Source organism: Chitinophaga silvisoli, assembly GCF_003412465.1.
GTDB lineage: Bacteria > Bacteroidota > Bacteroidia > Chitinophagales > Chitinophagaceae > Chitinophaga > Chitinophaga silvisoli.
Genome location: NZ_QTJV01000001.1, coordinates 1,326,443 through 1,384,113, shown reverse-complemented (window position 1 = coordinate 1,384,113; position 57,671 = coordinate 1,326,443). Strand labels below are relative to the sequence as shown.

Annotated in this window: 46 protein-coding genes (2 of these 46 running past the window's edge); 25 read left to right on the top strand and 21 right to left on the bottom strand. The window is 44.0% G+C overall.

The window, feature by feature from the left end:
* The 3 genes in view from DXN04_RS05580 to DXN04_RS05570 are tightly spaced (at most 10 nt apart) and all read left to right on the top strand, a layout consistent with a single transcriptional unit that may run on beyond the window.
* Positions 1-648: the end of a nickel-dependent hydrogenase large subunit gene (locus DXN04_RS05580; protein WP_116852290.1), read on the top strand. The gene continues 1,077 nt to the left of window position 1, outside the view; the window shows 648 of its 1,725 coding nt (coding positions 1,078-1,725); the start codon falls outside the window, past its left edge; it ends in the stop codon at positions 646-648.
* Between the two features lie 10 nt (positions 649-658).
* Positions 659-1,402 (top strand): Ni/Fe-hydrogenase, b-type cytochrome subunit, encoded by a 744-nt coding sequence (cybH, locus tag DXN04_RS05575; RefSeq protein WP_116852289.1) that lies wholly within the window; start codon positions 659-661, stop codon positions 1,400-1,402.
* Positions 1,389-1,838 (top strand): hydrogenase maturation protease, encoded by a 450-nt coding sequence (locus DXN04_RS05570; protein ID WP_116852288.1) that lies wholly within the window; start codon positions 1,389-1,391, stop codon positions 1,836-1,838. The genes cybH and DXN04_RS05570 overlap by 14 nt, the downstream gene beginning before the upstream one ends.
* A 174-nt stretch (positions 1,839-2,012) precedes the next feature.
* Here DXN04_RS05570 and DXN04_RS05565 read toward each other — a convergent pair whose 3' ends face one another.
* Positions 2,013-3,047, bottom strand: coding sequence for a hypothetical protein (locus tag DXN04_RS05565; RefSeq protein WP_147319844.1), 1,035 nt, complete (start codon positions 3,045-3,047; stop codon positions 2,013-2,015).
* Positions 3,048-3,596: 549 nt separating this feature from the next.
* On the opposite strand from DXN04_RS05565, the gene DXN04_RS05555 reads away from it, so the two are divergent.
* The 3 genes from DXN04_RS05555 (at position 3,597) to DXN04_RS05545 (ending at position 8,909) form a co-directional block, all read left to right on the top strand.
* The gene (locus DXN04_RS05555) at positions 3,597-7,007 is read left to right on the top strand and encodes a PA14 domain-containing protein (RefSeq protein WP_116852285.1); all 3,411 of its coding nucleotides are present in this window, start codon (positions 3,597-3,599) and stop codon (positions 7,005-7,007) included.
* Positions 7,008-7,119: 112 nt separating this feature from the next.
* Complete coding sequence (locus tag DXN04_RS05550) at positions 7,120-8,148, top strand: SDR family oxidoreductase (protein ID WP_116852284.1); 1,029 nt, start codon at positions 7,120-7,122, stop codon at positions 8,146-8,148.
* A 14-nt stretch (positions 8,149-8,162) separates the two neighbouring features.
* Positions 8,163-8,909, top strand: a complete 747-nt coding sequence (locus tag DXN04_RS05545) for a helix-turn-helix domain-containing protein (RefSeq protein ID WP_116852441.1) — start codon at positions 8,163-8,165, stop codon at positions 8,907-8,909.
* Between the two features lie 271 nt (positions 8,910-9,180).
* On the opposite strand, the gene DXN04_RS05540 is transcribed toward DXN04_RS05545, so the two are convergent.
* Positions 9,181-9,714 carry a DUF4142 domain-containing protein gene (locus DXN04_RS05540; protein WP_158568861.1) on the bottom strand — a complete coding sequence of 178 codons (534 nt, stop codon included), beginning with the start codon at positions 9,712-9,714 and terminating at the stop codon, positions 9,181-9,183.
* An 87-nt stretch (positions 9,715-9,801) separates the two neighbouring features.
* Here DXN04_RS05540 and DXN04_RS05535 point away from each other — a divergent pair, with 87 nt between their 5' ends.
* The 4 genes from DXN04_RS05535 (at position 9,802) to DXN04_RS05520 (ending at position 12,744) form a co-directional block, all read left to right on the top strand.
* Positions 9,802-10,050, top strand: coding sequence for a hypothetical protein (locus DXN04_RS05535; RefSeq protein WP_116852282.1), 249 nt, complete (start codon positions 9,802-9,804; stop codon positions 10,048-10,050).
* Between the two features lie 570 nt (positions 10,051-10,620).
* Positions 10,621-11,946 (top strand): serine/threonine protein kinase, encoded by a 1,326-nt coding sequence (locus tag DXN04_RS05530; RefSeq protein WP_116852281.1) that lies wholly within the window; start codon positions 10,621-10,623, stop codon positions 11,944-11,946.
* Positions 11,947-11,955: 9 nt separating this feature from the next.
* Positions 11,956-12,384 carry a MauE/DoxX family redox-associated membrane protein gene (locus DXN04_RS05525; RefSeq protein WP_147319843.1) on the top strand — a complete coding sequence of 143 codons (429 nt, stop codon included), beginning with the start codon at positions 11,956-11,958 and terminating at the stop codon, positions 12,382-12,384.
* A gap of 123 nt (positions 12,385-12,507) precedes the next feature.
* Positions 12,508-12,744 carry a hypothetical protein gene (locus DXN04_RS05520; protein WP_116852279.1) on the top strand — a complete coding sequence of 79 codons (237 nt, stop codon included), beginning with the start codon at positions 12,508-12,510 and terminating at the stop codon, positions 12,742-12,744.
* Between the two features lie 53 nt (positions 12,745-12,797).
* Here the strand turns inward: DXN04_RS05520 and DXN04_RS05515 are convergent, their stop codons facing one another.
* Positions 12,798-14,186, bottom strand: coding sequence for a RagB/SusD family nutrient uptake outer membrane protein (locus DXN04_RS05515; protein ID WP_116852278.1), 1,389 nt, complete (start codon positions 14,184-14,186; stop codon positions 12,798-12,800).
* Between the two features lie 13 nt (positions 14,187-14,199).
* Positions 14,200-17,151, bottom strand: coding sequence for a SusC/RagA family TonB-linked outer membrane protein (locus tag DXN04_RS05510; protein ID WP_158568859.1), 2,952 nt, complete (start codon positions 17,149-17,151; stop codon positions 14,200-14,202).
* A gap of 657 nt (positions 17,152-17,808) precedes the next feature.
* On the opposite strand from DXN04_RS05510, the gene DXN04_RS05505 reads away from it, so the two are divergent.
* Both DXN04_RS05505 and DXN04_RS05500 read left to right on the top strand, forming a co-directional pair.
* Positions 17,809-18,345 carry an RNA polymerase sigma factor gene (locus DXN04_RS05505; protein ID WP_116852276.1) on the top strand — a complete coding sequence of 179 codons (537 nt, stop codon included), beginning with the start codon at positions 17,809-17,811 and terminating at the stop codon, positions 18,343-18,345.
* Between the two features lie 57 nt (positions 18,346-18,402).
* Entirely contained in the window at positions 18,403-19,518 is a 1,116-nt protein-coding gene (locus DXN04_RS05500; RefSeq protein ID WP_116852275.1) for a FecR family protein, read from the top strand.
* 311 nt (positions 19,519-19,829) lie between these two features.
* Here the strand turns inward: DXN04_RS05500 and DXN04_RS05495 are convergent, their stop codons facing one another.
* Complete coding sequence (locus DXN04_RS05495; protein ID WP_116852274.1) at positions 19,830-20,600, bottom strand: DeoR/GlpR family DNA-binding transcription regulator; 771 nt, start codon at positions 20,598-20,600, stop codon at positions 19,830-19,832.
* A 178-nt stretch (positions 20,601-20,778) separates the two neighbouring features.
* Here DXN04_RS05495 and DXN04_RS05490 point away from each other — a divergent pair, with 178 nt between their 5' ends.
* From DXN04_RS05490 to DXN04_RS05475, 4 genes are all read left to right on the top strand, one after another.
* A complete protein-coding gene (locus DXN04_RS05490; RefSeq protein ID WP_116852273.1) occupies positions 20,779-22,341 on the top strand; it encodes a glycerol-3-phosphate dehydrogenase/oxidase in 1,563 nt (520 codons plus the stop codon).
* A gap of 169 nt (positions 22,342-22,510) precedes the next feature.
* The gene (glpK, locus tag DXN04_RS05485) at positions 22,511-24,013 is read left to right on the top strand and encodes a glycerol kinase GlpK (RefSeq protein ID WP_116852272.1); all 1,503 of its coding nucleotides are present in this window, start codon (positions 22,511-22,513) and stop codon (positions 24,011-24,013) included.
* Positions 24,014-24,179: 166 nt separating this feature from the next.
* Positions 24,180-24,908: an MIP/aquaporin family protein gene (locus DXN04_RS05480; protein ID WP_116852271.1), complete on the top strand. Its 729-nt coding sequence runs from the start codon at positions 24,180-24,182 to the stop codon at positions 24,906-24,908.
* 8 nt (positions 24,909-24,916) lie between these two features.
* Entirely contained in the window at positions 24,917-25,684 is a 768-nt protein-coding gene (locus DXN04_RS05475) for a hypothetical protein (RefSeq protein ID WP_116852270.1), read from the top strand.
* 82 nt (positions 25,685-25,766) lie between these two features.
* Here DXN04_RS05475 and DXN04_RS05470 read toward each other — a convergent pair whose 3' ends face one another.
* Complete coding sequence (locus DXN04_RS05470; RefSeq protein ID WP_116852269.1) at positions 25,767-26,378, bottom strand: family 16 glycoside hydrolase; 612 nt, start codon at positions 26,376-26,378, stop codon at positions 25,767-25,769.
* A 66-nt stretch (positions 26,379-26,444) separates the two neighbouring features.
* Between DXN04_RS05470 and glk the strand changes: the two genes are divergently transcribed.
* Positions 26,445-27,467 (top strand): glucokinase, encoded by a 1,023-nt coding sequence (gene glk / locus DXN04_RS05465; RefSeq protein ID WP_116852268.1) that lies wholly within the window; start codon positions 26,445-26,447, stop codon positions 27,465-27,467.
* A gap of 53 nt (positions 27,468-27,520) precedes the next feature.
* Positions 27,521-28,741: a WG repeat-containing protein gene (locus DXN04_RS05460; protein WP_116852267.1), complete on the top strand. Its 1,221-nt coding sequence runs from the start codon at positions 27,521-27,523 to the stop codon at positions 28,739-28,741.
* On the opposite strand, the gene DXN04_RS05455 is transcribed toward DXN04_RS05460, so the two are convergent.
* From DXN04_RS05455 to DXN04_RS05445, 3 genes are all read right to left on the bottom strand, one after another.
* Positions 28,731-29,129 carry a helix-turn-helix transcriptional regulator gene (locus tag DXN04_RS05455; protein WP_158568857.1) on the bottom strand — a complete coding sequence of 133 codons (399 nt, stop codon included), beginning with the start codon at positions 29,127-29,129 and terminating at the stop codon, positions 28,731-28,733. The genes DXN04_RS05460 and DXN04_RS05455 overlap by 11 nt on opposite strands.
* Before the next feature lie 82 nt (positions 29,130-29,211).
* Positions 29,212-30,573 carry a sigma-54-dependent Fis family transcriptional regulator gene (locus DXN04_RS05450; RefSeq protein ID WP_116852265.1) on the bottom strand — a complete coding sequence of 454 codons (1,362 nt, stop codon included), beginning with the start codon at positions 30,571-30,573 and terminating at the stop codon, positions 29,212-29,214.
* Positions 30,574-30,727: 154 nt separating this feature from the next.
* A complete protein-coding gene (locus tag DXN04_RS05445) occupies positions 30,728-31,567 on the bottom strand; it encodes a hypothetical protein (protein ID WP_147319842.1) in 840 nt (279 codons plus the stop codon).
* Positions 31,568-31,641: 74 nt separating this feature from the next.
* Here DXN04_RS05445 and DXN04_RS05440 point away from each other — a divergent pair, with 74 nt between their 5' ends.
* The 5 genes from DXN04_RS05440 to DXN04_RS05420 all read left to right on the top strand — a co-directional run bounded on the left by DXN04_RS05440 (position 31,642) and on the right by DXN04_RS05420 (position 44,218).
* Entirely contained in the window at positions 31,642-34,209 is a 2,568-nt protein-coding gene (locus tag DXN04_RS05440) for a discoidin domain-containing protein (RefSeq protein WP_116852263.1), read from the top strand.
* A gap of 114 nt (positions 34,210-34,323) precedes the next feature.
* Positions 34,324-35,925: a hypothetical protein gene (locus DXN04_RS05435; RefSeq protein WP_116852262.1), complete on the top strand. Its 1,602-nt coding sequence runs from the start codon at positions 34,324-34,326 to the stop codon at positions 35,923-35,925.
* A 145-nt stretch (positions 35,926-36,070) separates the two neighbouring features.
* Positions 36,071-38,488, top strand: a complete 2,418-nt coding sequence (locus tag DXN04_RS05430; RefSeq protein WP_147319841.1) for a hypothetical protein — start codon at positions 36,071-36,073, stop codon at positions 38,486-38,488.
* A 4-nt stretch (positions 38,489-38,492) separates the two neighbouring features.
* Positions 38,493-42,944: a TonB-dependent receptor plug domain-containing protein gene (locus DXN04_RS05425; RefSeq protein ID WP_116852260.1), complete on the top strand. Its 4,452-nt coding sequence runs from the start codon at positions 38,493-38,495 to the stop codon at positions 42,942-42,944.
* A gap of 113 nt (positions 42,945-43,057) precedes the next feature.
* Positions 43,058-44,218, top strand: coding sequence for a threonine synthase (locus DXN04_RS05420; RefSeq protein WP_116852259.1), 1,161 nt, complete (start codon positions 43,058-43,060; stop codon positions 44,216-44,218).
* Here the strand turns inward: DXN04_RS05420 and DXN04_RS05415 are convergent.
* Together DXN04_RS05415 and DXN04_RS34730 are read right to left on the bottom strand one after the other, a co-directional pair.
* Positions 44,213-44,740, bottom strand: coding sequence for a TlpA family protein disulfide reductase (locus tag DXN04_RS05415; protein WP_116852258.1), 528 nt, complete (start codon positions 44,738-44,740; stop codon positions 44,213-44,215). The two genes, DXN04_RS05420 and DXN04_RS05415, sit on opposite strands and share 6 nt — an antisense overlap.
* Complete coding sequence (locus DXN04_RS34730) at positions 44,737-44,940, bottom strand: hypothetical protein (protein ID WP_158568855.1); 204 nt, start codon at positions 44,938-44,940, stop codon at positions 44,737-44,739. Before DXN04_RS34730 ends, DXN04_RS05415 begins: the two co-directional genes overlap by 4 nt.
* Positions 44,941-44,980: 40 nt before the next feature.
* Here DXN04_RS34730 and DXN04_RS05410 point away from each other — a divergent pair, with 40 nt between their 5' ends.
* Positions 44,981-45,364 carry a helix-turn-helix domain-containing protein gene (locus tag DXN04_RS05410; RefSeq protein WP_158568853.1) on the top strand — a complete coding sequence of 128 codons (384 nt, stop codon included), beginning with the start codon at positions 44,981-44,983 and terminating at the stop codon, positions 45,362-45,364.
* 55 nt (positions 45,365-45,419) lie between these two features.
* Positions 45,420-46,181, top strand: a complete 762-nt coding sequence (locus tag DXN04_RS05405; RefSeq protein WP_116852256.1) for an SDR family NAD(P)-dependent oxidoreductase — start codon at positions 45,420-45,422, stop codon at positions 46,179-46,181.
* Between the two features lie 85 nt (positions 46,182-46,266).
* Here DXN04_RS05405 and DXN04_RS05400 read toward each other — a convergent pair whose 3' ends face one another.
* From DXN04_RS05400 to DXN04_RS05355, 10 genes are all read right to left on the bottom strand, one after another.
* Positions 46,267-47,283 carry a cytochrome d ubiquinol oxidase subunit II gene (locus DXN04_RS05400; RefSeq protein ID WP_116852255.1) on the bottom strand — a complete coding sequence of 339 codons (1,017 nt, stop codon included), beginning with the start codon at positions 47,281-47,283 and terminating at the stop codon, positions 46,267-46,269.
* Positions 47,280-48,602: a cytochrome ubiquinol oxidase subunit I gene (locus DXN04_RS05395; protein ID WP_116852254.1), complete on the bottom strand. Its 1,323-nt coding sequence runs from the start codon at positions 48,600-48,602 to the stop codon at positions 47,280-47,282. Before DXN04_RS05395 ends, DXN04_RS05400 begins: the two co-directional genes overlap by 4 nt.
* 135 nt (positions 48,603-48,737) lie before the next feature.
* The gene (locus DXN04_RS05390) at positions 48,738-49,547 is read right to left on the bottom strand and encodes a DUF4249 family protein (protein ID WP_116852253.1); all 810 of its coding nucleotides are present in this window, start codon (positions 49,545-49,547) and stop codon (positions 48,738-48,740) included.
* A gap of 5 nt (positions 49,548-49,552) precedes the next feature.
* Positions 49,553-51,874: a TonB-dependent receptor gene (locus tag DXN04_RS05385; RefSeq protein ID WP_116852252.1), complete on the bottom strand. Its 2,322-nt coding sequence runs from the start codon at positions 51,872-51,874 to the stop codon at positions 49,553-49,555.
* An 81-nt stretch (positions 51,875-51,955) separates the two neighbouring features.
* Entirely contained in the window at positions 51,956-52,657 is a 702-nt protein-coding gene (locus DXN04_RS05380; protein WP_116852251.1) for an ABC transporter ATP-binding protein, read from the bottom strand.
* 11 nt (positions 52,658-52,668) lie between these two features.
* On the bottom strand, positions 52,669-53,907 hold the full coding sequence (locus tag DXN04_RS05375) for an ABC transporter permease (RefSeq protein ID WP_116852250.1): 1,239 nt from the start codon (positions 53,905-53,907) through the stop codon (positions 52,669-52,671).
* A 3-nt stretch (positions 53,908-53,910) separates the two neighbouring features.
* Positions 53,911-55,005 carry an efflux RND transporter periplasmic adaptor subunit gene (locus DXN04_RS05370; RefSeq protein ID WP_116852249.1) on the bottom strand — a complete coding sequence of 365 codons (1,095 nt, stop codon included), beginning with the start codon at positions 55,003-55,005 and terminating at the stop codon, positions 53,911-53,913.
* A complete protein-coding gene (locus DXN04_RS05365; RefSeq protein WP_116852248.1) occupies positions 55,002-56,309 on the bottom strand; it encodes a TolC family protein in 1,308 nt (435 codons plus the stop codon). Before DXN04_RS05365 ends, DXN04_RS05370 begins: the two co-directional genes overlap by 4 nt.
* An 87-nt stretch (positions 56,310-56,396) precedes the next feature.
* Complete coding sequence (locus tag DXN04_RS05360) at positions 56,397-57,140, bottom strand: LytR/AlgR family response regulator transcription factor (protein ID WP_116852247.1); 744 nt, start codon at positions 57,138-57,140, stop codon at positions 56,397-56,399.
* Positions 57,137-57,671: the 3' portion of a sensor histidine kinase gene (locus DXN04_RS05355; RefSeq protein ID WP_116852246.1), read on the bottom strand. The gene runs 389 nt beyond the window's last position; the window shows 535 of its 924 coding nt (coding positions 390-924); its start codon lies off the right edge, out of view; it ends in the stop codon at positions 57,137-57,139. The genes DXN04_RS05360 and DXN04_RS05355 overlap by 4 nt, the downstream gene beginning before the upstream one ends.

The window sequence follows — 57,671 nt, the reverse complement described above, 5'->3', positions numbered from 1 at the left end:
CCGTTTGAACACCTGGATATGTCTCAGGCTTACAGCTACCTGAAAACACCGCGCTGGCAGGGACATGCTATGGAAGTAGGTCCGCTGGCACGTGTGCTGGTAGGCTATGCCAGAGGCCGTGAAGAGTTTAAGGATGTTGTGGACAGGGCGTTGAAGACTTTAGACATTCCAGCATCTGCTTTGATTTCTACATTAGGTCGTACTGCAGCGAGAGGTTTTGAAGCATCGCTGGTATCTCAGTGGGCACTGGATTTCTACTATCAACTGGTAGATAATATCAAAAAAGGAGATACCCGTATGGCGAACATGGACATGTTCAACCCTGATACCTGGCCTAAGAAAGCCATTGGTGTAGGACATGCCGAAGCACCACGTGGTGCGCTCGCACACTGGATCAACATTGAAGATAAAAAGATCTCCAACTACCAGCTTGTAGTACCTACCACCTGGAATGCATCTCCACGCGACAGTAAAGGGCAGTTGTCTGCATATGAATCTGCACTGCTGGGCACACCGGTAGCAGATGAAAAACAACCGCTGGAGATACTGCGTACCGTGCATTCATTTGATCCATGCCTGGCATGTGCTGTGCACCTGTATGATGAACATGGTAATCATATTAACAGGGTGAGTGTATTAGAAGCATAAATGCGAACTTATGGCTAAGAAATATGTCCATATACACCGGCTCAGACGTGTGTATACATGGGAATTGCCGGTACGCCTGTACCATTGGCTCAATGCATTGGTAATGGTGGCGCTTATTGTCACCGGCTTTTACATTTCCAATCCATTGGTGATCAGTAGTCACCAGGAGGCATCGAACCGCTTTGTAATGGGATGGATGAGAGCCATCCATTTTATTGCAGCGTATATTTTCTTCTTCAATTTTATTTTCCGTTTATACTGGGGCTTTGTAGGTAATAAGTATGCTAACTGGAAGCAGTTTATCCCGACAGGGAAATTCTTCTTTAAAGAGATCTGGCAGGTGTTGAAGATCGACATCTTACAACTCAAGGGGAAGGAACACCTGAGTGTGGGGCATAATGCACTGGCTGGTTTTATTTACTTTTTTACCTTTATTGCTTTTGGGATTCAATCACTGACAGGGTTTGGGTTGTATGCATCTATGAGTAACTGGTGGTTGCCTAAATTGTTTTCCTGGGTACCTGCAATTTTGGGTGGGGATATTATGGTAAGACAGGTACATCACTGGACCATGTGGTTTTTCATATTGTTCGTAGTGATCCATGTATACCTGGTATTCTATCATGACTATGTGGAAGGGCGTGGTGAAACAAGTAGTATGGTAGGTGGATGGAAATTTATTGAAGAGGAAGCATTTCAGAAAGATCAACAAACGGCTCCTGACAGAAGGGTGTTAACAGATGAGAAAAAGTAAAACATTATTATTAGGAGTTGGGAATTATCTCATGGGAGATGAAGGCATCGGTGTGCATGTGGCGCAGCGCTTAGAGACTTCGCAGGAGATACCGGGAATTGATGTGGTGGATGGGGGAACAGGAGGTTTTCATTTGCTGGAGTTTTTTGAGCAGTATGAAAAGGTGATATTGGTAGATGCCACGCTGGACGGAAAGACACCGGGAACGATCAGGTGTATCAAGCCGAAGTATGCCAGTGATTTTCCACCGGAGATCAGTGCACATGATATTGGGTTGAAGGACCTGGTGAGTGCTTTGCAGTTGTTGGACAGGATGCCGGAGTTGTATTTATTTGTAGTAAGTATTGAGAGTATACAACAGCAGGGGATGGAATTGACGGAGGAGATTGAGGAGAGTATACCTTCGTTATTAGAGGAGATAAGAAGTGTTGTTTAGTAGAAAGCCGGTCGGATTTTTGACCGGCTTTTTTGCAATGTAGTCATTATCCATAGTTGAAGGACTGCAAATATGATGATGGCTGTGATGTCGATTAGGAAGAAATGGTACCAGTAGCATTGAGGATTGAAGTTGCGCAATACGGGACCGCTGTATTAATATAAGCAATTCTTCTTATTTCCTATCCAGGCGGGCCTTCAATTCCGCCACTTCCTGCTGCAGTTTCACATTTGCCTTGTGTTCCTCGATCAAATACAGGGTTAATTCTTCGATCTTCTGCATTTGCAATTTCTGCATTTCTGCCACATCCAGTCCTTTCGTCTCAATCTCCTGAGCAGAAGGAATATCCGGCAATTTATGATTTGTATGGATATGTTCCTCCACAGCCGCCAGTGCAGGAAGTTTATAATCTGGCTGGAATACATAGTCTGCCCAGCCTGCCTGCGTAATTGTCAGTTTCTTTGCACCAATTGTGCCGGCTACCGCCAGTTTAAAAGCACCAGCAGTTTTGACACCAATCATTAAATTACCACCTGAATCCAGTCGCATTTTTTCCGTACCATTATTTGTCAGGAACGTGAGGTAACCACCAGTTATCTGTCCCCTGTTAAAGATAACCCCACAGTTCAGGGATCCCCCATACTTGCTGATCAAACCAAACATGGGTATATTATATGTATTGGCCTTATATGCTTTCACGCCAAGGAAGGTTCCATCTCCACTTGAATTTCCATCGGGTAATCTTCCCAATATTGAAGTAACGGTATCAGTGTTTGTGTTGGCTACATCTAAGGGTGCCCGGGGTGTCGTTGTATTTATACCCAATTTTGCACCGGTAGTTAAAGTGCTGTCAACCATTGATATAGTTCCTGCAAAAGCATTTTTATAAGGAACACTGGTCACTACAGTCGCTTCGGGAATCAATGTTGAATCCACAACTGACCAGCCGGTATAATATGCAGCTGAATCCTTCGATAAGGATTTTGCAAAAGCACGGATATGGAAGCGCAGATAATATGACTTATAATTCAGGAAAATGGAGACCTTACCGTTCTCATTTGCAATCGTTACAGGCGGAGCCAATACACCTCCGGAAGACACGAATGCACTGTAAAAATTATCAGAAATCACATACCAGGTCAGTTTCAGGTCCACAGGACCACCTTTACCATAATTATAGTCAAACCCCTCTATCATGATAGTGGGCATCGCTGCGCTATTTTGGAAAGGGAGGTTCGTTTTAATCTTTATGCCGTTAGTTAGTTGGGTATTTAAACTTACAGAAAGAACGTCATCAAAATTCTGTGCCCGGGAAGACAATGCAAATGAGCATACAAAGGCCAAAATCAAAAAAATTAATTTCATAGTAGGGATTTAATATTTATAAGAAGAATGGGTTTACATTCATGACAATCATCCAGGTCGTTTACGATCTATTGCAATCGCAACAAATTTATCAATAAAATGCCAAGTACCAAATACAATAATCAATGATTGTGTATCAATTTCATTTTTCTTTTAAAAACCGCCAAATACCCGGAGAGTCACCTACATAACTCTCGGGGTATTGGGGAAGTGCCTGCGGCCGGCTGAATTAATTCAAATTGATACACTACCAAATCAATGTCTTGCAAATTTCCCTAACATAACATATCTTAGGTTTGTGCTGTAAAAGAAAATAACCCAATTCCACGATCTACCCATTATTCCACACCATGAATCCAAGTACTCTTGTTTCCAATAAAAACCCGTTCCATTATGAAAACACATTACCTACTCCCCCTGGTAATTCTGCTATCCGTACTTTCTACACAGGCACAACGTAAACCGCCCCGTGTAGCCGGAAGTCCGTTCACGCTATCTGCTGTACCCGATAGCCTCTTTATCACCTCAGAAAACATGTCCAACTCTGAGAAAGTGGCGTTGCAAACCCTACAGGGTGTCATTGCCCAGACGAAACCTGAAATACTGAGGGACACGTATGGGCACCGGGCCCTCGTGGAAAACGCCGGTATCAAGACAAATACCACTTACTACAACAACTTCCCCGGTTTGCTGGCACATTATGCCAATCGCCTTGCCGGTTACATCCTTTGCAATCCCAAAGACAAATCAACGAATGCAGCCATCTCACTGGCCGGTGTGATGAATGCAGTGGCTATTCCGACAGACATTGAGCAGGAAGCTATCAGCGCCGGGCTCACAAAATTACTGGATGTCACCAGCCATGACGAGGCCTGGGTGCTTGCCAATTATGGCAGTCTTTTCAGCAGGAACGTGGCTACTTACCAGCAAAGTTCTGATGACAGGGTCTATTTTATGGGTGACTTCTCCAGTTATAGCAAAGCCTTCCAGTTCTGGTCAGATACCGTGAATGGTGTACTGGCTAACAGCGTGTATAATCGTATGAACAAAGGTGCTGCTTACTTTGGCTGGGGACCATCCGAGTACAATACAGTAGAGCAATTGTCCCTGCACTCTTCCCTGATCCTGCCGTCTGACTGGGCACCGAATATGTCTGCCCTGTCACAGATTCCGCCCAAGAAAGATGGTTTTCAACAAAAGCCGGCGATCAAACCTTATGAAGTAGTACCGAATGTGCATACTGTATGTTTTGTGATCACGGATGGCGATAACCTGCAATGGCTGCTGGGTACTTCAGATAATACCGGTAACTGGGCCAATCCTAACCGGGGTCACGTGAATCTTGGCTGGACTATTTCACCTTCCTTGTCTGAAGCTGCTCCGCTTATGTACGAGAAATATGTAGACAATTGTCTGACCACACCTGATGGCCGTAATGTACTCATCGCCGGGCCTTCAGGCAGGGGCTATTTCTTTCCCGGCCGCATGCCGGATGCTGACCTCACAACAGAATGTAACCTGCTCAATAAGTATATGAAGCAGGCGGATCTCCGTATTGTAAACATCATTGATGCCGATGATAGCGACAACGATCCTGCACCTTACCTGAAGCAGGATAATATAGATGCACTTTTCTATTACAGCTATGGAGCCAATTATACCGGCAGGGCCGGGCAGATTGACTGGTATAAGGATAAACCGTCTATTGGGGGCCGGTATACATTATGGGGTACCTTGTCCTCCCCTGCTTCGCTGGCCAATACGCTGAATGCTGCATCCACAAATATCAACTCACAGGATGGATACAGCCTGATTTCCGTGCATGTATGGGACAGGAGTGTCGACGATGTAATTGATTGTATCAACCGGCTGAATAGTAATGTTCGTGTGGTAGCTCCTGATGAATTTGTATGGCTGATCCGCAAGAATATCAAAGGTCTTAACGCAGGACAGGGCAATGGCCTGCGTGCGGACTTTTATAGCGGGTATCACCAGGATACCCTGAAGTATACCTTGTTCAACCAGCGCATCGATGCAGACTGGGCGGATCTTTCGCCTAACAGTCAGTACCTGGGTTATAACAATTTCTCAGTAAAATGGTCAGGGCAGATCCAGCCATTATATTCTGAGACATATACTTTTTCCTGTTATGCAGATGACGGTGTGAAGCTCATTGTCAACGGGCAGACCCTCATCGATGATTATGAAACACAGGGCGCTTATACCCGCACGGGAACTATTGCACTTACCGCCGGACAGAAATACAATATTGAATTACAATATGGCGAAGGTATGGGTGATGCGTTCTGTCATCTTTCCTGGGAAAGTGCTTCACAATCCAGGCAGATTGTGCCTGCGGCTCAATTATTCAGCAGGCCCGATACCAGCTCCGGACCGGTTACTTTGTACCAGGATGTGAATTATGGTGGTTTCCATGCGGGGTTCAATATAGGTGCATATAAACTGCCTGGTCTGAACCTGAAGGGAATTAATAACGATGAAGTTACTTCTGTGAAAATTGCCAAAGGTTATCAGGCCGTCATTTACTGGAATGACGACTTTGGTGGCGATAGTCTGGTGCTGACCCGGGATACCAGTTTCCTGAACAGCTGGAATGATAAACTGAGTTCATTACGGGTACGAGCCAACGGTGTGACAACACTGGCAGGGTCTTATACAATGAGAAATGTAAAGAGCAATTATTACATGGATGTACGTGGTGGCCTGGGTGGTGTGGGCAATGGTGCCAGTCTGCAATTATGGACTCCGACGGGTGCTGCGAACCAGACATTTACCCTGAAGCATATTGGAGATGGTATTTATTCCATCACGGCTTATCATAGTGCCAGGGTGCTGGATGTAGCTAATTCCAGTACGGCGGACAATGCATATATCTGGCAATATGCGGACCAACATGCCAGCAACCAGCAATTCATAGCAGTGGCAGCGGATAGTGGTTATTATAAGTTTATCAATGTGCTGAGTGGAAAGGTGATCTCTACAGAAAATGAAAGCACTGCTGCAGAAGCCAGGCTGGTGCAAAGAACGGATACGGGGCAGTCATCATCCAGGTGGCAATTGTACAAAGGTGTAAGTGTTGGAAATGGGAATGGCCTGACGGGTAATTATTATAACGGGATGAACTTTGATACGCTGAAGTTATCCAGGATTGATCCGAATATTAACTTTGACTGGGGAGAGGGTGCGCCTGCTCCTGGACTTACAATAGATCACACATCTATTCGCTGGACAGGTAAAATTGAGCCGCGTTATTCAGGTACTTATACTTTCTATATTACAAGTGATAATGGCAGGCGGCTGTGGATAAATAACCAGCTGGTGATAGATAAGTGGATGAATGACTGGGATATTGAATACAGTGGTACTATTGCATTGACGGCTGGTCAGCAGTACGATTTTAAGATGGAATATTTTGAAGATTATGGTGGTGCAAATGCAAAGCTGTCATGGTCCAGTGATTCACAGGTAAAGGAGATTATTCCTACAAATCAGTTGTATGCAAGCGCGTTTAGTAATACTACGCTTGCGGCCAGTAAACAGGTGACGACGGCTGCTACAAAGGTGGTCATTTATCCGAACCCGACTTCGAATGATGTGCATTTGCAATTTAATGCGCAACAGGCAAGGGTGACAATATTTGATTTATTGGGCAGGCAGGTGATGCCGGCAAGAGTGGTACGGCCTGGTGAGACACTAAATATATCTGCATTGCCGCAGGGGGCTTATTTGATTAATATTGAGGCGAACGGGGTGCGGACGACGAAGACGATAGTGAAAAAGTAATAACTTCTAATAAAAGGGGCGGGTCGATGAGCCTGCCCCTTAATTTTTCAAAAATGACTTTTTAACAAAGTCGCCTACCCTGTTTCCGCTGACCTTTGTATTTAAAAAAAGGATGCAACAGGTACTTGTCACCGGCGGCACAGGATTCGTAGCCAGTCATTGTATGCTTCAACTATTACAGCAGGGTTATGCTGTGAAAACCACCATTCGTACACCCGATAAGAAAGATAAGGTGCTGGATATGCTCCGAACCGGAGGTATCAGCGATTTACAGCATATTCGGTTTATCACTGCCGACCTTACATCCGATCAGCACTGGGCAGATGCAGTAGCGGATTGTGAATATGTGCTGCATGTAGCGTCTCCTATTTATTTGAGGGTACCTAAGGATCCGGAGGAAATGATCCGGCCGGCGGTAGATGGGACACTTCGTGTGTTAAAGGCTGCAAGAGATGCGGGTGTGAAAAGAGTGGTGATGACCAGTAATTTCGGTGCGGTAGGGTATAGTCATAGGGATCCTGCCACATTAATTACGGAAAAGGATTACACAGATCCGAATGAGAAAGGGCTCTCTGCATATAATAAATCGAAGGTCATGTCAGAAAGGGCAGCCTGGCAGTTCATACGTGAGCAGGGCAATGGTCTTGAGTTCTGTACGGTAAATCCGATGGGGATTTTTGGACCTTCGTTGGGTCCTGATTTGTCCAGTGGCTTTGAATTGTTACGCAATATGATGAATGGGGGAATGAAGGCGATTCCAAACCTGGATCTTGGGATTGTGGATGTAAGGGATGTAGCGGATTTGCACATCAGGGCAATGCTTAGTCCGAAGGCGAATGGAGAGCGATTTCTGGCGCTGGCGGGTGGTACGATGAGTCTCATGCAGATAGCGGGGTTGATTAAGGAGAAGATGCCGGCGATTGGCGGCCAAATATCCACAAAGCCATTGGCGGACTGGAAGGTAAGGCTGGCGGCGTTTTTAGGAAATCAAAAGGCGAAGGCGCTGGCACCGATGCTGGGAGTGAACAGGAAGGCGAGTAATCAAAAAGCGATTTCGGTATTGGGATGGAAGCCACGGAGTAATGAGATAGCGATATTAGCATCGGCAGAAAGTTTGATTAAGTACGGAGCGATTAAGTAAATTTGGTTATGTTCATGAAAATAGATCAGATCAAATCCTGCTATATTGGTCCTCATATTTCACCTGAAGCATTTATCCCGGAACACATCTTTATTTATTTGCTAAAGGGGAAAATGCAGGGGTTTGATGGACATAAAAGCTACACTTTATTACCTGGTCAATATTGCATTGTCCGGAAAAATAACCTGGCCAGGTATAATAAGCAAAAGGAAGATGATGTATTTGAAAAGATCGTTGTGATCTTTGATGAGGCATTTTTAAGAACATACCAGCAAAAGTATGGTGTGGTGAGTAGCAATTATGTTTCTAATGATGTCTTTCTCCTTCTGAATAAAACGGATTTTATTCCACGGTTGTTTCTTGAACAGGAGGATGATACAACCAGGGAAAGATTATTAACGATTCTGTTGAAATCGAATGAGGGCTTAGAGAATATTCTTTTTGATTTTGGCATACCTTCTAAAATAGACCTGGAGTCTTATATGAACAGGAACTTCCGTTTCAATGTAGCGATACAGCGCTTTGCTTATCTAACGGGCAGGAGTCTGACTGCATTTAAGCAGGATTTCAAAAGGGTGTTTAATGATACACCCGGGCGATGGTTGGTGCAGAAGCGATTGCGGGAAGCATATTTTTTAATTGACAAGGAGGGGCAAAGGCCTTCTGATGTTTATATTGAAGTGGGATTTGAGGATTTGTCGCATTTTAGTTATGCTTTTAAAAAGTTATTTGGTTTTCCGCCTACGCAGTTGAGGAAGTGATTTAAATGGATAAGAGCAACCTTTAAAAAAAGGCTGCTCCTTAATTTTATTAGATAAAACCTCCGGGAAGTTACCCAATCCAGAGGACATCTATGGAATTTAAAAGGTATACCAGGTTTATCTCCATTGCTTATCTGAAAGAGCTAACCAGCACAGCAGCGTAAGTAATCAGGATAGCGATCAGGAGTAAACTGATAAGAGCCAGAATGGTGCAATGAGTGCGTTTTTTATTAACTATTTGATGCAGGTCTTCCATATGGCTATAATTTAATTATTCGGCGTTGAGCACCGCAGCTATACTATCTGCCATTTGCAGGTGCATTTTTAATTTCGGCAGATATTTTCCTGCATATGCCTTTAATTGTGTCATAGAAGAGCTATCTGCTTCCTGTTGGAATAATGCAATCGTTTCAATATGATCTTTGATCTGGGCATTGATGTATGCAGTGTCAAAACTGTGTCCTGAGAGCGAACGCAAGTAGGCTGTCTTTGCCATATGTATGGAATCAGGTTGCTGTGGAATATTTACGTTCCAGCTATTTGCATAACCTGCAAGTTCGTTGTAGGCGGTGGTATGATCATCCACCATCATATTTCCATACATGCGTACGGTAGAATCCATGCCCATAGAATCGGCTACTGCCCCGGCCACAATTTCAGCTTTATTATTAAAACCTGCCTTTGTCATGAAAGTCTGGTCCCGGGAGGAGAGATTCACATTGGTATCATTGTCATCATCATCGCATGAGGTGAATGTAAGAGTACCGCATGCACAGCACAAGAACAAAAAATGAAGTGTCTTCATAAAATTTTGAGTTATTGAAACAATGGTGTCAAAACTATGCCACGCCATTGGCACAAATTTCCTACAGAATAAGAAAAACTTATTTATATGGAAAATCTGAACGCAGCCTTTGAAGAAGGCAAGACAACGGAAATCATAGAAAAGCAAACTTCCAAAGTGCCTTCAACTACTTTCCTGGTGGCTGCAATTGCAGCCATGGGGGTTTCGCTGGCATTACAGTGTGTCAGGAAAAGGCATACAAGTTTATTTATCGGGCAATGGGCGGCACCCTTTTTATTGCTGGGTATCTACAACAAAATTGTAAAGGTAGCCGGTCACGACAGGGATGATGATTGACCTGGCCCTCCGGACTTATCCATGAGTTTTTGGGAATTATAGCCACAGAAGTGTTGATGTAACTATACTGTCACTATAATTTGGCTTTTACATTAAGATTGACAAAGGTCACTTAAGGTCCAACGGCGCTTAAGTGACCTTTTAAATAATATATAGCGGCAACTGAGATCAAATAGCAGTGGATCAAGATAACATTATATAAAAGGGTGTATTCCTGTCTGTTAGCAGGCGATGCTTCAAAAACCCCTACAGCTTAGGCAAATTAGATAAATACATATATTATGGTAAAGAACTATTTGTTAAAAAAATTTTCATAAAATACATGAACTTTTTAAATTAGTGTCTGTTATACATTCCATACAATTGGTCTTTCGACTAATTTTTTAATTTGGGGAGAGGAAAGAGCTTAATTATTGTACTCAGATTTATTATACTCAGAGGACGACGTGTATTTTATTCTTATATCCGTGATATTTAAAACTACTATATAAATGCTTGTAAGCGTACGCAGGCAAATGAATAACTAATTATAGACTGCAATTACATAACAAGCTTAGACATTAGAATGGTATGTCAGTTTTTCAACTGAATAATGGGTATCCTTTGAGTACACATGAAGTAAAAGACTTTGCAAATGATCTGACATTATATGGTATACCTTACCAGGAATGTGAGCATTGGCTGGAAGTTGGCAATTGTGAATTGCGGAATAATTACACTTTATTTATCTCCGTGCTCTCTCAGCAGGCTCAATCTTTATTGCATCAGGTATTACCTGTTTTGAAGGTGCATGCGGTATCTTTCCGCCTGTTGAAAAATGACAGGCTGGTGGATCAGAGTAATGGTTTGACGATGGGGGCAAAAGATGCGGGCAAGGTGATTGTAATTTATCCACTGCATGCGAAACAGGCCCGGCAACTGGCCCATGACCTGGAGAGGGTAACGGTATCATTTATGGGAATTACACCTTATGAGAGTCTTCGTATAGGCAAAGTGTTATATACGGCTTTGGATTCGGGTGTATCGTATCATATACCAGCAGTTTACCGTAATAAGCGGCGTAAGGGAATTATCGGGAAGTATTATATACCTGTTAAATTATTGCGGTTTAATCCAAAGGGAGACATTTATCTTGGGGTCAATATAAAGCAGTTTTCATTTACACATTGTATTATTAAGCAGGCGAGAGCTGCTTCATTTATAGACAGGTACGGAAGGGAGTCTGCACATAAGTTATTCTGGCAAAAATCTGTACTGGAGCAAATACAACATGAGCTACCTGTACCGCAGGTCATTGATTTTTGTAGTAAGGGGGAGGATCATTATTTAGTGACAAGTTATATTAATGGTCAATTATTGCCGGATCGGTTGAAGGGTATATACCGGGATCGCATCTGGCGGGAAATTGAGTTAGCTGACAAAGTAAAAATTCTGGGATATTTTCTTCAGATAACGGAAAGCATTAAACGATTACATGAACTAGGATATTTGCATCGGGATATACAGGTTAATAATTTTATTATCCGGGGAGATACTGTTTACCTGCTGGATTTTGAGTTAGCATACTATATGCCGGCAGGCACACCTGATCCACCGTTTGGTTATGGCACGGTTATGTTCATGTCGCCTCAGCAGCGGCAGGGGGAGCAACCTGCACCAGAAGATGATATTTATTCAATAGGGGTTGTTTTAGCATATATGATTTTAAATCCGGTTGATCAGGAGAGTTTTTCAGGGAATATTTACAATGCGCTGGTTAATGCTGGACTGGAAGCAAAGTTATTGGATGTAATTATTCTATGTCTGGACCCTGACCCTGCCAACAGACCGTCTCTTTCCTCAATAATAACTATACTAAAGACAGGCGACATACCGGAGAACATAGAACTGGTATAAAAATAGACTATGAAAACTAGAATGCTGGTCTTTAATGCAGTATGCCTGCTGTTCATTACAATGTTTGTGTATGCGGCTGTGAGTAAGTGGATGGAGTTTAATGTATTCGTCTCTCAGATGCATAAGCAGCCGTTTCCTCCTCAAGTTCTGCCCCTGTTGATATGGGGGATCCCTTTTACTGAGGTAATTGTATCATTGTTGTTGAGTTTAGATAAGACCCGGTTTATGGGTTTGAAGATAGCGACGGGTATGATGATATTATTTACGGGTTATATTATTCTGATAGAGTTAAGATATTTTGGAGAGATACCTTGCTCATGTGGTGGTGCCATTGTTCAGTTCACGTGGGTACAGCATCTTTATTTTAATTTATTTTTTGTATTGGCAGGTGCCATTGCTCTTTTGCTGATAAGGAATACAAAAGCATTCTCCCGGTAACCAATAAAAGTGTATTAGATTGGAATGACTATCACATTCGTAAGTAATTACGGAAGGGATAGGTATGTCTGATGCTAATTCCAGCTTGAGCGTTTTTTTCTGTCACTTTAAACATTTAATCTTATGAACAAACTTAAATTAGCATTTGCAGCATTGGCTGCTTTAGTTGGTGTGGGAGCAGCTTATGCAATGAAGGCAAAACCGGATGTAAGGGCGGATAATCACTATTGGATTACTGCGGGGGGAACTACTGTTTTATATGGAACGACAGCTCAGGCTGAAAACAACTGTCCCGGCACTGGGGTATTTTGCTTAAAGGCAAAAGACAATGCTAACTTGATAGCAACCAGATCAAATTAATTTAATAATTCACTAGTTAAAAGCACCTGTGGTTGGTCCACAGGTGCTTTTGATTAATTATATCCAGGATTTTGAATCAGGTTAGGATTCAGTTTTATTTCTGCCTCGGGAACCGGGTATAGGGTATCCACATCCCGCCATCCGGCTTTCCTGTTCGCTAATACACTTACTGCTGTTTGGGTCCGTTTGAGATCAAACCAGCGATTGCCCCATTCAGTGAATAATTCTACCATTCTTTCTTTTTGAATGGCTAATAACAATTCATTGTAAGTGATGCCTGGATTTGTAACCGCAATTAAAGGCAATCCAGCTCTCTTCCTAATACTATCAATATCTGCTATGGCTCCGGTCAAATTACTTAAATGAGCTCTTGCTTCTGCCCGAATGAGGTATTGTTCGGCAAGACGAAGTACCATGTTGTACTCAGTTACTGCGAAAGTAGGCCCAAAATTGGGTCTTACCTTATACTTGTAGGGAAATGTATAGGTGATTCCATTAACCGTTTTCTTACCTATCCAGTTAATGAACCTTTTATCTCCAGGTTCAAAGGTGTTCAGCAAATATGCTGTCAAGGAATACTGCGGTAAGGAGGTACCACTGGGATTGGGAACAAATTGAGCAGCTTCTGACGTATTATAACCATTATCGGTAGGCAGCAATTGCAGAATGGCTTCCTTGCTATCATAAAGAAATACACGATTAAAATCCTTTTCCAGCAAATAAGGGCCTGCATTAATTACCTGTCCGGAAGCGCTTTCAGCATCTATCCAATCGCCACCATATAAATATATTTTTGCCAACAAAGCCTTAGAAGCCCACCTATTCACTCTTACCCTGCCATTACTTGGATAATTTTCGCTGAGTAAACCGCTTGCCTTTAGCAGGTCTTCCTTTATTTGCGAAAAGATTACGTTAGTTTCCGTCCGCTTTAATCTGGCATTATCTTCATAGTTCGTAGATACTACTAAAGGTACATTCCCATACAGTTGGATCATTTGAAAATATATCAGTGCTCTGAAAAAATACACTTCTCCCAACAATTGATTACTTACATCTTCAGACAGTTTATTACTATTGACTATACCTTCAATACAAGCATTTGTCTGGTAAATTAATGTATATCCGTAATACCATAAATAAATTCTATTAAAGGAGCTTTGAGTAGAAATGGTATTAGTATAAAATTCTGTCATGCTATTCCCGGAGTTGTTCGGCTGTATTTCATCTGCCGACAGGCCTGCACAAATAGATATACCCGCATTCAATATGTTTGGAAAGGACACCATAATCTTAGAGTAAATACCACTGACAGCAGATAATGCCGATGTGTCATGGGAAAAAACTTTCTTTCCAATTACACTATTACCGGGGTCGCCCACGTCAATCAATTTATTACAACTTATGATCAAGATTGTAAGCAGTACAGCAATACATACTTTCATTGTATGGAATTTATTAAAAAACAATGTCTAATCCTACCGTTAGGATCCTTAATACTGGTAAAGAAAAATAATATGGAGTTTCCGGATCTATGCCTTTATAGTTAGTGAATGTTACTAGATTTTGTCCTTGTAAATAACATCTTAAACCGGACAATCTCATTTTCTTTAAAACGGTTCCACTCAAGGAATAAGAAAGGCAAATGTTTTTAACTTTCAGATAAAAGTTATTCTCATAAACAGCATCAGAATACCAGACATTGAAACTTTGCAAAGCTCCATTTATGATATCGCTGGTTACATAACGCTGTACATTCGTTTGATCACCGGAATGTTGCCATCTGTCTAATACCCATTTAGATTGATTGAATAATTTACCGGGAGGCATATTATTAGTAAAAATCGCGAAAAAATAATTAGGGACGGTTTGCTTCCTAAATGTCAGGAAGATATCCAGCCTGAGTCCTTTCCATTGAAAAGAATTTCCGATACCTCCATAAAATTTGGGATCCAGGTCCCCTACGTTTTGATAATCCTTATCACTCAAAGTTCCATCTTTATCAAGATCTTCGAATTTATACAGTCCATCAGTTTTATCCACACCTATATTACGATAGCGTTTCAGTAAGTTGAGCGAATAACCTACAGAGAAATTTTGTGAATAATTATAATTTTCCAGATCGGGGAATTTAATTAACCTGTTTTTGGGAAATGTTATATTGGCATTAATTCTCCAGTTAAAATGCCTTTGCCTTACAACTTCAGCAGTCATGTCAAATTCCCATCCTGAATTTTTCACAACTACTCCTTCATTTTTAATTACGTTCATAAATCCGGTTTGCGCCGGCAACCTGTAGGCAATAATTTGTTTATCATTTGTGCTATTAAAAAAGGCAAATGTTGTAAGTAATTTATTATCTAAAAAACCCAGCTCAATAGCTGTTTCCATTTTCTTATTCCTCTCCCATGAAAAATTTGTATTCAATAATGCATCAGGTGTCAATGGAATAATACCCTGGTAAATATTGGGATTAACATTAGACGACCATGTATCCAGGTACTTATAATCTCCAATCTGGTCATTACCAATGATACCGTAACTGCCCCTCAGTTTTCCATAAGAGAGAAATGTTAAATTGTTCTTTACAAAATCTTCGTTGGCAAATAACCATGCTCCACCTACAGAGCCAAAATTCGACCATCTTTTTCCCGGGCCAAACCTGCTTGAGCCATCTCTTCTTGCGGAAAAATTCAGGATATACCGGTCCTGATAATTATAAATTAAACGACCAAAAAGCGCCGCATATTTATACTTTGACGAATATTGACTTGATAAAGCTGTAACCGGGGCGGCGGACAAATCACTTAATTTACTGTCATCTGTGTACCCGTTTCCATCCAATACCATATTGGTATTTGAACTATATTGCCATGTGGTTCCTATCAACGCGTTAATCTTACCAAAAACAAATGTATTTGTATAATCCAGTTGTGGTTCTATGATATAACTTTTAATCTCCTGTGTACCGAATTTAGCCGAACCATTAGATGCTGAATCCGTACCTGGATTTTTGGATATTGATGGAATCTGTGAATTTTCGTTGTCTCTATATCTATTCACACCGGCAGATAAAATGAAGTTCAAACTATCCACAATCTTATATCCCAATTTCATACTTGACAGTAAATTCCCTGTCTTAATAGTATATTTTTTATACAATTCTGCCAACGGATTATCCAGTTCTGCTCCATTCTCCTGCCACACCAGTTTTCCATTTTCGTCCCTTGGTCCCGGAGCATTAGAAGGTGCCAAAGTACTCAATAGGGTGCCCGAAAAGATACGATTCCTGTCTTTCCCATAATTTGCAACGATATCAATACCTAGTTTTTTATTTTTAGAATGGTAGGTAAGAGACAGATCGCCCGTACCTCTCAGATATGGCATATCAATCGGAAATACCGACGTTGCATTTAACACACTTCCGCTCAACCTATACTGAAGCACCTTATTCCCGCCAACCAGGGCTATATTAAAAGTCGATATTTTGGCTGTTCCACCAAGAATCAACTTTTGCCAATCCTGATGTCTTGCCTGGTTCCAAATCAGCAAATCCGGCGCATACCCTGCACTCCCTTCCTGGTTATCCGGTGTAATCCCATCATTGGCAAAGGCCTCTTTCCGCATCGCCATATACTCGTCTCCTGACAATAAATTTCCCAAACCGGGCACCGTTCCTATTCCCTGACTCAATTTTAATTGCAGAGAAGCATTACCTTCTTTCCCTCGCCTGGTAGTAACCAAGATCACTCCGTTGGCACCACGACTTCCATAAATGGCTGTTGCATCTGCATCCTTCAGTATTTCAATACTTTCTATATCTTCTTTATTGAGGTTGTTAAAAGGACTTATCCCTCCTGCATCAAAACTCTGTACGGCAATCGATCCCAGGAGGTTAATTCTTTTACTTGAAATATAAGGCACCCCATCAATTATATACAAAGGATCAGATCCATTTGCAAACGAGTTCCTACCCCTGATCTGCACAGAAAAACTCGTTCCATTCACTCCACTCGAAGGTATCACGGCCAGTCCAGGTATACGCCCCTCCAGCGCTCCCAGAATATTAGCCACTGGCTGACGGGAGATCTCTGAGGAAGAAACTTTTCCAATACTCCCTGTATTCGTTCTCCTCGTTGTCAAACCATACGCCATCACCACTGTTTCATCCAACACATTATTCGCCAATGCTAATTTGATCCGGATCGAATCATTTCCACTCACCACCGTCTCTATTGAAGTATAACCCGTATAAGTTGTGTGAAGCACCAAATTTTCCTGCTCTGTCATGAAAGAAAACCTTCCCGTCTCATCTGTCGTTGCACCCAGATTAGACCCACTGATACGTACTGTTGCTCCTGGTAAAATCTCCCCCTTCTCATCCATCACAATACCTGTTATGACATTCATTTTACTGGAACTTATTTTTGCAATCGAATTCGGAGGAAATTTAGTCAAAGGCCCTGACCGGCTAAACACCACCTGATTGCCTCTGACAGTCCAGGTAAAACCCTGTCTGCCAAGCAATTCAAACAATATTTGTGAAACTGAAAAATCTTTGACTGAGATAGAATAATGTTCGGATACATCCAGCTGACTTGTGGAAGCAACGAAGCGTAAGCCGGTCGAGGAAGTGATCAGCTTAAGTATGGCTTTTAACGATTTATTGGACACTGTGAGATCCATCCTCTTATTCAAGATCCCATTCACATCAGTCGGTCCTGGAGTTTGTGCGCTCGTTGGTATGCTAGCTCTCAGTAAGAATAGGAGGCATAGTACCAAGTAACCAGCACCATTTGCCGCAAAAATTTTTTTCATATTAATACGGGACCTTCCTGGCAGGGATCAGTTGATAATTTGGACAACATCACTGGGGCATTAAAGACAATTCTGCCTGCCAAAAAGTATGATAATCTGCGTGGAAATTTAATCATTTTTACACTCATTATGACATTCTAAAAATTTAAGTATTTTTGCTGTTAAATAATTCCACTAAACAAACCCCCAATTAATCAGTTAATGTACCAGAGCAGTCAGGATATGTAATCGCGTAATAAAATCCGAAACATGATAATACAAGAGCAGGACGTTAAGCTGTTTCAGCTTATTAAAGAAGGAAACGAACCCGCATACGCTGAGATATACAACAACTATCGCAGGGATGTGTTCGTTGCTGCCTTTCGCATTCTGCGTAATACTCATGATGCGGAAGATGTAACACAGGAAGTTTTTATTACCCTGTGGAATAAAAGAAAAGATATAGCAGTGAACACAGCATTAAGGGGATACCTTACCCGTATGGCTCAAAATTGCTGTATGAATAAAATAAAGCATGATACTAACCTGACGAAACGTAATCAGCAGTACTCTGCGATGCATACAGCCGCTCAGTCCGGCGAAAAACCTGATAGCGAACAACTCGATGACATCACCCGGCTTATGCAGGAACTGCCTGACAAAAGCCGCAGAACAGTGGAAATGGTATATATAGAAGGCCGTCCGCACAAGGAAGTGGCTAAAATAGAAGGTATTTCTATCAATACTGTCAAGACTCAATTGTACTCCTCACTGAAGATTATCCGCAATAAACTACAGTTAAAATAATTTTTTTCCTCCACTCATACTTTTTGGATTTTAGGTTTGTCTATAATTATATCAACTATGGATCTGGAAGCTATTGACATACAGACATTGATCGTGGCAGACATACTGGGAACGATCACACCGGACGAGAAAATTCAACTGGACAAGTTGATGATCGACCGGCCGGAGCTTCAGGCCCTGTATGAGGAGATTCGTGAGGAGATGGAAAGTGAAAATATTGCCGTTCATGCTATTGGCAGTGTTTCAGCTGAAGAATTAATCTCCAAAGCCAAAAGGCGCGTGCGCAACCGGTATATCCGGGTATTTGCCGCAGCAGCCAGTTCAGTTGGACTTGTTGGTGGCTTGTCATATTATTTATTGACATCGCAACAATCAACCGCCCTGGCTTCCTGGGAAGATGGTAAAAACATTTTATTAAAAATAGGCCAGCAGGAAATAAACCTGGAAAACAATGCAGCCACCAATGTGAATGGCGTTGCATTTCATCCGGAAACCGGTTCGCTTACTTTTAGCTCTTTGAACAGTACTACTCACGATCTGGGCGTATTGACCGTGCCAAGGGGTAAAAACAATTATAAAGTCATACTGGATGACGGGTCAGAAGTCTTATTAAATAACACTTCCCGCCTCTCCTTCCCGTTGAAATTTGATGGGGCAAAAAGGGAAATCAGTATAGATGGAGAAGCTTATGTAAAAGTCTCCCCGAAGGCAGGTCAGCCCTTCATTGTCCATCTTCCTTACAACAGGGAGGTAGAAGTATTGGGTACTGAATTTAATGTCAACACCTACGATAGCGGGATTGCAAGGATATCACTTGTACAGGGTAGCGTGCAGGTAGCAGAAGGCGAAAGCCGAACACTCCTTACCCCTGGTAAAGCCGCCACCATCGATGCGAATCAAATTGCTGTCAATACATTTGAAGCAGATGAAGTGCTGAGCTGGAAGGATGGTATTATCGTATTCCCTGACAATGTCACTATCGAAAAAATTGCAGAAGTAGCAGGAAGGAATATGAAAGTTAAGATCATCGTAGAAAAATCTGCAGCCGGTAAGAAATTCATGGGTGTAATACTGGATAAGAGCAAGCCAATTAGCCACTTATTACAACAATTAACAGACACTAAAGAAGTGACTTATAATATTTCAAAAGATGGAGTGATACATATTATGTAAACCTCCTTCTCCTATGCAAGCCCTCAGCATTCATTGGTAACGAGATAGTTCCTCATAATAACCACACTTGCCCTGAACCATTGGGCAATTATATAGCTTTCGTCGTTTGTTAACCCTCTTTTTACGACAAAGCAGCAACCCGAATCAGAGCGGGAAGCAACGCAATAGAAGGCCACCTTCCCGGGTTGGCCTTCATCATTAAAAAAAGGCTTTTGCTGGTGCAAAAGCCTTTTTTTTTAATGTTATAGAAAGATAAAATAACGCTTAGATTATTGTCATCCATAACCAGGATCTACTTACCGGAATACTCACTAAACAATAATTACTTCTACCCCCATGTTTTCAAGGTCCCGCATCATTGCAGGACTAATTCCATCATCTGTAATAATTTGATCTATATCGCCCAAAGGGCAAATCTTTCCAAATCCCCGCTTGCCAAACTTCGAAGAATCAGTCACGATGATGGTCTTCTGGGCAGTACGGATCATGGCTTTATTGAGTAGTGCTTCCATCATATTGGATGTAGTACACCCTTGTTCCATATCGATCCCGTCTACCCCCAGGAACAATTTACTGCAGGTAAAATGATCCAGGATTCCTTCGGCATAAGTACCCGTTACAGAAGTAGATGTCTTACGCACGATCCCTCCCAGCTGAACAATCTCAATATTGGGTTTGTCCAGCAATGCCATAGAAATATTCATTGCCGAGGTAAGCACGGTTACCCGTAGCTCCTCGGGAATAGCTTTCGCTACCTGTAATACGGTTGTGCCCGAAGCAATTATAATAGCGTCATCCGGCTCAATCATTTCCGCGGCCCGCTTGCCAATGCGGGTCTTCTGGTCAGCCAGGATGTTTTCTTTTTCGTTTACGTTCCTATCTTTTGTATAGGGGTTCGCCCTGCTTATATTTCCATGTGTACGAAACAATAACTTCTTGTCCTCCAACATTTTCAGATCCTTACGGATTGTCACAGCTGAAACATCCAATGCCTCAAACAAATCGGCCACCCTCACATTCCCCTCCGTCTGCAGCCGTTCCAGGATATAGGCATGCCGCTGTGCCATAGATTCGAATTTCATAACTCTGGCTTGGTATTAAATTGGTAAAATAGTAACTGAAAAGTAATACAAGGTTGACTTTTTTCCTAAAAAAAGCTTAAATCCAAAGAAAAATTTGGAAATAATAACAAAACGAAACACCTTTATACAAGCAAAAGAAACCTTTAGAAAGTTTCTTTTGCTTTAAACTCCTTACTTTATGAACAGAATGCAGTTAATATCGGACCTGTCCTCCACCAAGTCATGGGATGTTATTGTTATCGGCGGCGGCGCAACGGGTCTTGGCATCGCGATGGATGCTGCCACCAGGGGGTATAAAACCCTGCTGGTAGAGCAGGCAGACTATTCGAAAGGGACCTCGAGCAAGGCTACCAAACTGGTGCATGGTGGTGTGCGCTATATGGCGCAGGGAGATCTCGGACTGGTAAGAGAAGCTTGCCATGAGAGAGGGTTGTTACTGAAAAATGCACCTCACCTCACTAAAAACGAAACTTTCGTTATTCCGAATTACTCCTTGTTTAATAACATCAAGTATACCATCGGTCTGAAATTTTACGACCTGCTGGCAGGTAAGTTAAGCCTGGGTGCTTCTAAATATATTAATAAAAAGAAAACCATCGAAGCGCTGCCTACTATCAGGCAGGAAGGGCTAAAAGGTGGTGTCGTATACCATGACGGCCAGTTTGACGACAGCCGCCTGGCACTGAATGTAGCACAGACCGCCATCGAAAATGGAGCGACTGTGCTGAACTACGTTAAAGTAACAGGCTTATTGAAAGATAACAATAAGAAAGTGAATGGGATTGTTGCGAAAGACATCGAAACAGGTAATACTTACGAAGCTCATGGTAAAGTAGTGATCAATGCTACCGGCGTGTATGTTGACAACATATTGCACATGGATCGCCCCGATGCTCCACACATGGTTCGTCCCAGCCAGGGAGTACACATCACCCTGGATCATTCTTTTTTGCCTGGCGACAATGCACTCATGATTCCTGAAACTGACGACGGCCGCGTTTTATTTGCTGTGCCCTGGCATGGCAAACTGATCGTGGGTACAACAGATACCCTGCGGGATCATCCGGAACTGGAACCACATGCCCTGGAGCAGGAAATTGAGTTCATTCTCAACACAGCTGCAAAGTACCTGGTAAAAAAGCCAACCCGTAAGGATGTGCTGGCGGTATTTGCCGGTTTACGTCCACTGGCTGCACCTAGTAAAGATGGTGCTAAAACAAAAGAAATATCACGTAGTCATAAAATCATTGTATCTGAATCCGGCCTGATTACCATTACCGGTGGTAAGTGGACTACCTTCCGCAGGATGGCACAGGATACAATTGATAAAGCAATTGAAACAGGTGTATTGAGTGCAAAGGAATGTAAGACTGAACACCTGCCTATTCACGGTTATGTACAAACGAGCGATGAGAATGATCCCCTGCGTTTTTATGGTGCAGATATGACTGCTATCAATAAACTGGTTGCTGAAGATCATTCGCTTGGAGAGCTGCTTGTGCCTAACTTCCCATACAATAAAGCAATGGTAATCTGGGCGATCCGGAATGAGTATGCCCGTCGTGTGGAAGATGTGCTGGGACGCCGTCTTCGCTTACTCTTCCTGGATGTACACGCAGCGATTGCTGCTGCACCAGTCGTAGCACAATTAATGGCCAGAGAATTAAACAGAGATGCCGCCTGGATTCAGGCAGAGCTTAAAGATTTTGAAACACTTGCGAAGGGATATACGCTGAATTAATTCAGCGTATACCCACCACGTTATACTTATACAATTTTAGAGTATCCCCGAAGGGAGTAAAGCGGGGAATTAGCTACCCGCTTCATTGGAACAAAATCAGGTTTCCCCCCAGGGGAGTAGGCGGTAGATATGCTATCCGCTCTTTGGAACAAAATTAAAAAACTGAGGTATGAACAAGAACGAAAAATTCATCCTGGCCCTCGACCAGGGTACCACGTCTTCACGCGCTATTATTTTCGATCACAACGGGGAAATCAAAGCGATTGCCCAGAAACCTTTTGAACAGATATTTCCACAACCTGGATGGGTGGAACATGATGCAAACGAAATTTGGGCCACCCAATCTTCTGTGGCTGCAGAAGCTATCGCCAAAGCAGATCTGAACGGTACTAATATTGCTGCCATTGGTATCACCAACCAGCGTGAAACCGCTGTGGTTTGGGATCGCGAAACTGGTACTCCTATCTACCATGCTATCGTATGGCAGGACCGCCGCACAGCAAAATACTGTGATGAGCTGAAGGAAAAAGGCTATACCGACATGATACGTGAAAAAACCGGCCTGGTGATAGATGCCTACTTCTCCGGAACGAAGGTGAAATGGATCCTGGACAATGTAGCAGGTGCAAGAGAAAAAGCAGAGAAAGGGGAACTGTGTTTCGGTACGATCGACAGTTGGCTGGTATGGAAATTTACCCGTGGCCACATGCACATCACCGATGTGACCAACGCTTCCCGTACGCTTCTCTTTAATATCCATACGATGCAGTGGGACCAGGAATTACTGGACCTGCTCACAATTCCAGCAAGCATGCTGCCTGAAGTAAAACAAAGCAGCGAAATATATGGCGAAACTGCCACGACTCTTTTTGCATCTAAAATTCCGATTGCAGGTATTGCCGGTGATCAGCAGGCTGCCCTCTTTGGACAGATGTGCGTAGAAGAAGGGATGGCTAAAAATACTTATGGTACAGGATGTTTCCTGTTGATGAACACCGGCAACAAACCAGTGTACTCCAAAAATAACCTGCTCACTACTGTTGCCTGGAAGATCAATGGCGAAGTAACGTATGCAATGGAAGGTAGTGTATTCGTAGGTGGCGCAGCTATTCAATGGTTACGCGATGGACTGGGTATCATTCACAATTCTGCAGACAGTGAAACACTTTCCGCTTCTGTGAAAGATAATGGTGGTGTATACTTTGTACCTGCGCTGACAGGGTTAGGCGCTCCATATTGGGATCAGTACGCACGTGGTGCCATCTTTGGTATTACCCGTGGTACAACCGCCGGCCACATTGCCCGTGCAGCACTGGAAGGCATTGCATTCCAGGTGTATGATCTGCTGAAGAGCATGGAGTCTGACTCCGGCAAACAGTCTACCGAGCTGAGAGTAGATGGGGGTGCTGTTGCGAACAATGCGCTGATGCAATTTCAGGCAGACATCTTTGGCAGTAATGTAGTACGTCCGAAAGTACTGGAAACGACTGCGCTGGGTGCTGCATACCTGGCAGGACTGGCTGTAGGCTATTGGGATAATATAGATGAAGTGAAAAAGCAATGGTCTATTGACAGAACTTTCAAACCAGAACTGGATGGTCAGAACATTGAAAAACTGCTGGCTGACTGGAAGAAGGCCGTAGAACGCACCAGAGGCTGGGCTAACGAATAATCATGAAGAGCGCCTGACTCCGTAAACCTTACGGAGCAGGCTATACTGAAACTAAACATATTTCACCTATTCCACTTTGAAAAAAATGTGTACCATAACCAGTTTATGAAAAACACCTGCACAATAGTTTCAGAGGAAATAGCACCACTAAATTAATCATCAAGTTATGACACCGTTTATTGCAGAATTTATAGGTACAGCTTTGCTCATTTTATTGGGCAATGGTGTGGTTGCAAATGTGGTATTGAAGGATACGAAAGGAAATGGAGGTGGATGGATTGTGATAACCACAGCGTGGGGATTGGCCGTATTTGTTGGTGTATGTGTAGCAGGCCCCTATACCGGCGCGCATTTGAATCCAGCTGTAACGCTGACAATGTTAATACTGGGAAAAATCAGTCTGGCAGTTGCAGGTGTATACTGGGCCGCACAGTTACTGGGAGCCATGCTTGGCGCATTCCTGGTATGGGTATTTTATAAAGACCATTTTGACCGCACAGAAGACGGACCTACCAAACAGGCAGCGTTTTGTACAGCACCTGCCGTGAGAAACCCGGGCCGCAATTTCATCAGTGAAGTGATAGGTACTTTTGTACTGCTGATCACTATCCTCTACTTTACCGATCCAAAAATAGGAGACACACAAACTATCGGCATGGGTTCCATGGGTGCTTTGCCAGTAGCTTTCCTGGTATGGGTGATTGGCCTATCACTGGGAGGTACTACCGGCTATGCAATTAATCCTGCAAGAGACCTGGGACCAAGGATTGTACATGCACTCCTGCCATTTAAACAACCAAAAGCTGGTGCTGACTGGGGTTATGCCTGGATACCGGTGTTGGGACCTGCTGTAGGTGCAACACTGGCGGCTTTATTGTTCATGTATTTAAAATAAGAATCGTCATGAAAAAGTTATTGATTGCAACCTTCACGGTTGCATGCGGGATATTCTTTGTCCAAAAAGTCAGTGCGCAGGATAAGGATACAACAGCAACTCAAAAGAAATATGAGCCGTTTGGACTGAATTTACAGGTCAGAAATTTATACCTGTGGCGTGGGTTTAAGGTATCCAATGCCCCCATCTCTGATGTGGATATGTATTTTAAATCAAAGAATGGTCACTGGCAGGCAGGTTTTTGGGGAGGTGCCAGTTTCACAGGTGATTACAAGGAGTTTGATTACTATGTGAAGTATGTGAATAAAGGGTTTAGTGCGGCGATCTGGGATATTAACAACTTCAGTGATTATCCTAATGCTGATTTATTTGATTATAAAAAGGGAACTACTTCACACTTTGTGGATGTAGGAGTTGCTTATACTTTCCAGAAAATGAAGCTGCCCCTGACACTGAGCTGGAATACAATTGTATTGGGCAGGGATACTTATTATAAAGCGGATAGTAGTCTGGCAAATGCGTATTCACATTATGTGCAGGTAGACCAGGTCTTGTTTGCAGATGAGGTATATAATGTGCATGCATTTGTGGGTGGTGGATTCTCTTTTAGCGGGGATAAGAATTTTTATGGCAATCATCCGAACGTGGTGAATGCAGGGATTACAGTGAACAGGGATTTGACAATATTTAAATATCATGTTCCTATTTCAGCTACGGCGATGTTCAACCCGGAGAAGAAGTATGGTGCGTTGCAGCTGATTGCAAATATCTTCTAAGTTAGAGAGAGGTTACAACAGGTTCTAAATCGTAAATTGTCAGGGAAGTCGCTTCTGCCTACAGCAAAAGCGACTTCCTTATTTATTGATGACTGATTTTTAAATTCGCGAAATCGCCATCGGAAGAGTTACCTACCCAAAGGCCTACTTTACCTGTATTCTTTTTATTCAATGAAGTCACAGAGAGGCAAAGAACGTTATTCACATAAGCCTTTACAGCAGTTCCTTCCACTACCACCTTTACATGAAACCAGTTATTCGGATCCGGAGGTGCAGACAGCTTATTCTCATACACGCCGGGATGTTCCTCCCTCAATCGCTCCCATCCATACAAGGTATCCTGTACATATTGCACCATGTGCATACGGGCTAGACTATCTGTCGCTACGAAATTGAAAGGACGAAAGTAAACGGCTTCGCAATCATTCTTCGATACACCATGAAAGGCGACACCGATGAAAGAGCCCTGTTTTACATTTTTTCCTCTTACATCCACTTCAATCGTTCCGTTTGTAAAGTTGACATCTTTCAACCAGGCGATTCCTGAGCCTTCTGCTGCAGAAAGGTGTACGCCGGGTTTCTCTTTTAATGTGCTGATAATTCTGTTTTCAGGAACCAGGTTACTTTTTTGTTGTGCAATGGCCGGGCTGAAAGCAAAGAGCAACAAGACAATGCTTAAATTGAATTTGTTCATAAGTGGTGGTGGTTTGCTATCCCATGAAAATAAACTAACTTAATTATGTAAACAAATGAAAAACGAATGATACCCATTGGCATATCTTCGGGCCACTCCAGCCCTTCTACCCACCCACCTCATACCCTGCTTGCCGCTGACATAGGCGGTACCAAATCTAACCTGGCACTTTACAAATACGACGGCAGCAAGCTCGCCCTTACAAAGGAAGAAAAATACCCCACGAAAGATTTTAAAGGCCCCAATGCCCTTATAGAAAAATTTCTCGGCAGCGAAGCTATCCCGGATCGTATTTGCCTTGGCGTAGCGGGCCCGGTTCAGGATGGAAAAGCAAAGATCACCAATGTTCACTGGGAAATGGATGCAGCTCAGCTGTCTGCTCAGTTTGACAATCACCCGGTTTTCATTGTAAACGACCTGGAAGCCAATGCTTATGGCCTTGCTACCCTGGAACAAATTGATATTCATTCTCTGCATACAGGGCATCCGCAAAAAGGAAATATTGCCCTGATCTCGCCGGGTACAGGCCTCGGTGAAGCCGGCTTATTCTGGGATGGCACGCATTATTTCCCTTTCGCTACAGAAGGGGGACACAGCGACTTTTCTCCTATTACAGAACTGGATGATGACCTGCTGGTTTACCTGCGCAGAAAATTTGGTCATGTCAGCTGGGAGCGTGTACTAAGCGGTCCTGGTATTGTAAATATCTTCAACTTCCTGAAAGAAGAAAGGGATATGGATGCCCCGGGCTGGTTGCTGGACCGGATGGCCGTACATGATGTAGCTGCAGAAATCAGTGAAAATGGTGATACGGTGGCGATTTGTGTGGAGACCATGCGCATTTTCTTCCGATACCTGGCCACAGAAGCCGGCAACCTGGCGCTGAAGGCGAAAGCCACAGGCGGCATCTACATCGGGGGCGGTATTGTACCCAAAAATGTAAAGAAAATTGATTACGGTGCTTTTATGAAAGCCTTCCGGGAAAAAGGCCGGATGAAACCCCTGCTGGAAGATATTCCGGTACAAATAATCCTCAACGAAAAGACGGCTCTGACAGGGGCTGCCTGGTATGCGATCAATAAGTGCTGATTTATATTATAATTTTTCCCTATTTTTACTCCAACACAATCAATCACATACCTATGAAAACCGCATATTTCTTACCGGTGCTGTTGTTAAGCATCTGGTGCAAGGCACAGGGACCCTATCCCTATACCGAAAAAGGCAAATGGGGCCTGACTGATAAAAACAAAAGTGTGCTGCTGAAGCCACAATTTGATACCATTGACGTATTCAGAAACGGCTACGCCCGTGTAGAAAGTAATAAAAAAGTTGGATTGATCAATACCAATGGCGCTGTGCTAATTAACCCTTCTTATACAAATATTACCAATGCTTTTCAGGACTACACCGCCATCGCCAGGAATATCAAAGGCTATCAGATCATAGATATCCGCAATGACAAACCGATCGGAGGCCTCTTTACAGACGTTTTACCGGAAAGATCCAGCTACGCTAAGGGTAGTTATTACTTCGTAAACAAAGACGGGAAAATGGGCATCTTTGACGCGCAGGCGGGCAAAATGCAGGGCGGGAAGTATAACCAGGTTACCGGCTTCAATGATCCGGCATTGGATCAATATGCACTCATCGTTGCAGGCGACACCTATGGTGTGATAGACGTAACCAGCGGCAGGGAAATTCTGAAACCCGAATACGATGATATTGAAGAAGTGTATGCAGGCAATACCGTGTATGTAGCAGCAAAGAAAGGCGACGACAAAGTTTTCTATTATGATGCCAGCTTCCATACCGCATCTCCCGGCAATGTACAGGATAAACCCACTTCCGCAATGCCGGCAGAAGGTGAAGTGCTGAATAAGAAAGCCAAAGATATGTACATCTATAAACTGGGAAACGATAAATGGCGTGTAGTACTGGAAAACCGTGAGACCAACAAATACAAGGGCCTGGATAGTACTGATCTGAATGGATATACCAACCTGGAATACCTGTCTTATTATCCAAATGATAAAAACTTCCCCTCCAAGATTAAAGCAGTAAAAGATGGTAAAACAGGGGTGATCGATATGAGTGGCAAAGTATTGTTACCGTTTATTTACGATGATGTACACTTCAGGGAAGACATGGTGGGCCGTTATGCTTTCATTGAGACCTATTTAGATAATAAGAAAGGTGTAGTGGTAGCTGCCTCCATGAAGGAACTAAAAAAGCCCGTACTGAAAGCAATCCTGGATGAAGACCATGACAGGAATGCCCTGCTGGTAGAAATGCCCAACGGACAGAAAGGTTATATGGACAAGAATACCGGAGAAATTTTTATACCAGGTATCAAAGAATAGCTGATACAGACTCGCTGTTGTCTATGGCAACAGCGAGTCTTCTAAATTCCGAAGGCGTATGCCCCACGTTCTTCTTGAAAAACATATTGAAATTAGGTTGGTCAGAAAACCCTACACAATAACTGATATCCTGCACATACCAGTCCGTTTCCAACAATAAATTCTTGGATACATCCAGCAAACGCCTGCGAATGTGAGAGCTCACATTTTCTCCTGTATATTTCTTGAGCAAGGTATTCAGGTAATTGGGATGTAGCTCCATAGTGGCTGCAAATTCCTTCACGGTTCTCATCCTGACAGGAGATGCAAACCTGATCTCGGCAATTGTTGCATCCAGCAATGAGAAAAACTGGTCTACATGGTTGAACTGGTCTGTGATGTGTAGCATAGTCATGTGGGTTGCGAACTAAACAAAGGTCGGTTGAATCAGGAAATGGTTGTTTGTAAAAACACGTTCTTTTGTTGGCTGTTTAATGGCTTTTTCTGATAAAGGACTCTTCGATCACCGTACCCCTGGACAGCAAAACGCTGCGTTCTATCAGGTGCTCCAGTTCCCTTACGTTGCCCGGCCAGTGATAGGCCATCATTTCTTCTTTCACCCCATCAGCCAGGCGCATGGCCGATTTACCGGCTTTTCCAGCGTATCGCTGTAAGAAATACTCTGCCAGCTCGGGAATTTCATCCTTTCTTTCCCGTAAGGGAGGTAGTACGATTGGAAATACATTCAGGCGGTAAAAGAGGTCCCTTCTGAAACGGCCGGCTTCCACCTCTTTCTTCAGGTCACGGTTCGTGGCCGCGATGATGCGCACATCAATGCGGACAGGGCTTTTACCACCAATCCGTTCTATTTCTCTCTCCTGGAGTACTCGCAATAATTTGGCCTGCAGTTCCAGCGGCAGCTCTCCAATTTCATCTAAGAGTAAGGTGCCGCCGTGGGCCATTTCAAACTTGCCGATCCGTCTTTCACTTGCACCGGTAAAGGCTCCTTTTTCATGCCCGAACAATTCACTTTCTATAAGGTTTACGGGTAGCGCGGCACAGTTTACTTTTACCAGTAATTTATCTCTGCGGGTAGAGTGATTGTGAATTGCCTTCGATACAAGTTCTTTGCCAGTGCCGGTTTCGCCGAGGATGAGCACTGTGCTGTCTGCCGGAGCTACCTGTGAAATAAGGCGAAAAACCTGTTGCATTTCCCGGCTGTTGCCTACCAGATCTGCCTGTGCAATTTCTTTTTTCCGAACTGGATGTTTATTCTCCAGTCTTTGACGGTAAATTTCGATTTCTTTCAGCTGGCTGGCTATGCGGTCATTGGCAAGCATGTTTGCCAGGACGATGGAAAGCTGGTGGGAAACGCCTTTAATGAGTTGTAAAACCGGCTCCGGAAAGGTGCCTGTCTGTTCGGAAAAGAGAAAGAGACACCCGATTTCGTGTGTGGCGGTGCGAAGGCGAATACCTGAGAATTCCACGATCCCCGTTTCCCGGAATAACGGAATGTAGGCTGGGTGATTTTTCACCTTCAGGAGTTTTCTTACATTAAATACCTGTGGCTGTTCTGCTGCCATAACGGCTTCAAAGATCTGGTCGCCACCAAGTTTGCTGTGTCCACTGCGTTGGAATGCAGGATGGTTTTTACGCCGGCCTTCCGAGTAATAAAGATATGGTACCAGGGACTTACCATCTTCATCAAAGATATTGATGACGATGTCATTGAAATGGATGACTTCTCTTAAGCGCTCACGCAATACCCTGAGAAAATCGTCTTTGTCACGAATCAGGGCAATATCGCTACTGAGCGATAAGAGAAATTCTACCATCATGTTGCCTTGCTTCATGAGAATTTAATTGATCACGAAAAAAAGCAAACAAAGGTCATTCCAGTATATAAGATACTGAAATTAAGCTTGTTAGTATTTTTGAAGGAAAATATTATTTACGATATTTCGTTAATTTTTACAGATTGACGAATAGTCGTAAAAATGACGATTATTATTGTTTAGTGGCTTTATTGCCATCCCAGGTGTAAACTTCTTTTTTTACAGTTTTGTTTTCTACCGTTTCTCCATCTTCACCATACTCCTCTGTTACTATGAGCTTCAGGACCTTGCCAGGCTGGCCGCCTACTTCTTTCGGAAAGATCAGGGTTTCAGTATAGGCGAAAGCACCGGCATCGAAGGTATTGGTTTTGCCAGGCAGGGGCAGTAGCTGACTGCCATTCCAGCCAAAGTAGTAGTAATCAGTGGGCAAGCCACAGGCATCGCCGCTGAAATTGACACGGAAAATTTCCTTTACGCTGTCCAGTCCCATTTCTCCCAGCAGTTTACTTTCGCTGCTTCTTGCATTTTCACCACCGGGCACTGTCCATTCTTTCATATCCAGTATGCGATGGTCTTTATCCAGGGCTTTAATACGTACGGTTAGCGTTTCCCCGGTTTCAGATAAAACCGTTCTTTTCTCTAATCCATATATGAAAGTAGTACCGTCTTTTGTAATTGCATTCAGTGCCAGCAGGCCTACCCAGACATATCCTTTCACTTCTTTATTACCAGTTGTGTAATGCGTTTTCAGCCAGGCCGCTGTCAGGCCTTTCATGGTCAGCGGTGCAGCGGTGATCACCTCATCTACTATTACCTGGCTACCGGGCAACAAAGAATCTACTATCGATCCCTTTACCGATGGAGAGCTACGAATGTAGGCTTTATCAGCATATACGGAGAGCGAAGTGCCTTTTTCCAGCGGCCAGAGGGGATATTCCAGTCTGTCAGCTGTCTGCGCAACAGCGGGCACTATGGCAACCAGCAATAATGAGGTAAGGATGATCTGTTTCATATGGGGAGCAAAAATATATATTTTTATCATCATCTTTTTTATACTTTACCTATACAATATTAAAACAGGTCTCAATGAAAAAAGTCATGCTGAGTGCACTCCTATGCATATGGGGGGTGGTATTACATGCACAGGTCAAAGTTTTTAACAGGTATAATTATTATCTCACTGAAAAAGAGGGCAGTATCATCTGCATCTTGCCTGATCAGGGCAATTACAAACTGAATTTATCACTTCGTTCGGAAAAACTGGTGTCGGTTGCTAAAACAGAAGGGCAGCGGCTTTCTACTCAATTCAGCCTGCAGGCATTACCTGTTGGTACCAGTTCATTGCACTATGTATTGGAAAAAGGAACTACAACTGTTCAGCAAGGTGACATTAATATTATTAAACTGGCACCAAAGGCAAATGCAGTACAGATAGACCAGCTGACAGGCGGACTGATTGCCGATGGATTGCCCTTTTTCCCCTTTGGATTTTATTGCGGTCCTGCCGGCGACCTGCCTGAAAGGGAAGTAACGCATGGCTTCAATATGATCGGTGTATACCAGGATAACCTGCCCGAAGGAATGGCCGAACGCAGGCGATATATGGATCGTTGTGCACAGGTAGGTGTAAAGGTGCAGTATGGTGTAAACTCGCTTGTGGGCAGCGGGCACAATGGCGACAAGGGGCTGGATAAAACGGATGAAGAAAAACTTGCTATTTTGAAAAATGAAGTGCTGGCATTCAAAGATCATCCTGCATTATTATCTTATTATATCAATGACGAACCAGATGGACAGGGTCGTCCACCGGCTGTACTGGAAGCGGCTTACCGGCTGATCCGTGAGCTGGATCCCTATCATCCTGTCTCTATTGTATTTATGATGCCACAGAAAGCAAATGATTTCAGGAATACGATGGATATAGCGATGACTGACCCCTACCCTATCCCGGGACCTGCGGATAAAGTAATGGATGACCTGACACAGTATGCAAAAGCATATCAGTATGAGAAGTCTGTATGGCTGGTGCCCCAGGCATTTGGTGGGCAGGAAATGTGGAACAGGGAACCTACAGGTGCTGAGATCCGGTTGATGACCTACATGGGATTGATTGGTGGTGCCAGGGGTATTCAATATTATGTACATGCACCCGGCAATCTGAATCCACAATCAGTGTCTGCCTGGTCTGCAGCCAGTAATGTGGCAGTGGAGACAGCACAGATGAGCTCTTTCCTATTATCACCAGATCCTGCACCGGCAATCCATGCAGATGATCCGAAGATCCTTACAAAGGCATTCAGTTATCAGGGAAATACATTGTTGATAGCTGTGAATAATGAGAATAAACCCAAAGTATATACGCTTACAACAGGACTTCAACAGCGCGCCACTGCAGAGTGCTGGTTTGAAAACAGGGAAGTGACATTGGAGAATGGCGTATTACATGACATCATTGATGCCTATGGCACCCGGGTATATCTCATTCGTGCAAATGCAGCATCTGCAATCCCCGCGGATAATATGATCCTGAATCCAGGCTTTGAAAAGATTGTAAGCCCTGGCTTACCGATTGGCAGCAATGTAACAAGTACCAGTAATCGCAAGGCGGATATAGGCGCTTCATTCTTTGCAGATCCGCGTGAGCATGTAGAAGGCATGTTCAGTATGCGGCTGATTACTCCTGTGGATAGCGGAGGTAACAAAATAAGGCTGATACCAATGGTGATGACAAAGGGAAACAGCTATACCGTATCTATCATGGCTAAAGCTAAGGCACAGGAACACATGCCTACCTTCCGTATTGCCATCGATGCGATGGAGCAGGATCATACTTATACGCTGACACCTGAGTGGGAGGAATATAACTTTACGTTTCAGGCCCCGGCCTCTTCCACCAATGCTATCCTTTCCCTGGAACTGATTAATCAGGGCACTGCCTGGTTCGACTTGCTGACGGCAAGTCCAGATCCGGTGATTACCTATAAAATTAATGGGGATCGTACTGCCACTGTTCAGATCAATACAAATTCCAATAAAGAGATCAGGTATGCTGAGAACAAGTTGCCGGATGCACAGTCAACTTTATATACAAAACCTTTTCCTGTTCATGTGGCAGGCAATATTTCAGCTGGTATTTTTGACCATGGCAGGCAGATAGCAGGCTCCGGGATCTTTGTACCTGTGAACCTGGCTTTGGGTAAGAAGGTTACCATTGCGCAAGCCTATGCGCCTCAGTATGCAGCGGCTGGCGACAGCACACTGACCGATGGCACAATGGGTACCACTGCTTTCAAGTGTGGTAAATGGCTGGGATTCAGCGGCAAAGACCTGGATGCTACAGTAGATATGGGAAATGCTACTCCGATAAAGAGGGTCACAGCCAGTTTTCTTTGTGATCCTAACAGCGGAATTTTCCTGCCCAAAGAAGTAAGGGTATATACTTCCAAAGACGGGAAAAATTTTAAACTTGCCGGTAAAGTCTATAATAATAAGAACGTACGTGGAGAACCTTATTTGCAACAATTTAGCATTCCTGTGAAGGGAAATGCGCGGTATGTGCGGGTTACCGGAAAAGCCTTCGGGGCAATACCGGAGGGATATCTCTTCGTTGGGTCTACCTCCTGGTTGTTTACCGACGAAATCCTTGTACAGTAAGTCTTTTAGAAACGCTTCTGCTTCACGTAGAAGCGTTTTTGTTTTATCCAAAATCAAACCCATACATATTAAATAAAACTATCTATCTTTGCCCTGTCATATACCTATGAAACAATGAAGAAATCTTTCCTGATTACGCTGTTCGTAATACTGCAGGGTGCTGTTACAGCATTTGCACAACTCACTACCGTAGCACAGAGCCCTCTTTTCAAAGAACCGGTAGCTGGCTATGCCCGTATTTTACACATGAAAAACGGGTCGACTGTTTTCCTGCAAATTACTTCCAGGGATGGCTTATATGTAGATATCTATGATGAGGACAATAAACCGAAAGCACAGACTCACCTGAGCACCAACTTTGGTACCCTCCTTGGCAGTTGTGTAAATGCGGTGTTCGAATCCAACAATGATATTACCTTGTTTATCTCAGAGGTGGAATCCAGGCAACCTGTATTATACCGCATCGTCATCGATGGCAAAACAGGAAATATCAAGAGAGATGAGAAACTATCGACGACGAATCGCTATGCTTACTTTGCACAGCCGTTTATTACCCAGTATGAACCTGTGACTTCTTTCTTTGTACGCAAGGATCCAAACAGTGAAAACTATGCGCTGGTGGTACTACACAACAATGATCGTTCTGTAAGCGGCAACCTGGAAGTGATCTGGTATACCGGTGCTCATAAGGAAATTTCAAGGGTTTATTACGCTAACAGTGATGCGCGCTATAAAAATATCAATTACCTGGATATGGTTGTGCTGGGCGATGAAAAGGTATGTCTCTTTGCACATATTTATAACCAGACTGAGGTAGGTGATAAAAAAGGTCAGCTGATCATGGCAACCCTGAGCAAAACTACTGATACACTGACCCTCAGCAAACTGAATATTGGCGTTAAAAAAGTGATCGATAGTGGCCTGGTGAAATATAACCCGGTTACCAGGAAGATCTTGTTTATCGGTTATGCACATGCAGAAGCCGGGGATGAGGAGAAGTATGCCGGGATCTGTGGCTTTGTAGATCCTACCCGCGAAACACCTGATCAGGAAATCGATATTTATCCGGCGAAGGCCAATGAAAAAACGCAGGCGCTTGCCGGCAGGAACTACACCGGTATGCCACAGAACGTATTTTTACACAGCGATGGCGGCTTTTCTATCGTATATGAAGAACTGACCCGCAAACAGGTTAAACCGCTTAATTCAGCCTCCTATGTGTATTGTATCAAGGACTGGCTGGCGGTAGGATCATTTGACCAGAATGGACAGCCACAATATACCTGTGTGATTCCAAGACATGCTGAGCTGCGTAACTGGGAGATCTCAGCCTTCAATACAGAGAGGGTGTCCCGGAGTGCCCAACCGCTGATTAAGGGAGAGCAATACAGGGGCTATGCCTGCTTCCAGTATAAGGACAGGGTGTATGTGACCATGAATAATACAGATGAGAACATGAAGAAGGCGGCCAAGGGAAAAGCACTTGCTTTCCACAGCGTGCGGGATACAGATGGTTACTATTATATATGTGATGGCAATAATGAACTGCCTGAATATGCCCCGCTGTTTGGTTTGAATATAAATAAAGATGATGACGGCCATCCCCTGGTGATGGGTGTATCAGACTATGATGCCGATAAGGGTAGGTTTATTACCCTGAAAATGGATAAGAATACAGATCACAGAGGTGTAAGAGTCGTGTGGTTGCAGCCCTGATCATAATCAATGCCCAACTTGAGTTAAACTGCCTGTCTTTACGACAGGCAGTTTTTTTATGGGTATTTGAAAAGGTACAGAAATATTTTTTTCTACATTTATGCAATTCTGTTTTTTTGAGCATCATAACTCCAAACTGAATACCTTGAGATATTTTTTACTCTTGCTGTTTTTACCTGTTTTATCAACCGCCCAGACGAACGAGGATTATATCAGACTGGTAAAGAAGGCGGATACTTCGAGGAGGGTGTTTATTTTGCCACAGAGCAGTGCGAATAGGGATGTGAAGCGGGTGGAAGGGGATTTGAGGTATCCATTTTCTACAAAGAGAATTGCAGTTGTAGGCAACGAATTCGTTCTGCAGAATTACGTAAAGACATTATCATTTACCGGGACTTACGCCACCCTGGCATCTCTTAATTGGGCCAACCGGCAACCACGCCTGCAACAGGAATACGCGCAGGGTATAAACAATCAGTACATGGGACCTGAGACGGGTACCCTTTTCAGTTATGGGCCTGCCATCTCCACGCTGGAATATGACGGTAGCAATTATCCTTATGACCACAATGGCCAGCTAGTAGCTAAAGGAAGCGGAAACGGGAAAATAGCAAAGGCATATAATAATGGGATCTTAAGAACGGGAATGAGTCTCAGTAATGACTTTTTACTAAAGACGACCTACCTGCCACTGACTGGAAATCCCTGGTCGCTGGTACTAAAAGTCGGGCAGGAATATGATAAAAGTATTATCAGACCTAATAATAACCGGGAGCAAAAATTAGGGGTGGAGCTGGCACACCAGAAAAAAGACCTGCGTATTGTCTTCAATTATGATAATGTATCTGATCGTTTTGACTATAGTAACAGGAACGGTTTCTTAAACAGGGTGTACCAATATTCCCTGCTTACGCCCGTGAGTTTTCAGAATGCACAGGGTACAATGATTGGCAATACCCAGCGCAGTTACAGCAATGATGCTGACAACCCGCTCTTCCTGCTCCAGGATCATGAAAACGGTTATCGCCGGCACTCCCGGAATGCAAATATTAAAATTGAAAATAAGCCAGGCAGGGTTATCTATAGTATTATTACCACCTACCAGGGCGATGAGACCAATAGTACGGAAGCATATGCAGCGGGAACAACGGGATTCCCTGGAGGGAGCCTTGTGCAAAGACAACAGGAAGACGATCGCCTGCTGGCGAGGGGGAATCTAAGTTATTCGATGCCCCGGTTATTAGACAATAAAATGACTTCATCCCTTGAGCTGAATTATAATTATTCAAATCTGCATACACATCTCCGGTATCTGCATATGCCTCCGGAGTATAAATACAGCAGGAAAACCCATGAGCCAAATCTGGCGCTCCATTACCAATTTGATTTATCACCATGGAATATCTTCCTCCACCTGAATAATAAGGGATATTTCTCCAATACCAGCCGCAAAAAGGCATTCTGGTTACCCGGAGGAGCACTGGCCCTGACGAAGGATGTGTATATCAGGTACCATAGTACACTTTCAATTAGCCTCAGTTCCCATTACAGCCAGTTCAACAGCGAACTTCCTATCCAACAGTCTCAGGCAGCTCTTAATCTGCTGAACTATACGCTGACAACGCTTCCGGGCTTTCTTCCCATAAATGAGGTGAATAATTACACTGGCTTACAACCCATTCATCACAAGGAATGGGATCTTGAATTGTTTTTAAATTATAGTGGGTTTAATCTAAGCTTCTCTTACTTCAATCGGCAGACCCTTCATGATGTAGTTCCTGTTATCAGCGACAATACAATCATCTTAAAGAATATGGCCAGTCATATGAATAAGGGACTGGATATAACATTTACGCACAATGATATCCGTGTATTTGATAGAGAGGGGAAATTTAATACCAGGGTTTCATTTTCAACCAATAAACATGCTATTACCTCTGTAGAGAACGGCTTTAATTACACACCTACCGCAGGGCTCAGGGAGGTGCATACGGCGCTTGTATCAGGGGCTCCATCCAATGTGATAGTGGGCAGTGCTTATGTACGCGATGCCAATCACCAGATTGTGACAGATGCAAATGGTCAGCCAATGGTAGATCCGGAGCTGAAAGTGATTGGTAACCCTAATCCTAAATTCTGGCTGGCAATTTCCCATTACCTCTCTTACAAATCACTTGAACTGGGTGTGACCTGGCAGTGGAAAAACGGAGGCGAAAGATGGAATGGTACCGCAGCTATGCTTGATTATTACGGGCGATCCGCCAGCTCTGCTATCCAGCGAAAAGCAGAGAGTACACCCCAGGCTCCGGTAGCTGAAAATTATATACAGCGTGCAGACTATTTGCGGTTAAATAATGTATCTCTTTCCATGAAACGGAAATTCAAGGGATATGTGAACGAGTTTAAACTAACAGGTTTTGTCCGCAACGTGCTGATATGGACTCCTTATAAGGGAGTGGATCCGGCCCAGCCCCTGCTCGACCAGGGCAATACCACGGGTCTCGATTTGTTTAACCTGCCAGCCACTACTACTGCAGGTATTGAAGCCACCATTTCATTCTGAGATTATGAAAAGAACGATACTCTTCATTATATTGTTTTTCCTGCCACTCTCTGCACAGGCACAGGTGCCGGATTATGCGAACTCCAAAGAAAAAGTATATTTGCAAACCAACCACGTTTACTTTGAACCAGGAGATACCATCTACTATAAAGCATATGTGGTAGAAGCACAGTTGAACACGCCTACCCTGACCAGTACGATTCTCAATGTAGATATCATTAGCCCTTCCGGCAATGTATTGTCCCAGTTAAAACATCCCATTAATATAGGCTACAGTGAAGGCGGATATGTATTCAATGACAGTCTGCCCGGAGGAATTTACAAAATAAGGGCCTACACTACCTGGATGCAAAATGAGAAAGACAGCACCTGGTTCAGCAAATCGATCTATCTGCAAAGGGTAACGGCCCCCAGAATATTGGCTAGCCTGGATTTCATGGAAAAAGGATATGGCCCCGGCGATACCATCAAAGCAAAGTATGCAATCCGAACATTAGATAATAAACCATTGGCTCATTATACCGGCCAGTTCACAGTCAGCCTTGACGGGAAACAATATAAAACAGATAATTTCAAAACAGATACCGCCGGCAAGACTATTATCAGGGCTGTTTTACCTATGCACCTTCGTTCCAACGATGGCTTGCTCAATGTAACAGTTATTGCAGATGGATTTACGGAATCTATATCCAGGAGCATTCCAATTGAACTGAATAATATAGATCTGCAATTCATGCCGGAGGGAGGCACCCTGGTAGCAGGATGGCCGACTGTACTGGCATTTAAGGCGATCAATGAAAAGGGTAAACCTGTGGATGTAAAGGGCGTAATTACTGACGACAAAGGCAAAAGGATTGCCAACTTTGCCAGTTATCACGGTGGAATGGGCATATTGCCATTTACACCTGCTCTGGGCAGAAAATATACAGCAAATGTTGGCAATCAGCAATACCCGCTGCCACCAGCCACAGAAAACGGTATGATTTTGAACCTGCTGCATCGAAACGGGCAACTATATGCAAAGATTACTACAACCGCCGCTGAAGACATAACATTAACGGCTGCTATGCGCGAACATGTTTATTATACAACCACTGCCAGCCTTAACAAGGGTACACAATTAATCAAAATCGACACCGCAGATTTCCCTACCGGAATCGTTGTATTTACCCTGCGTAACAGCAGGCGTTTGAAAGTGGCAGAGCGGGTGGTCTTTATGAATAAACATCATGTATTGAAAGTACATATCACTACTGATAAATCCAGTTACCTGCCCAGGGAAAAAGTAAAAATGAACATCACAACTACTAATGCAGATGGCCAGCCTATTCCCTCAAACTTGTCTCTATCTGTCATTGATGACAAGCTGTGGACGATGGCTGATGACAAACAGGATCATATATTATCCTGGCTGTTGATGAGTAGTGAACTGAGAGGTAAAGTTGAAGAACCTCAGTTTTACTTTAAACAGGAGGAACCAAAGGCAGACAGTGCACTGGATATGCTGATGCTCACACAGGGTTATCGCTATTTTGCATTTACAGACATCGTGAATAGCGGTAACAGACTGACATTTACGCCAGACAGATTGAATATACTGAGCGGCCATGTGACTAATAAAAAAGGCACCCCAATAAAAACAAAACTCTATTTATTTAATATCAACAGGAAGCTGGGAGTAGAACAAATTACATCTAATACAGGTAATTTCTTTTTTTCTGACCTGGACCCCGGCACCGATTATCTGCTCCTTGCAGAAGGGGATAAGAAAGATTCACTCCTGATTAATATAACACAAAATGGAATAGGCTATAACAAACAGGAAGCTGGCATGTTCAAGCCATTAAAAACCGGCTTGAAAGAAGCCGTAGCCACCTATCCTTCCATGGTCATAAATGCACCAACATGGGCTGACAAAGCGACCCAGCTCAATGATGTGGTCGTAATAGGATATAGTGTAACCAGTAAAAGATATTCAACAAGTTCTATATCAACAATCAGTCAATCCTCAATTATTCCACCGAATGCAAATAATGTATTACTTGCATTGCAGGGAAAAGTAGCGGGCGTTGTTTTCAATCAGGCAAGCGGCAATCCAAGAGAGGGAGTATCAGTACAAATACGTGGACTCAACTCATTGGCAAAAGGAGAAGATCCTTTATATGTCATAGACGGCATTCCTTTTCAGGGCAACGCTCTTAATACAATCAATCCATCAGAGCTTATCAGTATTACCGTAATGAAAGGAGCCGATGCTACCGCCCTATATGGTTCAAGAGCAGCCGCAGGAGTGATCCTTTTTACGACTAATAGAAATCGAAACGCCGGAAGAGTCCATATTACTCTTAGTAAAACATATAATTATTCCATCAAAAATATAAGTACACCTGCTGCAAATTCCATCTTCAGCCAGGTGCCCGTCTTTTACACCCCCAAATACCTTTCCACTGAACCCGATACAAAAACTGATTTCAGAGAAACTATCTACTGGAACCCCACTATTCAAACAGACAGGTACGGTAATGCAAGTGTAGAATTTTATAATTCAGATGCCAATACGACTTTCAGAGCAATTACTGAAGGCATCGGGTATAATGGTGCTGTGGGCAGAACAGAATATACCTATGCAGTTCACGATATCGTAAGTGTTGATGCTAAGATCCCTCCCTACATCAATGTAGGTGATCATGTGCAGATCCCTGTTGTGCTGAAAAACTATAGCAATGAGAATGTGATTGCCCATTTACATGCTGTCTTTCCCCCTGGTGTCAACGGCGATACAGCAGTAAAAGAGATCGCCGTAGAAAAAAACGGGGTTGCCCAGGTATATATTTCTGCAAAGCCCTATTACGCAATGTCCGGTAATATCCGGATCAATGTAAATAGCCAGTCGCTTTTCTTACCATTTACCGCAGAAGAAAAGGCATTCCCTATCCACATCACTTTTTCCGGCAATCAATCAAAAGATACAACTTTCATTTTCTCTAATCCGGCTATGCCGCTTAATCCCAGCATTTCACTGGACTTGCAGACCATAACCGCACAAATCGCCGATGCCGTTCAAAGCATGCTTCGTCAACCACATGGTTGTTTTGAACAAACTTCGGGCAGTACCTATCCTAATATCTTCATCCTGCAGTTAATGCAACATGCAATCAAGCGTAACCCTGACATGGAGAGAAAAGCAAAAGAATATCTGCAGGAAGGATATGACAGGCTAATAAAATTTGAAACTGCCGAAAATGGCTTTGAATGGTTTGGAAGGTCTCCCGCACACGTAGCACTGACGGCTTATGGACTGCTGGAATTCACAGCGATGAAGGAGTTTATCGATGTAGACCCAAATATGCTGAACAGAACTGAAAAGTTCCTGTTAGATCATCGTGATGGCAAAGGGGGATTTATGCCTACGCCGGGAGGAAAGGAACAATTTCACGGTGTGCCTCCTGAGTTACTGAATGCATATATCGTGTATGCATTGTCTCAGGCAGGTGCTGGTAAAAATCTTCAACTGGAATATGCAAGCGCACTGAAAGGAGCCATCAACAGCAATGACGGCTATCAACTCAGTATTATGGCCCTGGCGGCTTACAATCTTCAGCAGACAGCAGATTTCAATGACCTCATGAACAGACTGGATAAATTATTCATAGACGGGAAATTATCATCCCGGACGAGTTTTGTCGCCTCCCTGGGCGTATCCCTATATGTTGAAACAATGTCCCTGTATGCTATGGCCTTGATGCGCGAGCCTGCACCCCGTAAGGCGCGGATTGCGCAAATCATATCCTATATACTAAGTAAAAAGAACGAGTATGGATTTGGGTCTACCCAGGGAACCGTTCAGGCACTTTCAGCACTGACAGCTTACTACAATATGGAAAAAACTACCGCTACCGATAGCAGCACTTTTACCTTGAATGGAAATATTGTAAAACCAGGGGAAAGGATTTCTTTAAATCATCTGTCAAAAGAAAATAAATTTTCTGTACGCTATACCGGCCAGGAAGGGCTTCCTTATACTTTCACCTGTGATTATTATTCAGAAACACCACCCAGCAGTACAAATGCATTGCTGAAACTACAAACTGTTTTAAATACGCATACGGTAAAGGTGGGTGAAACAGTGCGGATGAATATCAACGTCACTAATACCAGCCCTGAGGAGCAAGGTATGGCCATTGTAAAAGTCGGTATTCCGGGTGGCCTCTCCTGGCAACCATGGCAACTGAAAGAACTGATCGATAAGGAACAGGTAGCCTACTATGAGATCTTTGATAACTACCTGGTGTTCTATTGGAGAGGAATGAATGCAAAGGAGACGAAAAAGATTGCACTGGATCTGAAAGTGGATGTACCAGGTACTTACCAGGGTAAGGCGGGCGCGGGATACCTGTACTATCAGCCGGAGAATATTTGCTGGCAGGCAGGAGAAACAGTAGAAATTATTCCTTAAAAGAGGGAGGCTCAGGCCTTCCTCTTTTGTTTCAACGGCAGTCAATTTGCAGCCCTAAATCATATCTTTAGCCGGAAGATACACCATTGTTTCCCACACCCCCAATCAAGTCTATGCATATAACCCAACACAGCACCTCGCTTGCCACAGCTCTACAGTGCCCCCGTTGTGGCCGGTTATACAATATCGGAGATATACAATCCTATGCTACCTGCTGTAATCAACCGCTCTTTACCCGTTACAGGCTGGATCAACCCCTTCACCAGGCAGTAGATCTCAATGACCACAGCATCTGGCGATACAGCCGGCTCTTACCTGTTTTTGAAGACCAAAACATTGTTAGCCTGGGCGAAGGCGGCACACCACTTTATACCCTCCCTGCCCTCAGCCAGCAACACGAAGTGAACATCCGGCTGAAGGATGAAAGCGTGAACCCCACCGGCTCCTTTAAGGCCAGGGGGATCAGTGTGGCAGTCTCCAGGGCAAAGGAACTCGGCATCCACCATTGCATCATCCCTACTGCCGGTAATGCCGGCGGTGCCCTCAGCGCTTATTGTGCAAAAGCCGGCATGAAAGCAACCGTGATTATGCCCAGGCATACACCGCTCACTTTACAGACGGAATGCCGGATGTATGGTGCAGAACTCATGCTCGTAGATGGCCTGATTAGTGACTGTGGCCGGCGTGCACAGCAACTGGTAGCGCAAACAGGTGGTTTTGATATGTCTACCCTGAAAGAACCTTACCGGCTGGAAGGCAAGAAAACCATTGGTTATGAAATAGCGGAACAACTGCACTGGCAGTTGCCGGATGTGATCATCTACCCTACCGGCGGTGGAACAGGACTGATTGGAATGTGGAAAGCATTTGCAGAAATGAAGCAACTGGGCTGGCTGACAGGCAAGCTGCCGCGAATGGTGATTGTGCAGTCGGCAAACTGCGACCCGATGGTACAGTTATTTCAGCAAGGGCTGATTCCTGCGGACTTCAGTGCCTCACCTTCTATTGCCTATGGACTGGCGGTGCCGACACCATTTGCCAAGGACCTGATGATGGATGTATTGCAGCAAAGCAATGGCACTGCGCTGACAGTCACGGAGACAGAGATTACACTTGGTATGCGGCGTATTGCTACTACAGAAGGCTTGCTTTTATCTCCGGAAGGCTCTGCTACCTATATAGGCATGCAGCACCTCATTGCAGATGGATGGATTCAGGAAGGAGAAAATGTATTGTTGTTCAATACCGGATCCTGGTATAAGTACCGGTCATAATTTACTATCTATGAGCTTTACCAGCTTTTCGAACTCCGCTTCTTCATAGCCGAAGCTCTGGTAGATAATCTTACCCGCAGGATCAATTACGATATTTCTGGGAATACCGTTAGGTGCAAAAAGAGAGAAGATACTCCTGTCCAGGTCAGGCAACAGTGGAAACGTAAATCCCTTCTTCTCTTTAAAAGGATCCAGTTTCTCCCAACCCTCTTCCCTGCCAAAGACGATAAAAGCAAATTTGGGATTGTCTTTGTGCTTTTCCCAGATCTGCTTCTGGGCCAGTGGTAATTCCTGGTTGCAGGGAGGGCACCAGGTAGCAAAGAAGTTAATCAGCACGTATTTACCTTTATAATCTTTGATATTGGCTTTTTTGCCCTTTTCTATCTCAAAGGAAAAGGAGGGTACCTGCTGACCAATAATGGTGCGGAAATCACTGATAGGAGGATCTGCTTGCTGAGTTTGCTGGCCGTAGGTATGGAGGGAGAAAATTCCTGCAATCAGGAAAAGAAAAGCATATTTCATGGTCGGTTCTTTGTTGCTTTGCGTACGGTAGCAGTAAAATCAATGGTCTTTTTCTGCCCGTTTACATAGGCAACCCTGAATTGTACCGGTTCACCGCTGGCGAGTGCGCCGGGATTATCTAAGATGGCATCGGACAGTGCTCTGGCAGCTTTGCCATTACGCAGAAAGGCCTGTCCGAGTTTACTGATCCTTGCTTTCATAATATCAAATATACGAAAAAAATGCCCTTACCTTTGCAGTATGCCTATCCCGGAAAAAATACTATCGCGCAAGGATGAAATCACCAGCCAGTTTATGCAACTGGTGGATGAACATGTCAGTGACCTGCTACATGGCCGGACTGAAATCCGTTTTAAACCAAGTGACTTCGCATCGCGCCTGCATATAGCGCCCATACATTTGACCAATACACTTAAGCTGACCTTAAATACCTCTCCCTGTGAGGTCATGGAGGACAGGATCGTACTGGAAGCACAGAAAATGCTGGACGAGACTGTACTCAGCGTAGCTGATATCGGCAACCTGTTAGGATTTCCGGAACCGACCAATTTCAACCGTTTCTTCAAAAATATGACAGGAATAACCCCGCTGCAATACCGCAAAAATAAAATTCTGAAGTATTGATCATTTTCGCCGGCCTGGTTGTTGATACCTTTGGTATACAAAAATCGAACACATCATGGCTAGTAACAAGATTGCATTTATCACCGGCGGTGGCCGTGGATTAGGGAAGGATATGGCGCTGAGCCTTGCTAAAAAGGGCGTGGATGTTATCCTTACATACAACAGTAACAAAACAGAAGCAGATGCGGTAGCAGCTGAGATCCGGGAAGCAGGACAGCGCGCAGCCGTATTACAATTGAACACCGGGATTGTCGGCTCCTTTGATACCTTTGTCACTTCATTTACAGCAATACTGAAAGATACTTTTCAGGCGACCCAATTCAACTATCTGATCAACAATGCAGGCATCGGATTGCATGCTACCTTCGCAGAAACTACCGAAGCACAATTTGACGAGATTATGAATATACATCTGAAAGGTCCATTTTTCCTTACACAGAAATTGCTGCCATTGCTGGCTGACGGAGGTGTAATCATCAATGTATCTTCAGGGCTGGCACGGTTCTCTATTCCGGGTAGTTCTGCCTATGCAGCAATGAAAGGTGCGATCGAGGTACTGACCCGCTACCAGGCGAAGGAACTGGGCAGCAGGGGGATCCGTGTAAATACGATTGCGCCGGGTGCCATACAGACAGATTTCGGTGGCGGTGCAGTGAGGGACAATGCGGATCTGAATAAAATGGTGGCTTCCAATACAGCACTGGGCAGAGCAGGTGTAGCAGAAGATATAGGTGCTGTGGTAGCATTCCTGTGCAGCGATGAAGCAAGATGGGTAAATGCCCAGCGTGTAGAGGCAAGTGGTGGTATGTTCCTGTAAGCGTTTTTCTGTTGAATTTTTTAAAGCAACGGTTATTTTATAAAAAAAGAGAGAGGGGCTAATGTTGAATTAGCCCCTCTCCTTTTTAATGTTCTGCCACATCACTCCTCCTGAAACTATACAACAAATAAAATAAAGCCGGCAAAATCAATATGCTACCCAATAATAACGCCATGGCCAGTGAATGAATCGTTTTCTCCTGCCCGGCATGCTCCAGCAATGACAAATACCTGCCACCTTTCAGGATCACAATATTTGGATAATGCCGGATCGTAATTGCCAACAGGATCATCGTTACCTGAAAACCGGCCAGCACACGGATGATTATTATTTTTCCCTTTTTCAGGAGCAGGTACCATAACATTCCAAGTGATACTACTGCCGCAATAATTGCAATGATACCAATAGGATTATCAAACATCCATTTATCCAAAGGAATACCTTCTGCATGTGCCGCCCAGAATACCAATGCCCCGAATACTGCTGCCGCCAGGTTCATTTGCTTGGCCTTCCTGATAAATCTTACACGGCTGTTGTCGTCATTCGTTTCCCCTATGATGAAAATAGCAGCAAGGTAACCGCAGATCGCTACGGTGAAAAATCCGACTGTTACTGAAAACCAGTTCAGCCAGGGATAGACATATGCATTGAGAAAATCATTTGCATCCGGATCTATTCTGCCAGATACCGCACTGCCTGCTATTACACCCAAAAAGAACGGTGTAACGAAACTGGAGTAGACAAAGATGCGGTTATACACCTTTTGCATGTTATCTTTCACCGCATCATAGTGCCGGAAAGTAAAGGCGGTACCACGGGCAATAATACCAAACAGCATTATGACCAATGGTATATGCAAATGTGTAGATACAGTCGTATAGATTTCCGGAAATCCCACAAACAATACCACGATGGCAATGATCAGCCACATATGGTTGGCTTCCCAGATAGGCCCGATGGCCTGGTACATGGTATTGCGGGTATATGCCTTGTTCTTTTCTGATGTAAACAGTTCTATGATCCCTGCACCGAAATCAGCTCCTCCTAACAATATATACAACAGGATGGCAGCCCATAAATAAGCCATTACTACAAATATCATAATGAAGGAGTTTGAATATCATAAATCTCAGGTACCATACGGATCTGCCTGTACAACAGGAATGTCACGATCAGTGACAATGATATATACACTGCTGTAAAGATGTAGAAAGAATAAGCGATGCCCGGCATTGGTGTCACGGCATCCGCTGTGCGCATTACCCCATTGATAATCCAGGGTTGCCGGCCTACTTCCGTTACAGTCCATCCGGCTTCCACTGCAATGAATCCCATCGGCGTGGCAATCACGAATAACCTTAGCAGCCAGGGCATCCGGAGCCAGCTCTTTTTCCTGATAAGGGCAACGAAATAACAGAGTGCTATGCCCAGCATGATCATTCCCAGGCCGACCATGATCTGGAAGGCATAATGGGTGATGGCCACCGGTGGCTGGTCATTTTCAGGGATCTGATCCAGACCTTTCACAGGTGTATGAAAATCACTATAAACCATGAAGCTCAGTAAACCGGGTATTTCCACCCCGTATTTCACTTCTTTTGCCACCGGGTCGGGGATCCCTCCTATGACTAAAGGAGACGCTGCTTCGGTCTTAAAATGTGCTTCCATGGCTGCCAGCTTTGCAGGTTGTCTGCGGGCTACGTCCTTTGCCGAGATATCCCCACTCAGGGGCTGTAATACTGCTGCTATACAGGCAAATAATGCTGGGATCCTGAACGCAGTAGTATGAAAAGCGATGTTCCTTCTTCTTAAGATCATGAGCGCATGAATGCCGGCTACTGCAAAACCCGTAGCAGCAAATGCAGCAATACACATGTGCAGGGCCTGGGAAAACCAGGCATCGTTGAACATGGCTTTGATTGGATCTATATTCAGGTATTGACCGTTCACGAAATCAAATCCGGCAGGACTGTTCATCCAGGCATTGGCTGCTACTACCAGGATCCCGGATACAAGACCACTGATACCTACTACGACACCGGTAATCCAGTGGAACCACTGGTTAAAGCGCCCCCAGCCATAAAGGAAGAAGCCCAGGGCGATTGCCTCGATGAAGAAGGCTGTACCTTCCAGTGAAAAGGGCATCCCGAAGATAGGTCCTGCATGCTTCATGAATTCAGGCCACAGAAGACCGAGTTCAAATGACAATACAGTGCCGGATACCGCCCCGGTAGCAAAAAAGATAGCTACGCCCTTGCTCCAGGCACGGGTGATGTTTTTATAGATATCATTGCCAGTTCGGATATAAAGGAAGTGAGCGACGGCCATAAAAAATGGCATGACCATGCCTATACAGGAGAAGACAATATGAAAACCTAACGATAAAGCCATTTGTGATCTGGCTGCTAGAAAATCGTTCATTGGCGCGATGAATTATTACGGGGTCAAAGCTACTAAATCTACATTACGGGAGGATGATAAAAGTCATGTTAAAAATGGTAGTTTTTAGGGTTATTTATTGATTTAATGCCGTCACTTTAGTGACGGCTACTATTATTAATCCGCAATAATCGTCCTTGTCTGCACACTATGTGCACTAAAATACCCTAATGCCCCCCCTTTTATATTCGTCACCGGATTGGCCGGCGTAGCACTCCCTCCCTCTCCGGTAGCTCCTGCATCCAGGCTGTACCAGTACTTATACACCGCAGCATCTATACATTGCATCTCTATACTTATGGTATCGCCTGTCTTTATCTGCTTACTGTCGTCATCACTATCACTACTAAACGATACCAGTTGTATACTCAAATTCCTTCCATCTGTATTATCATCATTCCTTACAAAAATCGTCCCCTCCTTTAACTTGTTTCGCCACTCTATAAAATGATATGAATTACCCTTTCCCTCCGGATCCGTATAATACACTGCCGGCACTCTCCTCGTTTTCCCAAACACAACCCTGTCCTGCAATGCCAGGCTATCAAAATACACCTCATGCGGCATCGTAGACTCCGCCCTGAACGTGTCCGTACCTACCTGCACATACATACTATAAGTATGCCCTATCATCCCTTTAAAACCCGTGGTAGTATACACTCCCTTACTGGCGGAAGATTCGGTCAATACATATTCAGTCGCACCATCCGCTATAATTTTCACCGTCGCGCCACTTATACCTTCAAAGGAATTTTCATCATCAATATTCATCGTCTGGGAAATGCTCACCCTCACGCCATTCACAGCATCTGTAACATAGCCCTCCACCACATACTTTTTGTCCGCCGTATTCAAATTAATATCTATCACCTTCTGGCAGGCGCAAAAACAGGAAATTATTATCACGATATACAACAACTGCTTCATTTACATTAGAATTTAAAGTTGTATGAAATAGAAGGTACGAACCTAAACAGTGAGGTTCTTACAGCCTCCGTCTTATTCATGTCATCCTTATTCTGCCTGAATGTAATGGTATACGCATTTTCCCTGCCATACGCATTATACAAACTAAATGACAATTCTGATGAATAGCGGCCCCTTTTCCGCAACTGCTTTGTCGCCCCCAGATCCAGCCTATGATAAGCCGGCATGCGATAGCCATTCCGCTCTGTATAGTAATAATACACCGTATTGTTAATCATGTATTTTCCACTGGGAAAGGTGACAGCATCTCCTGTATAATATACCCAGCTTGCACTCAGGGACCATTTCTCATTCAACTGGTACATGCCCACTACTGCTATATCATGGGTCCTGTCCTGGCGGGCATTATACCATTTCCCTTCATTTATTCCATCTATCTTCCTTTCTGTTTTTGATAAGGTATAACTTACCCAACCTGAAAATCTGCCTGCTTTCTTTTTCATCAACCACTCTATGCCATATGCACGGCCTTTTCCAAAAAGCAATTGTGTTTCTATCGCATCATTATTCAGCACATCTGCCCCATCCCTGTAGTCAATCTGGTGCTGCATGGTCTTATAGTATGTTTCTACTGTCAGCTCATATTTATTCCCTGCTATGTTTTTATAATAGCCCAATGATACCTGATCGGAGATTTCCGGCCTGATAATATTTGTATTCGCTACCCAGCGGTCCGTAGGACTTGACGATGTACTATTAGATATCAGGTGCAGGTTCTGCACATTCCGGGCATAAGAAGCTTTTACCGAGGAGATGCCTGTGAGTTTATAACTCACTGCGAGGCGGGGCTCAAGGTTGATATAGGTCTTCACAAACTCACCACTTTTATAATGCAGGGTATCCAGGATATTCCCATCCTTATCTATATTAAAAAAGTCACCGGCACCCAGGATACTGAATGCGGTGAGGCGGGCACCATAAGACAGGTCCAGTTTGTCTGTCGCTTTCCATACATCTGATACATACACTGCATTCTCCCATGAATAGCGCTGCTGCAACTTCGATGAATTGAAATTAGATAACTGGGAAGAAGTGATTTCTCCCGGGCGCATGGTATGATAAATAGTGTTGAAACCAATACGCAGGTTATGCCGCTGGCTGACATAATACTGTAATTCTTCCTTCAGGTTCCAGTCGCGGATCTGGGAGAAGATATTCACATCGTTTGCGCCACTCTTCACATTGATTTTATAATCGTAATTACTAAAGATCAGGGAAGTGTTTGAAAACATCTTACTGCTAAAGATATGGTTCCACCTGAGGGTACCCGTTCCATTCCCCCATTTCAACCCAAAGTTATTACCCACTACAAGATTGTCCGCCCCAAAATACCCGGAGGCAAACAAGCGGTCCCGCTTGCCCAGCTGATAATTCAGCTTGGCGTTTAGGTCATAAAAATACAGGGTGTTATTCCTGATAGATGAGTCATTTGATAAACGCAGGAAGAGGTCCACATAGGTTCTCCTGGCAGATACAAGGAAAGAAGATTTATCCTTTTGCAAAGGGCCCTCAATATTTACTTTGGAAGAGATCAGGCCGATACCACCACTTACATTATAATCCTGGTTATTGCCGTCATTCATCTTAATATCCAGAACGGAAGACAGCCTGCCACCATATTGAGCGGGCATGCCTCCCTTGTATACCGTCAAATCCTTGATGGCATCAGAATTGAATGTAGAAAAGAAACCGAACAGATGGGAAGCATTATACACTGGTGCTTCATCCAGCAAAATGAGGTTCTGGTCCGCCGCTCCACCCCGTACATAGAAACCACTGTTGCCATCGCCGGCAGATTTAATACCTGGCAGTAACTGGATTGTTTTCAATACGTCCTTTTCCCCCAGAAGTACAGGCACATTCTTCATTTCCTTCGTTGTCAGCTGTTCCATGCCCATCTGGGGTGTACTTAGATTACGTTGCCTGGCATTCGCAGTAATCGTTACAGATTTCAATGATTGCGCCGCATCGTCCAGGGCAATATCCCTGGTCATAGGGGCTGTCAATACAATCTGTTTCTGCACCGGTTGCAGGCCCACAGTACTGAACTCTATGGTATAGGTACCTTCGGGCAGGGTGAGGGAATAAAAACCGTACTCATTGCTGACAGTACCGATAGATTGACCCGCTACGTGCACAGTAGCACCAATAATAGTTTCCCCGGTCTTCTTTGATCTGATGGTTCCGCTGATAGTAAACTTTGCCTGCGCCACCACTCCCAAACATGACAATAACAGGCAGCAGGCAATGATAAGAGACTTACTCATACTCATTGTTGTGGCAGTACTACCGCGTCCGGCAGCACCACCTATCGGGTTTTATTTTTAGAAGGCATCCTGTTGCAGCTCCTATTTCCCAAACTCTTTAGCGGTAGAAACAATTACACCATCCTGCATTTCAATTGTACGGTCAGAGCGTTCGGCGAAATCATTGTCATGCGTCACTGCTATGATCGTCTGGTTATATTCGTGCGCCAGTTGTTTAAATGTATCAAATACGATCTGTGAATTCTTTGAATCAAGGTTTCCTGTCGGCTCATCTCCCATTATGATCAGGGGATCATTGATAAGGGCCCTGGCAATAGCGACCCTTTGTTGCTGACCTCCGGATAGTTTGGAGGCCGGCTTTAATGCCTGATCCTGTAATCCCAACAAGGTCAGTTTCTGGTAAGCCCTCTCTTCTATTTCCTGCCTGGAATATTTTCCCAGTCGCAATGCCGGGATCATTACGTTCTTCAGACAGCTAAATTCGGGTAAAAGATAATGGAACTGAAATACAAATCCAATCTTCTCATTCCGCAGGGCAGCCAGCGAGTTCTGTTTTTGCCCGGTGGTTACCTGCCCATGGATATTCAGTTTCCCCTCATAATCAGTATCCATTGTGCTCAAAATATACAGTAAAGTGGATTTCCCACTCCCTGATTTACCCACCAATGTTACAAATTCTCCTCTATAAACTTTAAAAGAAATATCATTCAGTACTTTAAATTTTATCGGGTCGTAGAAATACTTTCCGATCTTTTCCGCTTCCAGCATGAGCTCTCTTTGCATAGTCGTAATTTTTACCGCCTGAAAATTGATACCGGGTCTACGTTTGCCGCCTTCTTTGCAGGAATATACCCCGCACCCAGGGTAACAATCAGTCCGAATAGAAGTCCCCTGAAGAACACAGACCATTCAAAACGAATAGGAAAATAACCAATATCCCCGCCCACATAGGTCCTGGATAGCTGGAAAACCAGCAGTGCTGCCAATATTACGCCGAGCAGGATCCCGATCATACCTATAATCATTGCCTGCTGCACAAAAATCCGGACCACATCGCGGCCCCTGAAGCCCATGGCTTTAAGAATGGCTATATCATTGATTTTCTGAGAGATAGTCATATTCAGGATATTGTAGATCCCAAAACCGGCTACCAGCAGTATGGACAGGGCAATCACGGTGATCATGATCCGGCGCATATTGCCAGCTGCTACCAGCGTGGCATTGGCCGCTTTCCAGTCCTCCGCCTTGTACCCGGTCAGGTCAGAAAATTTCGCTGAATAATTGGGCGCATTGTCCGGGTTTGTAACGGAAATATTGATATCGCTTACATAGTCAGGCCCCTCCTGCTGGAGTTGCTGGGCAGCACTGATATTAATGTATGACTTCGTCTTATCAATCTGGGAATTGTTGGACTGAAAGAGCCCGACTACCTTCATGACCCTGGTAACATTCCGGGAAGAGGTGATGCTGATATTATCCCCCGGCCGTACACTCATTTTGGCCGCTACCCCTACCCCTAACAGAATGCCATTGGGAGTATTCTTCAGGTCCTGGAGAGAGCCTTCTACCACCGTAGCGGCAATATTGAACATCTTATCAGCCTCGGCAATCCTCACACCGTATGAGCTACCTGTGATCTGCGATTTGCCATTATTGTAAAATACGCTGGAAGTCACCTGCGGGGTCACCAGGGTTACATCCGGTTGCTGCCGCAACAGGGAGATAATTCTCTCCGGGTCCACAATCTTATCACTTTCCGGTACTACACTTGGGTTGATGATGACTGGCACATTTTTACCTTTTGCCGGCAATAAGGGCAGGCTCATTACCTCATCCTTATATACCCTGATGTGCGCTGTACTTCTGAATACCAGCTCTGTCGATTTCTTGTCAAAGCCGACCATCATCGAGTTCATAAAGATGTAAATGGCAATCCCGATCGTCACCCCCAATGCCGCCACCAGGGTCAGCTTTTTCTTGGTGACGATGTAAGTCATGGAGATTTCGGAATTGATATTATGACGGTATCTCATCACTTATTTTTTTTCAGGTACCAGTTCGTCATTTTCTGTCAGGCCCCCTTTCACTTCTACCCAGTCATTGGATATGATACCCGTTTGAATGACTACAGGCCCCTTGCCTTTGATTGTTACCTTGTTGCCATAAGATAGAAAGCTACGCGGTATCACCAGTGCATTTTTCTTTTCGCCAACGATGATGTTGGCTTCCAGTTGTGTACCTATAATCCTGAAATCAAGGCTATCTGTGAAATATGCTTTTACAATAAAAGACTGACTGGCAGATTCAAAAGAAGGCAGGATCTCATGTACAGTGCCCTTATAAGTATGTTCTTTGTTTGTATTCAGCTGGATGACGGCTTCCTCTCCTACCTTTACCCTTGCCATATTGGTTTCATCCACATTCAGGCGGGCGTAGATCAGTTGAGGATTGGCTATGACAGCGATGACATCGCCTTTACGTACATAATCGCCCAGTTGCTTCTTCTTTTCGTAGATCTGTCCGCTGATGACTGCTTTGATCTGGTTTTGTTCTTTGATTACCCGGTTCACTTCACTCATGGAACGTTGTGTTACTTCCTGTTGTCTGGCGGCAACTAATTGGGTGTTATACTGATCTTCCAGGGCTTTCAGGTTAGCCTGTGAGGTAGCCAGGGTCAACTGGGTATTTTCATATTCCAGTTTAGATACGCTGTTGCTTTCCATCAGGCGCTTGTACCTGTCGGCCTGCAACTGATCCAGGCGCAGCTTTTCTTTGGCAGCAGTGATGTTTGCACTGATTTGCTGCAGGGCAGGTGCAGAAGGCAGGGTATTTTCTCTTGCAATGTTGTGAAGGGTGCCTGCACTTTGCGCGTTAATGATGTTCTGGCTATTGTCAATGACAGCCAGTAGCTGACCGGCATTCACCTGGTCCCCTTCTTTAAAATCCAGTTTGATAAGATAACCATCTGTTTGTGCAGTGAGGTTATTCTGATCATCGGCTTCCAGCACGCCAGAAGCAAAGACCATTTCAGTCAGATCTTTGCGTTCCGGTTTGACAGGGGCGGTTTTCTGACCACAGGCAGAGAAGATCAGGCATGCAGAGAGGATCCCAATAGTTTGCTGTATGTTCATTTGACAATATTATTAATCATGATCTTGGATTTTGCATAGTCGCTGCCGGCCTGTTGGGCCACGGCATTCAGACTGTTATTCAGCCAGTCGTTAAAGGCGGTAAAAAGGTCAGTAGCAGAGAGAATCCCTTCTTTATAGATATTCAGGTTCTTGTAGTAAGAATCTTCCTTTAAAGCGGCTATTTCACCTGCCAGACGGGCACTTTTGAAAGCCTTCTGGTACTCCAGCTGCAATTGCTGATTGTTCACACTATCCTGGCGCGCTGCATGCTCAAAATTGTTTTTTGCCACAGCGAGATTGATACGATCATAGCGCACGGCAGCAACCTTGCCCACATCCGGGAAGATAGGGATGACCAGTTTTACACCTACATAGTTACTATTGATCCATCTGCTGCCATCGAAAGGATGGTTGTTGGTATTCTGCTGCCATCCCAGGCTGCTGAAGAGCATGACCGTTGGCATAAACCAACGTTTATTGGCACGGAGGTCTGCTTCCTGGAATTTCATCTGCCACTCGGATTGTAACTGTGTCAGGTAGCCCGTAGCAGTAAGACTGGCATCGAAATTAGCCGGAGCTGCGGCTTCCTCAATACGGATGGGTATATTCGGATCTATATCGCAGAGTAGTTTCAGGCTACTGTACTGCTCTTCCAGGTTTACTTCCAGCTGTTGCAGTTTATCCTGTATAGACAACTGATTGGCTTTTGCATTGTTTACATCCTGCTGGCGGGCTATACCTTCCTGTTGCTTGTTCACCATAATGGTGGTAAGTGTATCCGCATTATCAAGGCTATTCTTCGTCACTTTGATCTGCCATTGATACGAGAGTATATTATAATAAGCTGCTGCTACACTTTCATAGAGGCTTTTCTTATTCAGCAGGTTAGTGGCATTCGTGACCTGTTCGCTGGCACGGGCAGTTCTTACCTGCGCCATAGCAAAGGGATTGAGGATGTCAATCTGGGGAGCGAAAGTAGCGGCGGTCACGTATTGCTGACCAAAGGTCACCTGCCTGTAAGTACCGGCAGGGCCACCGAAAATTTCCGCAGGTATAAAGGTGACACCTAATTTAGTATTGTCAGTGCTTGTCAGGTTCGCATCGCCCTTGATTTTCCACTTATCCAGTTTCGCAGCCAGGGTTTGATACTTATTCATCAGCACCTGCTGGGTGGCGTTTTTGAATGTGACACTATGCGCATCAGCATAGGCAAAGACTTCATTGAGCGAGCGAAAGGATAAGGTACCCTGGGCTGCTGCTGAAAGACTACTGCTGATGAGAAAAATTATAAAAAACTGGCGCATCAGGAATTTGTTTACGAAAGCAAATATTCAAAACAAACAGCAACTGTAAAAATCAGGTTTGCTGAGTTAGACAAAATGGGGAATGGATTAGTCTTTTGTGAGCCATTCAAGGAATTCTGTCGCTTTTTCTTTCCTGATGGTAATGGCTTCATTATAATCTACCAGGAGGTTGAGCAACAGTTTCCTGCCCAGGTATTGGGATACATCGCGAATAGCCTTGCGGTTCACGAGGTGCTGCCTGTCTGCCCGGTAAAAGCCAGGGCCAAGCACAGTTTCCAGTTCATCCAGCGGCTGACTGATAACATACTTATGCTGTTCGAAATCAATAAGGGATACCTGCCCATGCTGGATGTAAAACAGGGCAATATCTTCTGTTTTAATGGGAATGATCTTGTCCCGCAGGCTGACCAGCAACCTGGAAGTAGCGCTGGGCTTCTGCAATAACTGGATAATGGTATTATAATCCGGTGAAATACTCTGTCGCAGCGATTCATAATGCGTGATCGCATCATTGATAGCTGACTGCCCATAAGGTTTCAGGATGTAATCAATTCCATTGCTTTTAAATGCCTGGATGGCGTATTCATTAAATGCAGTGCAGAAAATGACGGGAACATGGTGCTTTAACTGATGGAAGATCTCGAAACTCAGTCCGTCTCCCAACTGGATATCGCTGAACACCAGCTGGCAGGTATTGGATTCAAACCATGCCAGGGCTTGTTTTACGGAAGGAAGGATCTTTACAATCGTCCATTCTTTGCGTGCAGTGAGAATATAATGCTGTAATTCTTCGGCCAGGTTCTTCTCATCTTCAATGATCACTACATTCATTTGCGTATCATTTTTATACTTACACTAAATGTTTCTCCGTCATTATTGACAGTAACAGTTTCACCATACAGCAAGCGGTATCTCTCCTTCAGGTTTTGCAATCCCATTCTGGAAGATGCCTCCAGCAGGAAACGGGGCTGTATATTATTGCTTACCAACAAACTGGTTTCATTATTTGTCACTGTAATCTTAAGGGGGGCTTCTTCTGTCATGTTATTATGCTTCACGGCATTCTCCACTAAAATCAGGATAGCAAAATAAGGCACGAAATAGGTAAGATATTTCTCATCAATCTCTGATGCAAACTGAAGAGCGGTATCAAAGCGCATCTGCTGCAGGGCGATATAATCTTCGCAGAAAGCCAGTTCCTCTTTCACAGTGATGGTATCGAACTTTTTATTTTCCAGGCCCAGGCGGAGGAAACTCGATAATTTCACCAGGTATTCATCGGCAATGGCCGGATCTTTGCGGATCAACGCCTTAGCTGTACCGATCGCATTGAACAGAAAATGTGGGTTCAGCTGGTTGTGC

Coding starts and splice junctions, on each gene's coding strand:
- DXN04_RS05545 (WP_116852441.1), top strand. CDS start 8,163: ATGAAAATAGATCAGATCAAATCCTGCTATATTGGTCCTCATATTTCA.
- DXN04_RS05550 (WP_116852284.1), top strand. CDS start 7,120: ATGCAACAGGTACTTGTCACCGGCGGCACAGGATTCGTAGCCAGTCAT.
- DXN04_RS05420 (WP_116852259.1), top strand. CDS start 43,058: ATGCATATAACCCAACACAGCACCTCGCTTGCCACAGCTCTACAGTGC.
- DXN04_RS05490 (WP_116852273.1), top strand. CDS start 20,779: ATGAACAGAATGCAGTTAATATCGGACCTGTCCTCCACCAAGTCATGG.
- DXN04_RS05495 (WP_116852274.1), bottom strand. CDS start 20,600: ATGAAATTCGAATCTATGGCACAGCGGCATGCCTATATCCTGGAACGG.
- glpK (WP_116852272.1), top strand. CDS start 22,511: ATGAACAAGAACGAAAAATTCATCCTGGCCCTCGACCAGGGTACCACG.
- DXN04_RS05470 (WP_116852269.1), bottom strand. CDS start 26,378: ATGAACAAATTCAATTTAAGCATTGTCTTGTTGCTCTTTGCTTTCAGC.
- DXN04_RS05460 (WP_116852267.1), top strand. CDS start 27,521: ATGAAAACCGCATATTTCTTACCGGTGCTGTTGTTAAGCATCTGGTGC.
- DXN04_RS05370 (WP_116852249.1), bottom strand. CDS start 55,005: ATGAACATACAGCAAACTATTGGGATCCTCTCTGCATGCCTGATCTTC.
- DXN04_RS05375 (WP_116852250.1), bottom strand. CDS start 53,907: ATGAGATACCGTCATAATATCAATTCCGAAATCTCCATGACTTACATC.
- DXN04_RS05530 (WP_116852281.1), top strand. CDS start 10,621: ATGTCAGTTTTTCAACTGAATAATGGGTATCCTTTGAGTACACATGAA.
- DXN04_RS05405 (WP_116852256.1), top strand. CDS start 45,420: ATGGCTAGTAACAAGATTGCATTTATCACCGGCGGTGGCCGTGGATTA.
- DXN04_RS05440 (WP_116852263.1), top strand. CDS start 31,642: ATGAAAAAAGTCATGCTGAGTGCACTCCTATGCATATGGGGGGTGGTA.
- DXN04_RS05395 (WP_116852254.1), bottom strand. CDS start 48,602: ATGAACGATTTTCTAGCAGCCAGATCACAAATGGCTTTATCGTTAGGT.
- DXN04_RS05565 (WP_147319844.1), bottom strand. CDS start 3,047: ATGCCCACTATCATGATAGAGGGGTTTGACTATAATTATGGTAAAGGT.
- DXN04_RS05385 (WP_116852252.1), bottom strand. CDS start 51,874: ATGAGTAAGTCTCTTATCATTGCCTGCTGCCTGTTATTGTCATGTTTG.
- DXN04_RS05450 (WP_116852265.1), bottom strand. CDS start 30,573: ATGAAGCAAGGCAACATGATGGTAGAATTTCTCTTATCGCTCAGTAGC.
- DXN04_RS05425 (WP_116852260.1), top strand. CDS start 38,493: ATGAAAAGAACGATACTCTTCATTATATTGTTTTTCCTGCCACTCTCT.
- DXN04_RS05525 (WP_147319843.1), top strand. CDS start 11,956: ATGAAAACTAGAATGCTGGTCTTTAATGCAGTATGCCTGCTGTTCATT.
- DXN04_RS05505 (WP_116852276.1), top strand. CDS start 17,809: ATGATAATACAAGAGCAGGACGTTAAGCTGTTTCAGCTTATTAAAGAA.
- cybH (WP_116852289.1), top strand. CDS start 659: ATGGCTAAGAAATATGTCCATATACACCGGCTCAGACGTGTGTATACA.
- DXN04_RS05570 (WP_116852288.1), top strand. CDS start 1,389: ATGAGAAAAAGTAAAACATTATTATTAGGAGTTGGGAATTATCTCATG.
- DXN04_RS34730 (WP_158568855.1), bottom strand. CDS start 44,940: ATGAAAGCAAGGATCAGTAAACTCGGACAGGCCTTTCTGCGTAATGGC.
- DXN04_RS05520 (WP_116852279.1), top strand. CDS start 12,508: ATGAACAAACTTAAATTAGCATTTGCAGCATTGGCTGCTTTAGTTGGT.
- DXN04_RS05535 (WP_116852282.1), top strand. CDS start 9,802: ATGGAAAATCTGAACGCAGCCTTTGAAGAAGGCAAGACAACGGAAATC.
- DXN04_RS05480 (WP_116852271.1), top strand. CDS start 24,180: ATGACACCGTTTATTGCAGAATTTATAGGTACAGCTTTGCTCATTTTA.
- glk (WP_116852268.1), top strand. CDS start 26,445: ATGATACCCATTGGCATATCTTCGGGCCACTCCAGCCCTTCTACCCAC.
- DXN04_RS05410 (WP_158568853.1), top strand. CDS start 44,981: ATGCCTATCCCGGAAAAAATACTATCGCGCAAGGATGAAATCACCAGC.
- DXN04_RS05475 (WP_116852270.1), top strand. CDS start 24,917: ATGAAAAAGTTATTGATTGCAACCTTCACGGTTGCATGCGGGATATTC.
- DXN04_RS05380 (WP_116852251.1), bottom strand. CDS start 52,657: ATGCAAAGAGAGCTCATGCTGGAAGCGGAAAAGATCGGAAAGTATTTC.
- DXN04_RS05390 (WP_116852253.1), bottom strand. CDS start 49,547: ATGAAGCAGTTGTTGTATATCGTGATAATAATTTCCTGTTTTTGCGCC.
- DXN04_RS05415 (WP_116852258.1), bottom strand. CDS start 44,740: ATGAAATATGCTTTTCTTTTCCTGATTGCAGGAATTTTCTCCCTCCAT.
- DXN04_RS05435 (WP_116852262.1), top strand. CDS start 34,324: ATGAAGAAATCTTTCCTGATTACGCTGTTCGTAATACTGCAGGGTGCT.
- DXN04_RS05515 (WP_116852278.1), bottom strand. CDS start 14,186: ATGAAAGTATGTATTGCTGTACTGCTTACAATCTTGATCATAAGTTGT.
- DXN04_RS05540 (WP_158568861.1), bottom strand. CDS start 9,714: ATGAAGACACTTCATTTTTTGTTCTTGTGCTGTGCATGCGGTACTCTT.
- DXN04_RS05510 (WP_158568859.1), bottom strand. CDS start 17,151: ATGAATGTCATAACAGGTATTGTGATGGATGAGAAGGGGGAGATTTTA.
- DXN04_RS05555 (WP_116852285.1), top strand. CDS start 3,597: ATGAAAACACATTACCTACTCCCCCTGGTAATTCTGCTATCCGTACTT.
- DXN04_RS05445 (WP_147319842.1), bottom strand. CDS start 31,567: ATGAAACAGATCATCCTTACCTCATTATTGCTGGTTGCCATAGTGCCC.
- DXN04_RS05400 (WP_116852255.1), bottom strand. CDS start 47,283: ATGATATTTGTAGTAATGGCTTATTTATGGGCTGCCATCCTGTTGTAT.
- DXN04_RS05360 (WP_116852247.1), bottom strand. CDS start 57,140: ATGAATGTAGTGATCATTGAAGATGAGAAGAACCTGGCCGAAGAATTA.
- DXN04_RS05365 (WP_116852248.1), bottom strand. CDS start 56,309: ATGCGCCAGTTTTTTATAATTTTTCTCATCAGCAGTAGTCTTTCAGCA.
- DXN04_RS05455 (WP_158568857.1), bottom strand. CDS start 29,129: ATGCTACACATCACAGACCAGTTCAACCATGTAGACCAGTTTTTCTCA.
- DXN04_RS05500 (WP_116852275.1), top strand. CDS start 18,403: ATGGATCTGGAAGCTATTGACATACAGACATTGATCGTGGCAGACATA.